This window comes from Pseudomonas sp. NyZ201 (assembly GCF_049860765.1).
Classification (GTDB): domain Bacteria; phylum Pseudomonadota; class Gammaproteobacteria; order Pseudomonadales; family Pseudomonadaceae; genus Aquipseudomonas; species Aquipseudomonas bharatica.
Map to the genome: position 1 here is coordinate 863,865 of NZ_CP187557.1, position 57,671 is coordinate 921,535.

At 62.1% G+C, this 57,671-nt stretch carries 47 protein-coding genes, 2 tRNA genes and 1 other RNA gene (2 of these 50 cut by a window edge); 28 read left to right on the forward strand and 22 right to left on the reverse strand.

Features of this window, described 5'->3' with window-relative positions; genetic code table 11:
- Positions 1–129, forward strand: the 3' end of a protein-coding gene (locus ACPFMA_RS03955) for an aldose 1-epimerase (RefSeq protein ID WP_064303356.1). Its footprint begins 735 nt before the window's first position; only the last 129 of its 864 coding nucleotides appear in the window; the start codon falls outside the window, past its left edge; its stop codon occupies positions 127–129.
- 138 nt (positions 130–267) lie between these two features.
- Here the strand turns inward: ACPFMA_RS03955 and ACPFMA_RS03960 are convergent, their stop codons facing one another.
- From ACPFMA_RS03960 to ACPFMA_RS03985, 6 genes are all read right to left on the reverse strand, one after another.
- On the reverse strand, positions 268–1,569 hold the full coding sequence (locus ACPFMA_RS03960; protein ID WP_080604699.1) for an MFS transporter: 1,302 nt from the start codon (positions 1,567–1,569) through the stop codon (positions 268–270).
- Positions 1,570–1,840: 271 nt separating this feature from the next.
- Positions 1,841–2,232, reverse strand: a transfer-messenger RNA (tmRNA) gene (gene ssrA, locus ACPFMA_RS03965).
- Positions 2,233–2,324: 92 nt separating this feature from the next.
- Positions 2,325–2,603, reverse strand: a complete 279-nt coding sequence (locus ACPFMA_RS03970) for a hypothetical protein (protein WP_009394338.1) — start codon at positions 2,601–2,603, stop codon at positions 2,325–2,327.
- A gap of 123 nt (positions 2,604–2,726) precedes the next feature.
- Positions 2,727–5,537 carry an FAD-binding and (Fe-S)-binding domain-containing protein gene (locus ACPFMA_RS03975; protein WP_064303357.1) on the reverse strand — a complete coding sequence of 937 codons (2,811 nt, stop codon included), beginning with the start codon at positions 5,535–5,537 and terminating at the stop codon, positions 2,727–2,729.
- Positions 5,538–5,614: 77 nt separating this feature from the next.
- The gene (lldD, locus tag ACPFMA_RS03980; RefSeq protein ID WP_064303358.1) at positions 5,615–6,760 is read right to left on the reverse strand and encodes an FMN-dependent L-lactate dehydrogenase LldD; all 1,146 of its coding nucleotides are present in this window, start codon (positions 6,758–6,760) and stop codon (positions 5,615–5,617) included.
- 71 nt (positions 6,761–6,831) lie between these two features.
- On the reverse strand, positions 6,832–8,496 hold the full coding sequence (locus tag ACPFMA_RS03985) for a lactate permease LctP family transporter (protein WP_064303359.1): 1,665 nt from the start codon (positions 8,494–8,496) through the stop codon (positions 6,832–6,834).
- A gap of 255 nt (positions 8,497–8,751) precedes the next feature.
- Between ACPFMA_RS03985 and ACPFMA_RS03990 the strand changes: the two genes are divergently transcribed.
- On the forward strand, positions 8,752–9,519 hold the full coding sequence (locus tag ACPFMA_RS03990; protein ID WP_009404277.1) for an FCD domain-containing protein: 768 nt from the start codon (positions 8,752–8,754) through the stop codon (positions 9,517–9,519).
- 97 nt (positions 9,520–9,616) lie between these two features.
- Here the strand turns inward: ACPFMA_RS03990 and smpB are convergent, their stop codons facing one another.
- The gene (smpB, locus tag ACPFMA_RS03995) at positions 9,617–10,099 is read right to left on the reverse strand and encodes an SsrA-binding protein SmpB (RefSeq protein WP_009404278.1); all 483 of its coding nucleotides are present in this window, start codon (positions 10,097–10,099) and stop codon (positions 9,617–9,619) included.
- Between the two features lie 124 nt (positions 10,100–10,223).
- Here smpB and ACPFMA_RS04000 point away from each other — a divergent pair, with 124 nt between their 5' ends.
- The gene (locus ACPFMA_RS04000) at positions 10,224–10,658 is read left to right on the forward strand and encodes a type II toxin-antitoxin system RatA family toxin (protein WP_009404279.1); all 435 of its coding nucleotides are present in this window, start codon (positions 10,224–10,226) and stop codon (positions 10,656–10,658) included.
- Between the two features lie 60 nt (positions 10,659–10,718).
- Here the strand turns inward: ACPFMA_RS04000 and ACPFMA_RS04005 are convergent, their stop codons facing one another.
- A complete protein-coding gene (locus tag ACPFMA_RS04005; RefSeq protein ID WP_064303360.1) occupies positions 10,719–11,243 on the reverse strand; it encodes an outer membrane protein assembly factor BamE in 525 nt (174 codons plus the stop codon).
- A 97-nt stretch (positions 11,244–11,340) separates the two neighbouring features.
- On the opposite strand from ACPFMA_RS04005, the gene fur reads away from it, so the two are divergent.
- Positions 11,341–11,745 (forward strand): ferric iron uptake transcriptional regulator, encoded by a 405-nt coding sequence (gene fur / locus ACPFMA_RS04010; RefSeq protein WP_009404281.1) that lies wholly within the window; start codon positions 11,341–11,343, stop codon positions 11,743–11,745.
- A 71-nt stretch (positions 11,746–11,816) separates the two neighbouring features.
- On the opposite strand, the gene recN is transcribed toward fur, so the two are convergent.
- Positions 11,817–13,490, reverse strand: a complete 1,674-nt coding sequence (gene recN / locus ACPFMA_RS04015; RefSeq protein ID WP_425929722.1) for a DNA repair protein RecN — start codon at positions 13,488–13,490, stop codon at positions 11,817–11,819.
- A 228-nt stretch (positions 13,491–13,718) separates the two neighbouring features.
- On the opposite strand from recN, the gene grpE reads away from it, so the two are divergent.
- The 8 genes from grpE to ACPFMA_RS04055 all read left to right on the forward strand — a co-directional run bounded on the left by grpE (position 13,719) and on the right by ACPFMA_RS04055 (position 24,064).
- Complete coding sequence (gene grpE, locus ACPFMA_RS04020) at positions 13,719–14,285, forward strand: nucleotide exchange factor GrpE (protein WP_009404283.1); 567 nt, start codon at positions 13,719–13,721, stop codon at positions 14,283–14,285.
- Between the two features lie 102 nt (positions 14,286–14,387).
- Positions 14,388–16,307: a molecular chaperone DnaK gene (dnaK, locus tag ACPFMA_RS04025; protein WP_425929723.1), complete on the forward strand. Its 1,920-nt coding sequence runs from the start codon at positions 14,388–14,390 to the stop codon at positions 16,305–16,307.
- Positions 16,308–16,499: 192 nt separating this feature from the next.
- Positions 16,500–17,624, forward strand: coding sequence for a molecular chaperone DnaJ (gene dnaJ / locus ACPFMA_RS04030; RefSeq protein ID WP_009404285.1), 1,125 nt, complete (start codon positions 16,500–16,502; stop codon positions 17,622–17,624).
- A gap of 12 nt (positions 17,625–17,636) precedes the next feature.
- The gene (gene dapB, locus ACPFMA_RS04035; RefSeq protein WP_009404286.1) at positions 17,637–18,440 is read left to right on the forward strand and encodes a 4-hydroxy-tetrahydrodipicolinate reductase; all 804 of its coding nucleotides are present in this window, start codon (positions 17,637–17,639) and stop codon (positions 18,438–18,440) included.
- A gap of 265 nt (positions 18,441–18,705) precedes the next feature.
- The gene (gene carA / locus ACPFMA_RS04040) at positions 18,706–19,842 is read left to right on the forward strand and encodes a glutamine-hydrolyzing carbamoyl-phosphate synthase small subunit (RefSeq protein WP_064303362.1); all 1,137 of its coding nucleotides are present in this window, start codon (positions 18,706–18,708) and stop codon (positions 19,840–19,842) included.
- Positions 19,843–19,948: 106 nt separating this feature from the next.
- Positions 19,949–23,170: a carbamoyl-phosphate synthase large subunit gene (carB, locus tag ACPFMA_RS04045; protein WP_009404288.1), complete on the forward strand. Its 3,222-nt coding sequence runs from the start codon at positions 19,949–19,951 to the stop codon at positions 23,168–23,170.
- Positions 23,167–23,649 carry a transcription elongation factor GreA gene (gene greA, locus ACPFMA_RS04050; protein WP_037061676.1) on the forward strand — a complete coding sequence of 161 codons (483 nt, stop codon included), beginning with the start codon at positions 23,167–23,169 and terminating at the stop codon, positions 23,647–23,649. Before carB ends, greA begins: the two co-directional genes overlap by 4 nt.
- Entirely contained in the window at positions 23,627–24,064 is a 438-nt protein-coding gene (locus ACPFMA_RS04055) for a hypothetical protein (protein ID WP_051032725.1), read from the forward strand. Before greA ends, ACPFMA_RS04055 begins: the two co-directional genes overlap by 23 nt.
- A 25-nt stretch (positions 24,065–24,089) precedes the next feature.
- Here ACPFMA_RS04055 and yhbY read toward each other — a convergent pair whose 3' ends face one another.
- Positions 24,090–24,398, reverse strand: a complete 309-nt coding sequence (gene yhbY, locus ACPFMA_RS04060) for a ribosome assembly RNA-binding protein YhbY (RefSeq protein WP_009404291.1) — start codon at positions 24,396–24,398, stop codon at positions 24,090–24,092.
- Between the two features lie 103 nt (positions 24,399–24,501).
- On the opposite strand from yhbY, the gene rlmE reads away from it, so the two are divergent.
- The 16 genes from rlmE to ACPFMA_RS04140 all read left to right on the forward strand — a co-directional run bounded on the left by rlmE (position 24,502) and on the right by ACPFMA_RS04140 (position 40,562).
- Complete coding sequence (gene rlmE, locus ACPFMA_RS04065) at positions 24,502–25,128, forward strand: 23S rRNA (uridine(2552)-2'-O)-methyltransferase RlmE (RefSeq protein WP_009404292.1); 627 nt, start codon at positions 24,502–24,504, stop codon at positions 25,126–25,128.
- Positions 25,129–25,330: 202 nt separating this feature from the next.
- Entirely contained in the window at positions 25,331–27,238 is a 1,908-nt protein-coding gene (gene ftsH / locus ACPFMA_RS04070) for an ATP-dependent zinc metalloprotease FtsH (RefSeq protein WP_009404293.1), read from the forward strand.
- Positions 27,239–27,246: 8 nt separating this feature from the next.
- Positions 27,247–28,098: a dihydropteroate synthase gene (gene folP / locus ACPFMA_RS04075; protein ID WP_064303364.1), complete on the forward strand. Its 852-nt coding sequence runs from the start codon at positions 27,247–27,249 to the stop codon at positions 28,096–28,098.
- A gap of 17 nt (positions 28,099–28,115) precedes the next feature.
- The gene (glmM, locus tag ACPFMA_RS04080; RefSeq protein ID WP_425929724.1) at positions 28,116–29,456 is read left to right on the forward strand and encodes a phosphoglucosamine mutase; all 1,341 of its coding nucleotides are present in this window, start codon (positions 28,116–28,118) and stop codon (positions 29,454–29,456) included.
- Positions 29,457–29,522: 66 nt separating this feature from the next.
- A complete protein-coding gene (tpiA, locus tag ACPFMA_RS04085; RefSeq protein WP_064303365.1) occupies positions 29,523–30,278 on the forward strand; it encodes a triose-phosphate isomerase in 756 nt (251 codons plus the stop codon).
- 3 nt (positions 30,279–30,281) lie between these two features.
- Positions 30,282–30,677, forward strand: coding sequence for a preprotein translocase subunit SecG (gene secG, locus ACPFMA_RS04090; RefSeq protein WP_009404297.1), 396 nt, complete (start codon positions 30,282–30,284; stop codon positions 30,675–30,677).
- 19 nt (positions 30,678–30,696) lie between these two features.
- Positions 30,697–30,782: transfer RNA gene (locus ACPFMA_RS04095), tRNA-Leu, on the forward strand.
- 96 nt (positions 30,783–30,878) lie between these two features.
- Positions 30,879–30,955, forward strand: a tRNA-Met gene (locus tag ACPFMA_RS04100).
- 129 nt (positions 30,956–31,084) lie between these two features.
- Positions 31,085–31,543 carry a ribosome maturation factor RimP gene (gene rimP, locus ACPFMA_RS04105; protein WP_009404298.1) on the forward strand — a complete coding sequence of 153 codons (459 nt, stop codon included), beginning with the start codon at positions 31,085–31,087 and terminating at the stop codon, positions 31,541–31,543.
- Positions 31,544–31,601: 58 nt separating this feature from the next.
- Positions 31,602–33,083, forward strand: a complete 1,482-nt coding sequence (nusA, locus tag ACPFMA_RS04110; protein ID WP_009404299.1) for a transcription termination factor NusA — start codon at positions 31,602–31,604, stop codon at positions 33,081–33,083.
- Positions 33,084–33,109: 26 nt separating this feature from the next.
- Complete coding sequence (gene infB, locus ACPFMA_RS04115; RefSeq protein WP_064303366.1) at positions 33,110–35,629, forward strand: translation initiation factor IF-2; 2,520 nt, start codon at positions 33,110–33,112, stop codon at positions 35,627–35,629.
- A gap of 122 nt (positions 35,630–35,751) precedes the next feature.
- Positions 35,752–36,153 (forward strand): 30S ribosome-binding factor RbfA, encoded by a 402-nt coding sequence (rbfA, locus tag ACPFMA_RS04120; RefSeq protein ID WP_009404301.1) that lies wholly within the window; start codon positions 35,752–35,754, stop codon positions 36,151–36,153.
- 3 nt (positions 36,154–36,156) lie between these two features.
- The gene (truB, locus tag ACPFMA_RS04125; protein WP_009404302.1) at positions 36,157–37,074 is read left to right on the forward strand and encodes a tRNA pseudouridine(55) synthase TruB; all 918 of its coding nucleotides are present in this window, start codon (positions 36,157–36,159) and stop codon (positions 37,072–37,074) included.
- Positions 37,075–37,223: 149 nt separating this feature from the next.
- Positions 37,224–37,493, forward strand: a complete 270-nt coding sequence (rpsO, locus tag ACPFMA_RS04130) for a 30S ribosomal protein S15 (protein ID WP_009404303.1) — start codon at positions 37,224–37,226, stop codon at positions 37,491–37,493.
- A 252-nt stretch (positions 37,494–37,745) separates the two neighbouring features.
- Positions 37,746–39,851, forward strand: a complete 2,106-nt coding sequence (gene pnp, locus ACPFMA_RS04135) for a polyribonucleotide nucleotidyltransferase (RefSeq protein ID WP_009404304.1) — start codon at positions 37,746–37,748, stop codon at positions 39,849–39,851.
- A 357-nt stretch (positions 39,852–40,208) separates the two neighbouring features.
- Positions 40,209–40,562, forward strand: coding sequence for a BON domain-containing protein (locus ACPFMA_RS04140; protein WP_009404305.1), 354 nt, complete (start codon positions 40,209–40,211; stop codon positions 40,560–40,562).
- A 112-nt stretch (positions 40,563–40,674) separates the two neighbouring features.
- Here ACPFMA_RS04140 and ACPFMA_RS04145 read toward each other — a convergent pair whose 3' ends face one another.
- From ACPFMA_RS04145 to ACPFMA_RS04200, 12 genes are all read right to left on the reverse strand, one after another.
- On the reverse strand, positions 40,675–43,602 hold the full coding sequence (locus ACPFMA_RS04145) for a DUF748 domain-containing protein (protein WP_425929725.1): 2,928 nt from the start codon (positions 43,600–43,602) through the stop codon (positions 40,675–40,677).
- Positions 43,603–43,701: 99 nt separating this feature from the next.
- Positions 43,702–44,718 (reverse strand): class I SAM-dependent rRNA methyltransferase, encoded by a 1,017-nt coding sequence (locus ACPFMA_RS04150; RefSeq protein WP_425929726.1) that lies wholly within the window; start codon positions 44,716–44,718, stop codon positions 43,702–43,704.
- A 78-nt stretch (positions 44,719–44,796) separates the two neighbouring features.
- Positions 44,797–45,975 carry an acetyl-CoA C-acetyltransferase gene (locus ACPFMA_RS04155; RefSeq protein ID WP_425929727.1) on the reverse strand — a complete coding sequence of 393 codons (1,179 nt, stop codon included), beginning with the start codon at positions 45,973–45,975 and terminating at the stop codon, positions 44,797–44,799.
- 205 nt (positions 45,976–46,180) lie between these two features.
- Entirely contained in the window at positions 46,181–47,053 is an 873-nt protein-coding gene (locus tag ACPFMA_RS04160) for an oxygenase MpaB family protein (RefSeq protein WP_425929728.1), read from the reverse strand.
- Between the two features lie 140 nt (positions 47,054–47,193).
- A complete protein-coding gene (gene acs / locus ACPFMA_RS04165; protein ID WP_064303371.1) occupies positions 47,194–49,128 on the reverse strand; it encodes an acetate--CoA ligase in 1,935 nt (644 codons plus the stop codon).
- Between the two features lie 129 nt (positions 49,129–49,257).
- Positions 49,258–50,922 (reverse strand): glucose-6-phosphate isomerase, encoded by a 1,665-nt coding sequence (pgi, locus tag ACPFMA_RS04170; protein WP_420059072.1) that lies wholly within the window; start codon positions 50,920–50,922, stop codon positions 49,258–49,260.
- A 166-nt stretch (positions 50,923–51,088) separates the two neighbouring features.
- Positions 51,089–51,946, reverse strand: coding sequence for a pantoate--beta-alanine ligase (gene panC / locus ACPFMA_RS04175; protein WP_425929729.1), 858 nt, complete (start codon positions 51,944–51,946; stop codon positions 51,089–51,091).
- Entirely contained in the window at positions 51,943–52,743 is an 801-nt protein-coding gene (gene panB / locus ACPFMA_RS04180) for a 3-methyl-2-oxobutanoate hydroxymethyltransferase (RefSeq protein WP_009404315.1), read from the reverse strand. Before panB ends, panC begins: the two co-directional genes overlap by 4 nt.
- A 214-nt stretch (positions 52,744–52,957) precedes the next feature.
- Positions 52,958–53,437, reverse strand: coding sequence for a 2-amino-4-hydroxy-6-hydroxymethyldihydropteridine diphosphokinase (gene folK / locus ACPFMA_RS04185; RefSeq protein ID WP_420059071.1), 480 nt, complete (start codon positions 53,435–53,437; stop codon positions 52,958–52,960).
- Positions 53,434–54,822: a polynucleotide adenylyltransferase PcnB gene (locus ACPFMA_RS04190; protein ID WP_009403751.1), complete on the reverse strand. Its 1,389-nt coding sequence runs from the start codon at positions 54,820–54,822 to the stop codon at positions 53,434–53,436. Before ACPFMA_RS04190 ends, folK begins: the two co-directional genes overlap by 4 nt.
- 727 nt (positions 54,823–55,549) lie before the next feature.
- The gene (locus ACPFMA_RS04195; RefSeq protein WP_064303375.1) at positions 55,550–56,989 is read right to left on the reverse strand and encodes a sigma-54-dependent transcriptional regulator; all 1,440 of its coding nucleotides are present in this window, start codon (positions 56,987–56,989) and stop codon (positions 55,550–55,552) included.
- 22 nt (positions 56,990–57,011) lie between these two features.
- On the reverse strand, positions 57,012–57,671 hold the 3' end of the coding sequence (locus ACPFMA_RS04200; RefSeq protein WP_167654042.1) for a sensor histidine kinase. Its footprint extends 2,295 nt past the window's final position; only the last 660 of its 2,955 coding nucleotides appear in the window; its start codon lies beyond the right edge, outside the window; the stop codon is at positions 57,012–57,014.

The following is a 57,671-nucleotide window of genomic DNA, read 5'->3' on the forward strand; positions in this document are numbered from 1 at the left end:
TTTTTCTGTGTCGAGCCGGTGAGTCATCCGGTGAATGCCCATCATTTGCCGGGGCGGCCGGGGTTACGGTTGCTGGAGCAGGGGGAGGAGGCGAGTCTGGGGTTCAGGTTGCAGTATCTGCCTGCTTGAAGAGGACCCTGTGGGAGCGGGTTCACCCGCGATTGCTATGGTGGATTCACTACCGCAATCGCGGGTGAACCCGCTCCCAGAGGGGTGTGTTTGATCAATAAAAAAGGACCGCGAGTGCGGTCCTTGTCTGTTGTTGGATCAGGCGATCGCCTGGTTGCCCCCGGCTGAAGCGACCGGACGTGGAGCCGGCACCGCAGTCACCTCTTTCGCCACCTTCCACACCAGCAACGCAGCAATCACATCGAACGCCGCCAGCACCACGAACAGCGGGCTGTAGCCGATCTGCGTGACCAGGATGCCGAAAGCCAGGGTGAATACGGTGGCGCCGAGGTAGCCGCACATCCCGCCCATGCCGGTGGCAGTGGCCACCTGGTCGCGGGTGAAGGAGTCCGAGGTGATCGAGTACAGCGCGCCGGACAGGGTCTGGTGGGCGAAGCCGCCTATGCACAGGAGCAGGATCGCGGTGTAGGGGCTTTCCACCAGGCCGATGCAGGCAGGGCCGATCATGCAACTGGCGCCGAATACCAGGACCATCTTGCGCGAGGTGAACAGCGATACCTTGAGGTAACGGTGGAACAGCGGGCTCAGGTAGCCGCCGAGCACACAGCCGATATCCGCGGCGAGGAAGGGCAGCCAGGCGAACATCGCGATCTCCTTGATGTTCATGTGCCGTTCGGTCATCAGGTACAGCGGGATCCAGGCATTGAAGGTCTGCCAGGCCGGCTCGGAGAGGATGCGCGCCGAGGCGATGGCGTAGAAGTTGCGGGTCTTGAAGATCTTTTTCCAGGCGCCTTTCTCGCGTTTTTCCTGCTTGAAGTGGGCTTCCTGGCCGGAAAGGATGTAGTCGCGTTCTTCTTCGCTCAGGCGCTTCTGGTCGCGCGGGTGCCTGTAGAGCAGCATCCACAGCAGTGTCCAGATGATCCCCGCCACGCCGACCAGCACGAACGCCAGTTGCCAGCCACTGTGCAGGATCGCCCAGACCACCAGCGGCGGCGCCAGCAGCGCACCGAACGACGAACCGATATTGAACCAGCCGATCGCCACCGACCGCTCCTTGGCCGGGAACCATTCGGTGGTCGCCTTGACCCCGGCGGGCAGGCCGGCGGCTTCGGTCATCCCCAGCAGCCCGCGCATGAACGCCATGCTCTGCCAGCCGCTGGCCAGGGCCGCACCGGCGCAGGCGACGGACCAAGCCAGGGCGAACACGGCGAAGCCGAGCTTGGTGCCGATGAAATCGATCAACCAGCCGGCGATCGGCTGCATCAGCGCGTAGCAGAACTGCCAGGCGGCCACGATCTTGGCGTATTCGGCGGTGGAGATGGAGAGGTCGGTCATCAAGGTGGGCGCGGCCACCGACAGGGTGTTGCGAGCGAGGTAGTTGACGACGAGCCCAGCCGTAACAAGGCTGACCATCCACCAACGGATGCCTTTTATTTTCATGGTTCACCTGGCGTTATTTTTAGAGGTGCGGTGCTTGTCTCGGTGCTGGCATGGCGAAGTGAGACAAAATGTTTCCAGGAAAGAATGGCATGTTGTGCGTCGTCGTACAACTAGAATTGCGCGAATTCAGGCTGATGGCTTGTGTCTACGCGGTTTTGTGCGTGTTGTCATACGATCTCTTGAGCGTATGGTCCGTGAGGAGGTTGAAATCCAGGCAACAAAAAAGGCCCTTTCGCGAACCTCGCGAAAGGGCCTTTCTGTCTTGCGTATTTGGTGGAACCGGGGGGATTTGAACCCCCGTCCGCCAGTACTCCGCTGTCGGTACTACATGCTTAGCCGTGTCTATTGAGTTAATCCGCAGCCGCCCGACGGGCAGGGTGCTTTGGACGAGTTGTGTAAGTTTTAGCCGCTTCGTCCACAACGTACTGCACGGCGATCCTGTTCTGTATGACAATCATTTCGGGTTTACAGGCATCCCCTGATGATTGCTGGAGCCGAAGCTACCAGAAGGGCGGGCTCGGCTGCTTACGCAGCGAGAGCGTAACCCTCGAAGGTTTCGTCATTGGCAACTATAGAAAGTTGCAACAGTGGATTTACGAGTTCTGTTACCAACTCGGCATGCACCTAGAGTTTCATCACCGGCGTCGAATCCTAATCGGCCCCATTTTTACTGCTCTAAGCGAGCGCTTTCTCAAGCGCGTAAGGCGGAGTATACGCCATCCGGGCGACGTATACCATCGCCCGGATGCGCGGGCTCACTCGCTGCCGCCACCCTTGGTGGTGTTCTGCAGGTCCTGCAGGGCCTTGGTGGTAAGGGCGATGCAGTCCTTGTCGTTGCCGGCGGTTTTCGCGGCGCGTGCGTCGTCGGCCTGTTCCTTGACCGATTTGACCAGCTCTTCGGATGTGGCGCCAAGACTGGTCAGTTGATCGTCGATCTTCTGCAGGTTGGCAGTACACAGGTCATCCGCCGCGAACACAGGGGAGGCAAGCAGTGCGGCGGTCATGAACAGTCCGGTAATCGCAGTACGCTTCATGTGAATCTCCTTGGCTGGGAAGGCCTCGGGAAATGGGCCTGATGGGTGGACTGCGCCGCCCTTGAAGGAGTTCACGGGAATGTCACGACCGGTTGGCTTGTTTTGCCAACCGGCCGGAAACGGTCAGATGGTGCGCGGGCGGGTCACCCGGTCCACCAGGTAGACCAGGCCGTGGTAGTCGATGCCTGAATGACTCGACAGACCGATCTCGCAGGTGCGGCTGGTGGAAATGCCTTCCTCGCAATACTGCACTGCGCCCTTCAGGCTGCGCAGCGAGTGGGCGTTGAGTTCCGGGGTAGTGAAGCCCTTGTCGCCGGCGAACCCGCAGCAGTGGATACCTTCCGGGATCACCACCTGCTTGCTGCACAGGCGCGCCAGGTCGATCAGCGCCTGGCTTTCACCGAGGTGCTGGGTGCTGCAGGTGACATGCACCGCCACCGGCGCGTCCTGCGGCGTGAACTCGAGCTTGTCGAGCAGGTGGGTGCGGATGAAGCGCACCGGGTCGTACAGGTCAAGCCGGGTCTCGGCCAGGTCCTCCACCAGGCGCAGGGTGCACGGGCTGGTGTCGCAGTAGATGGGATCGAGGCCGCCGCGGCTGGCATGGAGCAGGGCGCCCAGCAGTTCCTGGCGCTTGTGCTCGGCCTGCTCGGCATAACCCTTGGATGCGAAGGGCTGGCCGCAGCAGAGGCTGTCCTGGTTCTCCGGGAAGACCACCTGGTAACCGGCCTTTTCCAGCAGGCGACGGGTCTTGTCCAACAGAGAAGTCTGTTCCTTGTCTCCCGCTGCCGGGCCCATCACCCGCGAGACGCAGGCGGCCAGGTAGACGACCCGTGGCCGCGCATCGGTGCCGGCAAGGCCGACCTTCGGCGACTTGAGCGGTTGCGGCATGGCCGGCGTCCATTGCAGCAGGCGACCCTTGCTCGCTTTGTTCAACGAATGACTGATCCGGGCAAGGCGCGGTGCACCGAGCAAGCGACGGGCGCCGTCGGCGATACGTAACGTCAGGCGGGCGCCGCTGAGCGCCGTATGGAAATTCTCCACCAGCCAGTCTGCGGTCTTGCCGTGATGTGCGGCCTTTCCACGCAGCTTCTTCACCAATTCACCGGTGTTGATCCCGACCGGGCAGCGCTGGGCACACAGCCCCGTCGCCGCGCAGGTGTCGATGCCCTGGTAGCGGTAGTCGCGTTCCAGTGCCGAGGTGTCTTCGCCGGCACGCTTCTTCGCCTGGATATCCCGCCACATGACGATGCGCTGGCGCGGGCTCAGGGTCAGCCCTTTGGAGGGGCAGACCGGCTCGCAGAAACCGCACTCGATGCACTTGTCGACGATTTCGTCGGCGGCTGGCAGCGGCTTCAGATGCTTCAGATGGATGTCCGGATCTTCACTGAGGATCACGTCCGGGTTGAGGATGCCGTTGGGGTCGAGCAGGCGCTTGAGCTTCCACATCAGCTCATAGGCATCGCGGCCCCATTCCAGTTCGACGAAGGGGGCCATGTTGCGCCCTGTACCGTGCTCGGCCTTGAGCGAGCCGCCGAACTCCACGGCGACCAAGTGTGCCACGTCATCCATGAAGGCCTGGTAGCGGGCGACCTCCGTCGCGTTGTTGAAGCCCTGGGTGAAGACGAAGTGCAGGTTGCCTTCCAGTGCATGGCCGAAAATGATCGCCTCGTCGTAGCCATGCTTGTCGAACAGCAGGATCAGGCGGTTCACACCTTCGGCCAGTTGCTCGACGGGGAAGGTGACGTCTTCGATGATGACTGTAGTCCCGGTCTGGCGCACTGCGCCGACGGCAGGGAAGGTGTCCTTGCGAATTTTCCACAGCAGGTTGTACACCGCCGGGTCTTCGCTGAAATCGACCTTCTGCTCCAGCGGGAAATCGGCGATGGACGCCATGATCTGCGCCAACTGCTCATGCAGCAGCGTCTGACTGGCCGCGCGGGATTCGATGAGCAAGGCGCAGGCATTTTCCGACAGGCCTTTCACCCATTCCGGCATGCCCGGCTTGTCCTGCACCGAGCGCATGCTGCGCCGATCGAGCAGTTCCACGGCGGATACCGGTTGCTGCTTGAGCACGGTGACAGCGCGGCAGCAGCTCTCCACGGTCGGGAAGACGATCAGTGCCGAGGCCTTGTGCGGGTGGTCGGGTACGGTGTCGTAGGTCACCGCGCTGATAAAACCGAGGGTGCCTTCGGAGCCGACCAGCAGGTGTTGCAGGATGTCGAGTGGCTGGTCGTAGTCCACCAGTGCATTCAGCGACAGGCCAGTGGTGTTCTTGAGCCGGTACTTGTGCCGGATACGCTCGGCCAATGCGGTATTGGCGCGGGTTTCGCGACCAAGCCGGGCCAGTTCGTCGAGCAGCCCGGCGTGGCTGCTTTCGAAGGCGGCCACGCTTGCCGGGTCTTCACTGTCCAGCCGAGTACCATCGGCCAGCACCAGGCGCAGGCCGGCGAGGGTGTGATAGGTGTTCTGCGCGGTACCGCAGCACATGCCGCTGGCGTTGTTGGCAACGATGCCACCGATCTTGCAGGCATTGATCGACGCCGGGTCGGGGCCGATCTTGCGCCCGAACGGTGCGAGCCAGGCGTTGGCCTGGGCACCGATGACCCCCGGCTGGAGGCGGATCTGTTCGCCCTGACCGCGGATTTCACGGCCGTTCCAGTTATCGCCGAGCACGATCAGCACCGAGTCGCTGATGGCCTGGCCCGACAGGCTGGTTCCGGCGGCACGGAAGGTCACCGGAACGCGGTCGCGCTGGGCCAGATGGATCAGGCCGACCACTTCGTCTTCGGATTCGACCCGTACCACCAGCTTGGGAATCAGCCGATAGAAGCTGGCATCGGTGCCGAAAGCCAGGGTCGAGGTCGGATCGTCGAAGCGACGGTCGGCGGGAATCAGGCGCTCGGCATCGCGAAGGAACGCGGCGGGCAGGCTCATGCAAACTCCTCGCGGAGCCACGGCCTCTGGCGCGCCGCGTGCTCCGGTCAATCAGGCGGTATAAAGGGCGGGCGCGCTCAGGCGCCCAGTTCGCGGACCAGGGAATCGCGGGTGATCTCGCTGATCGACTTGGCGCCGGTCAGGACCATCGCCACGCGCATTTCCTTCTCGAACAGTTCCAGCAAATTACGCACGCCAGCCTCGCCGTGGGTGGCCAGGGCGTAGAGGAAGGCGCGGCCGATCATCACGGTATCGGCGCCGAGGGCGATCATGCGTACCACATCGAGGCCGCTGCGGATGCCCGAGTCGGCAAGAATCCTGATATCGCCTTTTACCGCGTCGGCAATGGCCGGCAGGGCCCGGGCGCTGGAGAGTACGCCATCGAGCTGGCGACCGCCGTGGTTGGAAACGACGATGCCGTCGGCGCCGAATTTCACTGCGTCACGGGCGTCGTCTGCATCGAGGATGCCCTTGATGATCATCGGGCCGTCCCAGAATTCGCGGATCCATTCCAGGTCTTTCCAGGAAATGGACGGGTCGAAGTTGGCACCGAGCCAGCCGATGTAGTCTGCCAGGCCGGTGGGGTTGCCGCGGTATTTGGAAATGTTGCCCAGATCGTGCGGGCGGCCCAGCAGGCCGACATCCAGGGCCCATTGCGGATGAGTCATGGCTTGCCATACACGGCGCAGCGGTGCGTTCGCCCCGCTCATGCCGGAATGGGCGTCGCGATAGCGGGCGCCGGGAACCGGCATGTCGACAGTGAACACCAGGGTCTTGACCCCGGCGGCTTTGGCTCGCTCCAGCGCATTGCGCATGAAGCCTCGGTCTTTCAGGACATAAAGCTGGAACCACATTGGCCGGTCGATGGCCGGGGCGACTTCCTCGATCGGGCACACCGACACCGTGGACATGGTGAAGGGAATGCCTTTCGAAGCCGCCGCGCGTGCTGCCTGGACTTCACCGCGACGGGCATACATGCCGGTCAGACCGACCGGGGCGAGGACCACCGGCATGTTCAGGGTTTCGTCGAAGAGCCTGGTCTGCAGGCTCAGTTCGGACATGTTTTTCAGAACGCGCTGGCGCAAGGCAATGCTCGCCAGATCCTCGACGTTATGCCGCAGGGTGTGTTCGGCGTAGGCGCCACCGTCGGCGTAATGGAACAGGAAGGGCGGCAGCTTGCGCTGGGCCGCAGCGCGGTAGTCGGTGGAGGCAGAAATGATCATGGGATCTCGCAGCTATCTGTGTGAGAAGGCAACTGCCGGGCGCGTCGGAAGCGCGCCCGGCCCCTGTCACTTTAGTGAACCAGCATGCCGGTCAGCCAATACGCCTGGATCAGGGTGATCAGGCCGACGATGGTGGCAAAGAACAGGCTGTGCTTGAGGGTGAAGCGGAACAGGTCCGATTCCTTGCCGACCAGGCCGGTCGCGGCGCAGGCCACGGCGATGGACTGTGGCGAAATCATCTTGCCGGTTACGCCGCCGCTGGTGTTGGCCGCGACCAGCAGGGTGTCGTTGACGCCGATCTGGTGTGCGGTGGTGGCCTGCAGCGAGCTGAACAGGGCGTTGGACGACGTATCCGAGCCGGTCAGGAACACGCCCAGCCAGCCAAGGAACGGCGAGAAGAACGGGAACGCGGCGCCCGTGCCGGCCAGGACCAGGGCCATGGTCGAGGACATGCCCGAGTAGTTGGTGACGAAGGCGAAGGCCAGCACCATGCCGATGGACAGGATTGGCCAGCGCAGCTCGTAGAAGGTCTCTTTCAAAGTGGTCAGGCCAGTTTTGATATTGATCTTCAGGACGATCATCGAGATCAGCGCAGAGAGGAAGATCGCGGTGCCGGTGGCAGAGATCGGGTCCAGCTTGAAGACTGCCGGGATCGCCGTGGGGTTGGCGACGATCGGTGCGGTCTTGATCACCAGTTGATCCAGGTGCGGGATGGCGAAGTTGAACACCCAGTTGTACATCGAGCCGCCGGAGGCGAAGGCGGCCTTGAACGGCTTCAGGGTCCAGATGGTGACCAGCACGGTGAGGATCAGGAACGGCGACCACGCCTTGAAGATTTCGCCGAAGCTGTACGGGGTCGGCTGGCTGCCGCCCTTGACCACGGCGGCGCCGACGCTGGCGGTAGCGGTGGTGAAGGAGTTCTTCGGCTGCCAGACCTTGAGGAACAGGGTCAGGGCGATCAGCGAGGCCAGGGCCGAGGTGATATCGGGCAGTTCCGGGCCGATGAAGTTCGAGGTGAAGTACTGGGTGACGGCAAAGCTCAGGCCGGCGACCAGCGCGGCAGGCCAGGTTTCCTTCACGCCCTTGAGGCCGTCCATCATGAAGACCAGCCAGAACGGCACGAACAGCGACAGCAGCGGCAACTGGCGACCGGTCATGGCGCCGATGTGGAAGGCGTCGATGCCGGTGACCTGGCCGGCCACGATGATTGGGATGCCCAGGGCACCGAAGGCCACGGGCGCGGTGTTGGCGATCAGGCACAGGCCGGCGGCGTACAGCGGGTTGAAACCGAGGCCGACGAGCAGGGCGGCGGTAATGGCGACAGGCGCGCCGAAACCGGCAGCGCCTTCGAGGAAGGCGCCGAAGCAGAAGCCGATCAGCAGGACCTGCAGGCGCTGGTCATCGGTAATCGACAGCACGGAGCTGCGGATCACTTCGAACTGGCCGCTTTTGACCGTCAGTTTGTAGAGGAACACCGCGGCGACGATGATCCAGGCGATGGGCCACAGCCCGTAGGCAAAACCGTAGCCGGCGGCGGCGAACGCCATGTCGGCAGGCATCTGGAAGGCGAAGATCGCCACCAGGATCGACAGGGCCAGGGTGATGCTGCCCGCGATGTGTCCCTTGAGTCGGAACACGGCCAGCGCCAGGAAGAAGAACACGATCGGGATGACTGCCGCCAGGGCGGACAGGCCGAGACTACCAAGCGGACTATAGAGTTGTTGCCAGGTTTGCATATGGGGTGGCCCCTAATTGTTTTTGGTAAGGCGCTGGCATTGGTTAATTGGTAATACCAATTTACAATGGCGAGGCGCTAGGTTAAAAGCCTCTCCGTGGGTGTGTCAATTTGTCCTTGTGAAACTTTGGTCGCAGGGCCGACGAAAGGGTTGGCTGAGTGGTAAGGAAACTTGCCAACTGATGGGTGTAGAGACGGGCGGGATAGGCCAGAATAGGCGCCCCCGAACTGACTCGGGGATTGTGGAGAGCACGTGATGGTTTTCGACCAGGTCCGCCAGCGCCGTTTGTCCGACGATATCGTCGAGCGGCTGGAGGGAATGATTCTTGAGGGCACCCTCACCGCTGGCGAGCGTCTGCCGGCCGAGCGGGTGCTGGCCGAACAGTTCGGCGTTTCCCGCCCGTCGCTGCGCGAGGCGATCCAGAAGCTGGTGGCCAAGGGCATGCTGGTCAGTCGCCAGGGCGGCGGAAACTACGTGGCGGAGTCGTTGGGTACGACCTTCAGCGATCCGTTGCTGCAGTTGCTCGAAAGCAACCCGGAGGCCCAGCGTGACTTGCTGGAGTTTCGCCACACCCTGGAAGCCTCATGCGCTTATTACGCAGCGATGCGTGCGACCGATGTGGATCGCGAGCGGCTCAAGGCGGCGTTCGATGCCTTGCAGGATTGCTACAACCGCAATGATGAGGTGACCCGCGCCGAAGAAGGCGCCGCCGACGCGCGCTTTCATCTGGCGATTGCCGAGGCCAGTCACAACGCGGTATTGCTGCACACCATCCGCGGCTTGTTCGACCTGCTCAAGCGCAACGTGGTGACCAATATCGGTGGCATGTACCAGCAGCGTTCGGAGACCCGGGACATGCTGATCAGCCAGCACCGGGACCTGTACCTGGCGATCGTCGAAGGGCGCGCGCAGGATGCAAGGGAAGTGTCGAGCCGACACATCCTGTATGTGCAGGAAGTACTGGAGGAGGCGCGGCAGGAAGTGCAGCGGGTGGCGCGGGCGGAGCGGCGCAAGGGGCGCTGATCTTGTGTTGTTGCTGATGACCTCATCGCTGGCAAGCCAGCTCCCACGGGTGGGAGCTGGCTTGCCAGCGATGAGGCCCTCAAGGGCATAGAAAGAACTAGTCTTCCCGCCCCTTGTTACGCACCGCGCGCTGCAGCTCGCGATTGGAATCGCGCTCGCGCTCGGTGTCGCGCTTGTCGTATTCCTTCTTGCCCTTGCCCAGGGCAATTTCGCACTTGATCAGGTGCTTGCTCCAGTACAAGGACAGCGCGACGCAGGTGTAGCCTTTCTGCTGCACGCCCACGTACAGGCGCTCGAGTTCGCGGCGGTTGAGCAGCAGCTTGCGGGTACGGGTCGGGTCGGCGATGACGTGGGTGCTGGCGGTGGTCAGCGGGGTGATATGACTGCCCATCAGCCAGGCTTCACCGTCCTTGAGCAGTACATAGCTGTCCACGAGGTGCGCCTTGCCGGCACGCAGGCTTTTTACTTCCCAACCGGACAGGACCAGTCCGGCCTCGAACTTGTGTTCGATGAAGTAATCGTGTCGCGCTTTCTTGTTCTGCGCGATGGTCCCTGTCGGATGTTTCTTTTGTTTGGCCATAGGGGCGGCATTATAGGGAGTCGCTGCGTCGTCGGCTACGGGGAAGTGGCGAGCTTGAGGCGGCGCGGTGAATCCCGGACAATGCCCCGCATCCTTTTTGTTCACGTTTGGAAATGACGCCTGGATGACTACCCATATACAACGGTCGGCCTTGCTGCCTTACCCCGCTCAGGCGCTCTACGATCTGGTCAACGATGTGGATCGCTACCACGAGTTCCTGCCCTGGTGTTCCGGTTCCACCGTGCTGGAGCAGAGCGAGACCGCCATGCGGGCCAGGGTCGAGGTCGCGAAGGGCGGGCTCAGCCAGCACTTTGTAACGCGCAATGTACTGGTGCCGGGGCAATCCATCGAGATGAATCTGGAAGAGGGGCCGTTCAGCCAGTTGCATGGCCTTTGGGTGTTCAAGCCCTTGGGCGAGAAGGCCTGCAAGATCAGCCTGGACCTGTCGTTCGAATATTCCGGAGCCTTGGTCAAGGCGACATTGGGGCCACTGTTCAACCAGGCGGCGAATACCCTGGTCGATGCGTTCTGCCAGCGGGCCAAGCAGCTCTACGGTTGACAGGCCACAGCTCAAAAAAAAGCCCGAACATCTGTTCGGGCTTTTTTATGCACGCCTTGATTACTCGGTTTGCAGTGGCGGCGGCGCCGGTACCGGCATGACTTCGATGGTGTCGACGTCGCGCTGGATTTTCTCTTCCAGCGAGCCCGGGCGGGCAGGTTTTTCTGGTGTTGCCGGCTCGGCCTGTTGCTGGCCTGGCTGGCTGACAGTCGTGCTGCTTTCGTTACCAAGAATTTCCTGGTCGCGGCTCTTGCCTGGCATGAAGTCGCCGGAGAGGCTGGCCAGTTGGTCCTGTTCGTTGAAGAAGACGCTGATGCGTTCCTGTTGGCGCTCACCGCCGCCAGGTTGCAGGCTGTACAGGTAATCCCAGCGATTGGTGTGGAAGGTGTCCTGGATCAGCGGATTGCCCATGATAAACCGTACTTGGCGACGGGTCATTCCGGGGCGCAATTGGTCTATCATGTCCTGCGTTACGACATTGCCCTGCTGGATGTCGATTTTGTAAACCCCGGGAAACGAGCAACCGGCGAGTGCGAGCAGTCCCACGAGGGTGAGGCTGGTTAGCAAGAGCTTGGTGTTTTGCATCGGTGGGCGACTTCCACTATCTTGGCTGGACAACGTAAACCCCGATCATACCCGTATTCAGAGAAGCTGCGAAGCAGCATCGGCGAGAAAGCTGACCATGGTTGAAAATAGCGAACTGCGCAAAGCCGGTCTCAAGGTGACCCTGCCTCGAGTCAAGATCCTACAGATGCTCGACTCTACCGAGCAGCGCCACATGAGCGCTGAAGACGTCTACAAGGCGTTGATGGAGGCGGGGGAAGATGTCGGCCTGGCCACGGTTTATCGTGTCCTGACCCAGTTCGAGGCTGCCGGCCTGGTCGTACGTCACAACTTCGACGGCGGTCACGCGGTATTCGAATTGGCCGATGGCGGCCATCACGACCATATGGTCAACGTGGACTCCGGTGAGGTGGTCGAATTCTTCGATGCTGAAATCGAGAAGCGCCAGAAGGAAATCGTTGCCGAGCACGGTTACGAACTGGTCGATCACAACCTGGTGTTGTACGTGCGCAAGAAGAAGTAAGCGTTCGCGCTTGTTTGCATCAATAAAGAAGGCGACCCACGGGTCGCCTTCTTTATTTCAGGTTTTCCGGATCAGCTCTTGCTGGTCACCACCATCTTCCTGGCGTGAGCCAGTGATTCCTTGGTCAGGTCGATGCCGCCGAGCATGCGTGCCACTTCCTCGACCCGCTCGCGTTTGCCCAGGCTGGTAACGGCCGTGTGCGTGGCATCGCTGTTGCGCACCTTGTGAACGAACAGGTGGTGGTGGCCTTGCGCAGCTACCTGCGGCAGGTGGGTGACGGTCAGGACCTGGCCACGCTCGCCCAGGCGACGCAGCAACTGGCCAACGATTTCTGCAGTGGGGCCGCCGATGCCCACGTCCACTTCGTCGAAGACCAGGGTCGGGATTCGCGAGGTCTGCGCGGTGATTACCTGGATCGCCAGGCTGATGCGTGACAGCTCGCCACCGGAGGCCACTTTCGCCAGCCCCTTGAGAGGCTGCCCGGGGTTGGCGCTGACCAGCAGTTCCACCTGTTCCAGCCCGTGGGGGTGCAGGTCTTCGCCATTGCCAGGCCGAAGCTCGATGCGGAAGCGACCGCCCGGCATGCCCAGGCGCTGGATCTCCTGCTCCACTGCCGAAGCCAGCTGGGTCGATGCGCGCTGGCGCAGGCTGCTCAGTTCGCCGGCCTTTTCATGATAGTGGCGGGTATACGCCTTGAGTTCCTCTTCAAGGCGTTCGATCGATTCGTCGTTGGCATTCAGGCTTTCCAGCTCCTCGCCCAGGCGCTGCTGCAGGTCGAGCAACCCGGTAGGGTGGACGCGGTGCTTGCGCGCCAGGGTATAGAGAGCATCGAGGCGCTCTTCCAGTTGCTGCAGGCGCATCGGGTCGGCATCGAAGTTGTCGAGGAAGCGGTTGAGTTCGCCAACGGCTTCTTCCACCTGGATCTGCGCGCTGGCGATCAGGTTGACGGCTTCGCCCAGGGCGCGAGGAGCATTCTGCACGGCGGTCAGGCGATTGAGGCTGGCTGTCAGGGCGCTCAGCACATTGCCTGAATCGCTCTCGCTGCAATGGTCGATCACCTGGCGGCAGATGCCGAACAGGGCTTCGGCGTTGGTCAGGTTCTTGTGCTCCTGCTCCAGTTGCTCCAGTTCGTTTTCGCCAAGGCCCAGGTTGTCCAGTTCTTCCAGCTGGTAGCTGAGCAACTGGTGGCGGGCGCGCTGTTCATCGCCCGAGTTGCGCAGGCGTTCCAGTTCGGTGTGGGTCTGCCGCCAGCGTTGTGCAGCCAGCTGTACCTGGCGTGCCAGGTCGGTGGCGCCGGCGTACTCGTCGAGCAGGCGGCGGTGGGTGTCGATCTTCAGCAACGACTGGTGCTCGTGCTGGCTGTGGATATCGATCAACAGTTCGCCCAGCGCCTTGAGGTCGCCGAGGGGGCATGGGGTGCCGTTGATGTAGCCGCGGCTGCGGCCTTCGGCGGTGACCACGCGACGCAGGATGCAGGGGCCGTCGTTGTCCAGGTCGCGCTCGGCCAGCCAGGAGCGGGCCTCGGGAATGTCGTCCAGGTCGAAGGTGGCGAGGATGTCGGCCTTGTCTGCGCCCGGGCGCACCACGCCGCTGTCGGCGCGATCACCCAGGGTCAGGCCCAGGGCGTCGAGCATGATCGACTTGCCGGCCCCGGTTTCGCCGGTGATGACGCTCATGCCGCGGGCGAGTTCGAGGTCAAGGTGTTCGACGATGGCGTAGTTGTGGATGGACAGGTGCACCAGCATGCGGGCGGCTCCCAGAGTCAATGTCTGGTTATTTATACAGTGTTTTTGAAATTTCTGACAATGCCCTTCCTTAGCACCATTCGCTTGTGCCGGCCGGCTTTTGATCGCGGACAGTTATGTGCCCCGCACATTGATGTTCAATCGCCCTTGAAGCTGCTTTTTGCGACCCCATATAGGCCGGCAGATGCGCGAGTCGAGCTCGCCGACCACATTGAGAGGAGATATTTCATGGCTGATGAGCAGAAGCTGGACGAACTGAATCCAAACGCAGACAAAGCCGCCGAGGCGGGTTCCGAGGATCTGGTTGCGCGCGTGCAGCTGCTCGAGGAGCAGGTTGCCGCAGCCCAGGACCAGGCCCTGCGCACCGCCGCCGACCTGCAGAACGTCCGCCGCCGTGCCGAGCAGGACGTGGAAAAGGCCCACAAATTCGCCCTGGAGAAGTTCGCTGGCGATCTTCTCCCGGTCATCGACAGCCTGGAGCGCGGCCTGGAGCTGTCCAGCGCGGACGACGAAAGCATCCGTCCGATGCGCGAAGGCATCGAGCTGACCCTCAAGATGTTCGAAGACACCCTCAAGCGCTACAACCTCGAAGCCATCGACCCGCACGGCGAACCCTTCAATGCCGAGCAGCACCAGGCGATGGCCATGCAGGAAAGCGCCGACGTCGAGCCGAACAGCGTGCTCAAGGTGTTCCAGAAGGGTTATCAGCTCAACGGACGTCTGTTGCGTCCGGCCATGGTCGTGGTCAGCAAGGCTCCGGCAGCGGTTTCGCCTTCCATCGACGAGAAGGCTTGAAATTAGCCGGATGGCCCCCATCTAGGTGTCAAGCGTTTAAGTGCTACCGCAGTTGGCAACCACCGCTGCGGCAACCAAATCCAAAGTTTCGGGAGAGTTAACATGGGCAAAATCATCGGTATCGACCTGGGGACCACCAACTCCTGCGTCTCCATTCTGGAAAACGGCAACGTCAAGGTGATCGAGAACGCCGAAGGCGCTCGCACCACGCCGTCGATCATCGCTTACGCCAACGATGGCGAGATCCTGGTTGGCCAGTCGGCCAAGCGCCAGGCCGTCACCAACCCGCACAACACCCTGTACGCAGTAAAGCGTCTGATCGGCCGTCGCTTCGAAGAAGACGTCGTGCAGAAAGACATCCAGATGGTTCCGTACAAGATCGTCAAGGCGGACAACAATGACGCCTGGGTCGAAGTCAACGGCCAGAAAATGGCTCCGCCGCAAATCAGCGCCGAAGTCCTGAAGAAAATGAAGAAAACCGCCGAAGACTACCTCGGCGAGGCAGTGACCGAAGCGGTCATCACCGTACCTGCGTACTTCAACGACAGCCAGCGCCAGGCAACCAAGGACGCCGGCCGTATCGCCGGTCTGGACGTCAAGCGCATCATCAACGAACCGACCGCTGCCGCACTGGCCTACGGCATGGACAAGGCCAAGGGTGACCACACCGTGATCGTCTATGACCTGGGTGGCGGTACCTTCGACGTTTCGGTGATCGAAATCGCCGAAGTCGATGGCGAGCACCAGTTCGAAGTGCTGGCAACCAACGGTGACACCTTCCTCGGTGGTGAAGACTTCGACATCCGTCTGATCGACTACCTCGTCGAGGAATTCAAGAAAGAAACCGGCATGAACCTGAAGGGTGATCCTCTGGCCATGCAGCGTCTGAAAGAAGCTGCCGAGAAGGCCAAGATCGAGCTGTCTTCCAGCCAGCAGACCGACGTCAACCTGCCGTACATCACTGCCGACGCCACCGGTCCGAAGCACCTGAACGTGAAGATCTCCCGCGCCAAGCTGGAGTCGCTGGTCGAAGACCTGGTTCAGCGCACCATCGAGCCATGCCGCATCGCCATGAAAGACGCTGGCATCGACGTCAGCAAGATCGACGACGTGATCCTGGTCGGTGGCCAGACCCGCATGCCGTTGGTACAGAAAACCGTTGGCGAGTTCTTCGGCAAGGAAGCGCGCAAGGACGTCAACCCTGACGAAGCCGTTGCCATGGGTGCGGCCATCCAGGGTGCCGTTCTGGCCGGTGACGTCAAGGACGTCCTGCTGCTCGACGTCAGCCCGCTGACCCTCGGTATCGAAACCATGGGTGGCGTGATGACCGCGCTGATCGAGAAGAACACCACCATCCCGACCAAGAAGTCGCAGGTGTTCTCGACCGCCGACGACAACCAGAGCGCAGTGACCATTCACGTCCTGCAAGGCGAGCGCAAGCAAGCCGCGCAGAACAAGTCCCTGGGCAAGTTCGACCTGGCCGAGATTCCGCCTGCTCCACGTGGCGTTCCGCAGATCGAGGTTACCTTCGACATCGACGCCAACGGCATCCTGCACGTAGGTGCGAAGGACAAGGCCACCGGCAAGCAGCAGTCCATCGTGATCAAGGCCAACTCCGGCCTGTCCGAGGAAGAGATCCAGCAGATGGTTCGCGACGCTGAAGTCAACGCCGAGGAAGACCGCAAGTTCGAAGAGCTGGCCGCCGCCCGCAACCAGGGTGACGCGCTGGTCCACTCGACCCGCAAGATGGTCGCTGACGCCGGTGACAAGGTAACCGCCGAAGAGAAGACCGCGATCGAAGCCGCTGTGGTTGCCCTGGAGGCCGCCGTCAAGGGCGACGACAAGGCTGCCATCGAAGCGAAGATCGAAGAGCTGTCGAAAGTCTCCGCGCCGGTTGCCCAGAAGATGTACGCCGAGCAGGGCGAGAAGTCGGAGGCGGGTGCTCAGGCCCAGCAGGCTGACGACGCCAAGCACGACGACGTCGTTGACGCCGAGTTCGAAGAAGTCAAAGACAACAAGTAATTGCTGCTGGTTGTCGGCCGGTTGACTGATGTTTGACGTTGACTGGTAGGATGTCGCCGCGCGGGGGCTTGCTCCCGCGTTGGCGTGTCTGGAACACCCGAATTTTCTTCAGCACCGGTAGCGATGCCGATGCTGACGGCACAGCGCTGACGCGCAGAGGTTTGCCGAACGTCCTCAAGAGTGCAAAGAACCATGGCAAAGCGTGACTATTACGAGGTTCTGGGAGTCGAGCGGGGCGCGAGCGAGGCTGATTTGAAAAAGGCCTACCGTCGCCTGGCGATGAAGCACCACCCGGACCGTAATCCCGATAGCAAAGAGTCCGAAGAGCTGTTCAAGGAGGCCAACGAGGCCTACGAAGTGCTCTCCGATACCAGCAAGCGTGCCGCGTACGACCAGTACGGCCACGCCGGCGTCGATCCGAGCATGGGTGGCGGCGGTGCCGGTTTTGGCGGCGCCAATTTCTCCGACATCTTCGGCGATGTGTTCAGCGATTTCTTCGGTGGTGGTCGTGGCGGTTCCCGCGGCGGCGCCCAGCGTGGCAGTGACCTGCGCTACACCCTGGAGCTGAACCTCGAAGAAGCGGTGCGTGGCACCACGGTCAATATCCGTGTGCCGACACTGGTCAACTGCAAGCCATGCGACGGCTCGGGCGCGAAGAAAGGCTCTTCGCCAGCGACCTGCCCGACCTGCGGCGGCATCGGCCAGGTGCGCATGCAGCAAGGCTTCTTCTCGGTGCAGCAGACCTGCCCGCGTTGCCAGGGGCAGGGCAAGATCATCACCGATCCGTGCGACTCCTGCCACGGCGAGGGGCGCATCGAAGAGTACAAGACCCTGTCGGTCAAGGTGCCGGCCGGTGTCGATACCGGCGACCGCATTCGCCTCTCCGGCGAAGGCGAGGCGGGCACCCAGGGTGGCCCGACCGGCGACCTGTACGTGGTGATCAATGTGCGCGAGCACCCGATCTTCCAGCGTGACGGCAAGCATCTGTACTGCGAAGTACCGATCAGCTACACCGATGCGGCATTGGGTGGCGAGCTGGAAGTGCCGACCCTCGATGGTCGGGTCAAGCTGAAGATTCCGGAAGGTACCCAGACCGGCAAGCAGTTCCGCTTGCGCGGCAAGGGTGTGGCGCCGGTGCGTGGTGGTGGTGCCGGTGACCTGATGTGCCGTGTGGCGGTCGAGACGCCGGTCAACCTGAGCCGTCGCCAGCGCGAGCTGCTCGAAGAGCTGCGTGCTTCCCTGGAAGGCGACAGTTCCCATTCGCCCAAGGCCAGTGGCTGGTTCGAGGGTGTGAAACGCTTCTTCGGCGATCTGTAAAAGGAAAAACGCATGCGACGTATTGCGGTAATGGGCGCGGCTGGGCGCATGGGCAAGACCCTGGTCGAGGCGATCCAGCACGTCCAGGGCGCTGGTCTGACGGCGGCGGTGGATCGTCCCGACAGCACGCTGGTGGGTGCCGATGCCGGCGAGCTGGCGGCGCTGGGCCGGATCGGCGTACCGATCTCGGACGACCTGGCCAAGGTGGTGGAAGAGTTCGATGTGTTGATCGACTTCACCCACCCGTCGGTGACCCTGAAGAACCTGGCGTTCTGCCGCAAGGCGGGCAAGGCCATGGTAATCGGCACTACGGGCTTCAGTGCCGAGGAGAAGCAGTTGCTGGTCGAGGCGGGCAAGGAGATTCCGATCGTCTTCGCCGCCAACTTCAGCGTGGGGGTCAACCTCTGCCTGAAGCTGCTCGACACCGCTGCCCGCGTGCTGGCCGATGAAGTGGATATCGAGATCATCGAGGCTCACCATCGTCACAAGGTCGATGCACCGTCCGGTACCGCACTGCGCATGGGCGAAGTGGTGGCCCAGGCGCTGGGGCGCGATCTGAAGGAGGTGGCGGTCTACGGTCGCGAGGGCCAGACCGGCGCACGTGATCGCCAGACCATTGGTTTCGCCACTGTGCGTGCCGGTGATGTAGTCGGTGACCACACCGTGCTGTTCGCCGCCGAGGGCGAGCGCGTGGAGATCACCCACAAGGCTTCCAGTCGCATGACCTTCGCCAAGGGTGCGGTTCGTGCGGCCATGTGGCTCGATGGTCGCGAGCCGGGCCTGTACGATATGCAGGACGTGCTCGACCTGCATTGATTCTGTGCTGCGTTACCCAGAGTGCCCGGTCTCCATGAGCGGGCACTCCTGCGGCCTTCTCCGATGCGCCCTGTCGCATTCCTGCGTCTTTCAGACACATCAGTGGTAGACCCAAAAAGCGTTTTTCTGTAAGCTACAGCTTTAGTGTGTCCACTAAAAGCGCGCAGATAATTCGACGAAGAAAGCGGGGTGACGTGTCTATACGTCATTCCGCTTTTTTGCAACCTGCGATCGCCCCTTCAGGCTTGATTTACGGGAGGTCTTCTTGACTAAGCCAGCCATACTCGCCCTTGCCGATGGCAGCATTTTTCGCGGTGAAGCCATTGGAGCCGACGGTCAGACCGTTGGTGAGGTGGTGTTCAACACCGCAATGACCGGCTATCAGGAAATCCTGACTGACCCATCGTACTCGCAACAGATCGTTACCCTGACCTACCCTCATATCGGCAACACCGGCACTACCGCCGAAGACGCCGAGTCCGATCGCGTCTGGTCGGCCGGCCTGGTCATCCGCGACCTGCCGCTGATCGCCAGCAACTGGCGTAACACCCTGTCCCTGAGCGATTACCTCAAAGCCAACAATGTCGTGGCCATCGCCGGTATCGATACCCGCCGCCTGACCCGCATCCTGCGTGAGAAAGGTGCACAGAACGGTTGCATCCTGGCCGGTGACAATATCAGCGAGGAAGCCGCCATCGCCGCAGCGCGCGGATTCCCGGGCCTGAAAGGCATGGACCTGGCCAAGGTGGTCAGCACCAAGAGTGCCTACGAGTGGCGCTCCAGTGTCTGGGAGCTGAAAACCGACAGCCACCCGACCATCGAGGCGGCCGACCTGCCGTACCACGTGGTTGCCTACGACTATGGCGTCAAGCTGAACATCCTGCGCATGCTGGTCGCCCGTGGCTGCCGCCTGACCGTCGTCCCGGCGCAGACCCCGGCCAGCGAAGTGCTTGCCCTCAACCCTGATGGCGTGTTCCTGTCCAACGGCCCTGGCGATCCGGAGCCTTGCGACTACGCCATCCAGGCGATCAAGGAAATCCTGGAAACCGATATTCCGGTCTTCGGTATCTGCCTCGGTCACCAGCTGCTGGCCCTGGCGTCCGGTGCCAAGACCGTGAAGATGGGCCACGGCCATCACGGTGCCAACCACCCGGTCCAGGACCTGGACACCGGCGTGGTGATGATCACCAGCCAGAACCACGGCTTCGCGGTCGACGAGGCCACCCTGCCGGCCAACGTTCGCGCCATCCACAAGTCGCTGTTCGACGGTACCCTGCAGGGCATCGAGCGCACCGACAAGAGCGCGTTCAGCTTCCAGGGCCACCCTGAAGCCAGCCCTGGCCCGACCGATGTCGCGCCACTGTTCGATCGTTTCATCGATGCCATGGCCAAGCGCCGCTAAGCATCCCTGCGTGAAGGCGCTGGACCGGCGAAGCCCGGTTCAGCAGCGCCTGACCAAGATTGTTCAAGACGGCTTGCCGACTGACCTGCGGATTTGAGTGACAACCATGCCAAAACGTACAGACATTAAAAGCATCCTGATTCTCGGCGCTGGCCCGATCGTGATCGGCCAGGCCTGCGAATTCGACTACTCCGGCGCCCAGGCGTGCAAGGCCCTGCGCGAGGAGGGTTTCCGCGTCATCCTGGTGAACTCCAACCCTGCCACCATCATGACCGACCCGGCCATGGCCGACGCCACCTACATCGAGCCGATCAAGTGGCAGTCCGTTGCCAAGATCATCGAGAAAGAGCGGCCGGACGCGCTGCTGCCGACCATGGGTGGCCAGACCGCACTGAACTGCGCCCTGGACCTGGAGCGCGAAGGCGTCCTGGAGAAATTCGGCGTGGAAATGATCGGCGCCAACGCCGACACCATCGACAAGGCCGAAGACCGTTCGCGTTTCGACAAGGCAATGAAGGCCATCGGCCTGGAATGCCCGCGCTCGGGTATCGCCCACAGCATGGAAGAGGCCAATGCGGTCCTCGAGAAGCTGGGCTTCCCGTGCATCATCCGTCCGTCCTTCACCATGGGCGGTACCGGTGGTGGCATCGCCTACAACCGTGAAGAGTTCGAAGAGATCTGCGCCCGTGGCCTCGACCTGTCGCCGACCAAGGAACTGCTGATCGACGAATCGCTGATCGGCTGGAAAGAGTACGAGATGGAAGTGGTCCGCGACAAAAAGGACAACTGCATCATCGTCTGCTCCATCGAGAACTTCGACCCGATGGGCGTGCACACCGGTGACTCGATCACCGTTGCTCCGGCACAGACCCTGACCGATAAGGAATACCAGATCATGCGCAACGCCTCCCTGGCGGTGCTGCGTGAAATCGGTGTCGAAACCGGCGGTTCCAACGTGCAGTTCGGTATCTGCCCGAACACCGGCCGCATGGTCGTGATCGAAATGAACCCGCGGGTATCCCGTTCCTCCGCACTGGCTTCGAAAGCCACCGGCTTCCCGATCGCCAAGATCGCCGCCAAGCTGGCTGTCGGCTACACCCTCGACGAGCTGCAGAACGACATCACCGGCGGTCGTACCCCGGCTTCCTTCGAACCATCGATCGACTACGTCGTCACCAAGCTGCCACGTTTCGCCTTCGAGAAATTCCCGAAAGCCGACGCCCGCCTGACCACCCAGATGAAATCCGTGGGTGAAGTCATGGCCATCGGCCGGACCTTCCAGGAGTCGCTGCAGAAAGCCCTGCGTGGCCTGGAAGTCGGTGTGTGCGGCCTCGACCCGAAAGTCGACCTGGCCAACCCGGAAACCCCGAGCATCCTCAAGCGCGAGCTGACCGTGCCGGGCGCCGAGCGTATCTGGTACGTGGCCGATGCCTTCCGCGCCGGCATGACCCGCGACGAAATCTTCGCCCTGACCAGCATCGACCACTGGTTCCTGATCCAGATCGAAGACCTGATCAAGGAAGAAGAGAAGGTCAAGACCCTGGGCCTGGCCGCCATCGACAAGCAACTGATGCTGAACCTCAAGCGCAAGGGCTTCTCCGACCAGCGCCTGGCCAAGCTGCTGGGTATCACCGACAAGAACCTGCGTCGCCATCGCCACAAGCTGGAAGTCTTCCCGGTGTACAAGCGCGTGGATACCTGCGCCGCCGAGTTCGCCACCGACACCGCCTACCTGTACTCGACCTACGAGGAAGAGTGCGAGGCCAATCCGTCGACCCGCGACAAGATCATGATCCTGGGCGGCGGTCCGAACCGTATCGGCCAGGGCATCGAGTTCGACTACTGCTGCGTGCATGCCGCGCTGGCACTGCGTGACGACGGTTACGAGACCATCATGGTCAACTGCAACCCGGAAACCGTTTCCACCGACTACGACACCTCCGACCGCCTGTACTTCGAGCCGCTGACCCTGGAAGACGTGCTGGAAGTGGTGCGCGTCGAGAAGCCGAAGGGCGTCATCGTCCACTACGGCGGCCAGACCCCGCTGAAACTGGCTCGCGCCCTGGAAGAGGCCGGTGTACCGATCATCGGTACCAGCCCTGACGCCATCGACCGTGCCGAAGACCGCGAGCGCTTCCAGCAGATGGTCCAGCGCCTGAACCTGCTGCAGCCGCCAAACGCCACCGTGCGCAGCGAAGACGAAGCCATTCGCGCCGCTGGCGATATCGGCTACCCGCTGGTCGTTCGTCCGTCCTACGTACTGGGCGGTCGCGCCATGGAAATCGTCTACGAGCTGGACGAACTGAAGCGCTACCTGCGTGAAGCGGTCCAGGTCTCCAACGACAGCCCGGTGCTGCTCGACCACTTCCTCAACTGCGCCATCGAGATGGACGTGGATGCGGTCTGCGACGGCACCGACGTGGTCATCGGCGCGATCATGCAGCACATCGAGCAGGCCGGTGTTCACTCCGGTGACTCTGCATGCTCGCTGCCGCCGTACTCGTTGCCTGCCCATGTGCAGGACGAAGTCCGCGAGCAGGTCAAGAAGATGGCCCTGGAGCTGGGCGTTGTCGGCCTGATGAACGTGCAGCTGGCGCTGCAGGGCGACAAGATCTACGTGATCGAAGTCAACCCTCGCGCTTCGCGGACCGTGCCTTTCGTTTCGAAGTGCATCGGCACCTCGCTGGCGATGATCGCGGCCCGTGTCATGGCCGGCAAGACCCTGAAAGAGCTGGGCTTCACCAAGGAAATCATTCCTAACTTCTACAGCGTCAAGGAAGCGGTGTTCCCGTTCGCCAAGTTCCCGGGGGTTGACCCGATCCTCGGCCCTGAGATGAAATCCACCGGCGAAGTCATGGGTGTCGGCGACAGCTTCGGTGAAGCCTTCGCCAAGGCCCAGATGGGTGCCAGCGAAGTGCTGCCGACCGGCGGTACCGCGTTCATCAGCGTGCGTGACGACGACAAGCCGCAAGTGGCCGGCGTTGCCCGCGACCTGATTGCCCTGGGCTTCGAAGTGGTCGCAACTGCCGGAACCGCGAAGATCATCGAGGCGGCCGGCCTGAAAGTGCGTCGCGTGAACAAGGTGACCGAAGGGCGTCCGCACGTGGTCGACATGATCAAGAACGACGAAGTGTCGCTGATCATCAACACCACCGAAGGTCGCCAGTCGATCGCCGATTCCTACTCGATTCGCCGCAATGCGTTGCAGCACAAGATCTACTGCACCACCACCATTGCGGCCGGTGAAGCTATCTGCGAAGCGCTGAAGTTCGGTCCGGAAAAGACCGTTCGCCGCTTGCAGGATCTGCATGCAGGACTCAAAGCATGAGCATTACCAAGTACCCGATGACCGTCCAGGGCGCTCGCGCCCTGGAAGACGAACTGACCTTCCTCAGCAAGACCGAGCGCCCACGCCTGAGCCAGGCGATCGGTGAAGCGCGGGAGCTGGGCGATCTCAAGGAAAACGCCGAATACCACGCCGCTCGTGAAGAGCAGGGCATGGTCGAGGCGCGGATCCGCGACATCGAAGGCCGTCTGCAGAACTCGGTGGTGATCGACGTCACCACCATCGCCCATACCGGCAAGGTGATTTTCGGTACCACCGTGGATCTGGAAAACACCGAGACCGGCGATCAGGTGACCTACCAGATCGTTGGCGAGGACGAGGCTGATATCAAGAAAGGCAAGCTCTCCGCGAGCGCGCCGATCGCCCGCGCCATCATCGGCAAGGAAGAAGGCGATGTGGTCGTGGTGAAAACCCCGAGCGGCACGGTCGAGTACGAGATTGTCGAAGTCAAGCACATCTGACGACAGCCTCTCCGGGCCTTGCGTCGAAGCCATCCTCTGGCAACTGGCCCAGGTATTCTGGGTCGGTGGCCTTTGGGTGTTTCATGTCGGCCTGGTGCCGGCGTTGAAGGTCAGCAGCCTGGCGCCCCTGCTGATAGAGGACATCTCTATCCAGATCGACCGCTGGTTGATCGGTGTGGCGGCGCTGGGATTGTTGACGCAATTGGCCGTGCTGGTGCGGCTGAAGGGATTGCCGGCTTGCTGGCGGCTGTTCAGCGGCAAGTTGCTGCTGGTCGGTTTCACCGCTTGCATCGGCTATTACACCTTGCGCTACGGCTTCTCGGCCGGTGCGCGCTGGCAGGTGTTCTGCTTCGTCGTGCTGGGGCTCAGCGGCATTGCGCTGGTGGCCCAGCCTGTCCCGACCAGGGCGCGCTAAGACGCGCCGCTGACCGGTATCACCGTTACTTGTAGCGGTGGATATTGGACAGTTGCTTGTTCGGTTGCGGGTTACGGCGATACAGCAGGACCATCTTGCCGATGATCTGTACCTGTTCGGCTCGGCCGATCTTGCTCAGTTCATCCATGACTGCCCGACGTTCTTCCCGGTCTTCGAGCTTGACCTGCACCTTGATCAGTTCATGATCTACCAGGGCACGCTCGAGTTCGGCGAGGACACCTTCGGTCAAGCCATTGCCCGCCACGATCAGGACCGGTTTCAGGTCGTGACCAATGGATTTGTACTGTTTCTTCTGCTCGTTATTGAGCGGCATAATCTGACCCTTTCGTCTGGATTCTGTAAAAATGGCGGCCATTTTACCCGAGGGCCCGTGGCTCCGCCCAGTCAATCACGACGCTTAATCATCGAGGTGCCCAGTGGCGCAGCGTTCCAAGAGCAGCCATAACTGGCTGAGAGAGCATTTCAACGATCCTTTCGTCAAACAGGCGCAAAAGGACGGCTACCGCTCGCGCGCGAGCTACAAACTGCTGGAAATCCAGGAAAAGGACCGCTTGATCCGCCCGGGCATGAGCGTGATCGACCTCGGCGCCGCGCCGGGTGGCTGGTCCCAGGTCACCAGCCGGCTGATCGGCGGGCAAGGTCGGCTGATCGCTTCCGACATCCTGGAAATGGACAGCATTCCCGACGTGACCTTCATCCAGGGCGATTTCACCCAGGACGAAGTGCTTGCGCAGATTCTCGAGGCCGTAGGTAATTCACAGGTGGACCTTGTGATTTCGGATATGGCCCCCAACATGAGTGGTACGCCTGCTGTCGATATGCCGCGGGCGATGTTCCTTTGTGAGCTGGCCCTTGATCTGGCCAGTCGCGTCCTGCGTCCAGGTGGGGATTTTCTGATCAAGATCTTCCAGGGTGAAGGCTTCGATACCTATTTGAAGGACGTTCGTCAGAAATTCGACAAGGTCCAGATGCGCAAGCCGTCGTCGTCACGTGATCGCTCGCGTGAGCAATACCTTCTGGCGAGGGGCTACCGCGGCGAATAACGCGGCGGTTTAACGCGGTACCGATAGTATTTTCCAATCGGTCTCCCTGCGTGGTGTGGATGAATATCGTGTAGTCTGGATTCACAAAGGGTTACAGACGGCGCCAACAGCCGTTGTAGGAATGTAGTAAGTTAAGCCGCTGATTATCATGCGAGGCACGGTTGCGCCTAAACCTGCTTCAGAGGGTAGCGAATTGAACGATATGGCAAAGAATTTGATCCTGTGGTTGATCATCGCGGCGGTCCTGGTGACGGTGATGAACAACTTCTCCAGCCCGAATGAGCCGCAGACCCTCAACTATTCCGACTTCATCCAGCAAGTCAAGGATGGCAAGGTCGAGCGCGTCACGGTCGACGGTGCTGTCATTACCGGCAAGCGCAGCGACGGCGATACCTTCAAGACCATCCGTCCGGCGATCCAGGACAACGGCCTGATTGGCGACCTGGTCGACAATCACGTGGTGATCGAAGGTCGTCAACCCGAGCAGCAGAGCATCTGGACCCAGTTGCTCGTAGCCAGCTTCCCCATCCTGGTGATCATCGCGGTATTCATGTTCTTCATGCGCCAGATGCAGGGCGGTGCCGGCGGCAAGGGCGGCCCGATGAGCTTCGGCAAGAGCAAGGCGCGCCTCTTGTCCGAAGACCAGGTCAAGACGACCCTGGCCGATGTCGCCGGTTGCGACGAAGCCAAGGAAGAAGTCGGCGAGCTGGTCGAGTTCCTGCGTGATCCGGGCAAGTTCCAGCGCCTGGGTGGTCGTATCCCGCGCGGCGTGCTGATGGTCGGCCCTCCGGGTACCGGCAAGACCCTGCTGGCCAAGGCCATTGCAGGTGAGGCCAAGGTGCCGTTCTTCACCATTTCCGGTTCGGACTTCGTGGAAATGTTCGTCGGTGTCGGTGCCAGCCGTGTGCGCGACATGTTCGAACAGGCCAAGAAACACGCACCGTGCATCATCTTCATCGACGAGATCGACGCCGTGGGTCGCCATCGTGGCGCCGGCATGGGCGGCGGTCACGACGAACGCGAGCAGACCCTCAACCAGTTGCTGGTAGAGATGGATGGCTTCGAAATGAACGATGGCATCATCGTCATCGCTGCCACCAACCGTCCTGACGTGCTTGACCCGGCGCTGCTGCGTCCCGGTCGCTTCGACCGCCAGGTGGTGGTCGGCCTGCCGGATATCCGCGGTCGCGAACAGATCCTCAAGGTCCACATGCGCAAGGTGCCGATCGGCGACAACGTCAACCCGGCGGTCATCGCGCGCGGTACACCTGGCTTCTCCGGTGCCGACCTGGCCAACCTGGTCAACGAGGCCTCGCTCTTCGCCGCCCGCGGTGGCAAGCGCGTGGTGGAGATGAAGGAGTTCGAGCTGGCCAAGGACAAGATCATGATGGGCGCCGAGCGCAAGACCATGGTCATGTCGGAGAAAGAGAAACAGAACACTGCCTACCACGAGGCGGGCCACGCCATCGTCGGTCGCATCGTTCCCGAGCATGATCCGGTGTACAAGGTTTCGATCATCCCGCGCGGTCGTGCGCTGGGCGTGACCATGTTCCTGCCGGAAGAAGACCGCTACAGCCTGTCCAAGCGCGCGCTGATCAGCCAGATCTGCTCACTGTACGGCGGCCGTATCGCCGAAGAGATGACCCTGGGCTTCGACGGCGTGACCACCGGCGCCTCCAACGACATCATGCGTGCCAGCCAGATCGCACGGAACATGGTGACCAAGTGGGGGCTGTCGGAAAAGCTCGGGCCGCTGATGTACGCCGAGGAAGAGGGCGAGGTGTTCCTGGGCCGAGGCTCCAGTGGCCAGCACACCAATGTGTCGGGCGAGACCGCCAAGCTGATCGACTCCGAGGTGCGCAGCATCATCGACCAGTGCTATGCCACTGCCAAGCAGATCCTCACGGACAACCGTGACAAGCTCGACGCCATGGCCGATGCGCTGATGAAGTACGAAACCATCGACGCCGACCAGATCGACGACATCATGGCAGGTCGTACACCGCGCGAGCCGCGGGACTGGGATAACGATTCCGGTACTTCGGGCACCGCTGCATCCCAGGGTGACCGTCCCGAGTCCCCTATCGGTGGTCCGGCTGCGCAACACTAAGGGCTGACATGACTTCACAGCAGTACCCAACCCGGTTGCCTTGCGGCAACCGGGTTCTCGACCTTTCCCGTACCCATGTCATGGGTATCCTCAATATCACTCCGGATTCCTTCTCCGATGGCGGCCGCTTCACCCAGCGTGATGCGGCCTTGCGTCATGCCGAGACAATGGTTGCGGCAGGAGCGACGCTGATCGACGTCGGTGGCGAGTCCACTCGGCCCGGTGCGCGGGTGGTGACGGCGCTCGAAGAGCTGGAGCGCGTTGCGCCCATCGTCGAAGCACTCAATCGCGAGCTGGATGTGGTGATCTCAGTGGACACGTCCACGCCGGCGGTCATTCGCGAGTCGGCGCGGCTGGGGGCTGGGTTGATCAACGATGTCCGCTCGCTGTCACGGGATGGCGCCCTGGATGCGGCGGCGGCCACCGGCTTGCCGGTATGCCTGATGCATATGCGCGGGGAGCCCGGGAACATGCAGGACGACCCGCATTACGAAGACGTGACTGCCGAGGTTGGCCGCTATCTTGAAGCGCGTATGGCTGCCTGTGCGGCGGTCGGCATCGAGGCGGAACGCATTATTCTTGATCCGGGCTTCGGCTTTGCCAAAACCCTGGAGCATAATCTTAGTCTGTTCAAGCACATGGACAGCTTGCAGCGCCTGGGACGCCCGCTGTTGGTGGGCGTTTCACGCAAGAGCATGATCGGCCTGACCCTCAACCGGCCAGTAAACGAGCGGATGTACGGCAGCCTGGCGCTGGCTGCCTTGGCGATGACAAAAGGGGCCGCGATCCTGCGTGTCCATGATGTCGCTGAAACCGTCGATGTCGTACGGATGATCGCCGCAGTACAAAACGCCGAATAAAGAATGACGGAGCATTTATGAGCAGAAAATATTTTGGTACCGACGGCATTCGCGGCCGCGTCGGGGAATACCCGATCACCCCTGATTTCATGCTCAAGCTTGGCTGGGCGGCGGGCATGGCATTCCGCAAGCAGGGCAACTGCCGGGTACTGGTGGGCAAGGACACGCGCATTTCCGGGTACATGTTCGAGTCGGCGCTGGAAGCCGGGCTGTCCGCCGCCGGGGCGGACGTCCTGCTGCTGGGTCCGATGCCGACCCCGGCCATTGCCTATCTGACCCGGACCTTCCACGCCGAAGCCGGTATCGTGATCAGCGCGTCGCACAATCCGCACGACGACAACGGCATCAAGTTCTTCTCCGGGCAGGGCACCAAGCTGCCGGATGAGGTCGAACTGATGATCGAGGAGTTGCTCGACCAGCCGATGACCGTGGTCGAGTCCAGCAAGCTGGGCAAGGTTTCGCGGATCAACGATGCGGCGGGCCGCTATATCGAGTTCTGCAAGAGCAGCGTGCCGAGCAGTACCGACTTTTCCGGGCTCAAGCTGGCCATCGACTGTGCCCACGGCGCAACCTACAAGGTAGCGCCCAGCGTGTTCCGGGAGCTGGGCGCCGATGTCACTTTGCTTGCCAACCAGCCCGATGGGCTGAATATCAACGAAAACTGCGGCTCCACCCACATCGAGTCATTGCAGGCGGCGGTCCTGGTCGGGCATGCCGACCTCGGCATTGCCTTCGATGGTGACGGTGATCGCGTGCTGATGGTGGATCACACCGGTGCCATCGTCGATGGTGACGAACTGCTGTTCATCATCGCTCGTGATCTGCAGGAGCGCGGCAAGCTGCAAGGTGGCGTGGTCGGGACGCTGATGAGCAACCTTGGCCTGGAGCTGGCCTTGAAGGACCTCGACATTCCGTTCGTACGTGCCAAGGTCGGCGACCGCTATGTCATGTCCGAGCTGCTCGAGCGCGACTGGATCATCGGCGGCGAGAACTCCGGGCATGTCGTGTGCTGCAGCCACACCACCACCGGCGATGCGATCATCGCGGCATTGCAGGTGCTGATGGCCCTCAAGCGTCGCGGCGAGACCCTGGCACAAGCCCGCCAGGCCGTGCGCAAATGTCCGCAGGTGTTGATCAACGTGCGTTTCGGCGCCAGCAAGGTCGACCCGCTGGAGCATCCTGACGTGAAGGCTGCTTGCGAGCGTGTCACCGAGGAGATGGCCGGGCGTGGCCGCGTGTTGCTGCGCAAGTCCGGAACAGAGCCTCTGGTGCGCGTAATGGTCGAAGGTGACGACGAATCCCAGGTGCGTGGCCATGCCGAAGCGCTGGCAAAACTGGTAAGTGAAGTTTGCGTTTGATTTACGCTTGCCAGTGATGAATTGGTTGGGTAACATCTGCGCCCACTTTGACCCACGAGGTAAAGCATGCGTCGCCCAATGGTAGCTGGTAACTGGAAAATGCACGGTACCCGCGCCAGCGTCGCTGAGCTGATCAAGGGCTTGAGCAATCAGGTCCTGCCGAGCGGTGTTGATGTCGCGGTGTTCCCACCGAGTCTGTTCATCAGCCAGGTGATCGAGGGGCTGGAAGGCAAATCGATCGTGGTAGGTGCGCAGAACGCTGCGGTGGAGTCCCAGCAAGGGGCTCTGACCGGAGAGGTGGCGCCGAGTCAGTTGGTCGATGCCGGTTGCAAGCTGGTGTTGATCGGTCACTCGGAGCGGCGGCAGATCCTGGGCGAGCAGGACTCGACCCTGATCCGGAAGTTCGCAGCGGCACAGTCCTGTGGCTTGAAGCCAGTGTTCTGTGTAGGGGAAACCCTCGAAGAGCGTGAAGCGAACAAAACGCTCGAGGTTGTGGGGCGTCAGTTGGACAGTATCATCGACCAACTGGGTATTTCTGCTTTTGCAGATGCGATTATCGCTTATGAGCCTGTATGGGCCATCGGCACTGGCCTGACGGCCACTCCGCAACAGGCGCAGGATGTGCATAAAGCCATTCGCGACCAGTTGGCGGCGAAGGATCCGGAAGTTGCGCAAAATACGCGGCTTCTATACGGCGGCAGCGTGAAGGCGGCCAATGCGGCTGAGCTGTTCGGCATGCCGGATATCGATGGGGGCCTGATTGGTGGGGCTTCCCTGAACGCAGACGAATTCGGTGCAATTTGTCGCGCCGCAGGAAACTGAAAAATGCTGGAAACAGTTATTGTCGTTCTTCATCTGTTGGGCGCACTGGGCTTGGTAGTACTGGTTCTGCTGCAACAGGGTAAAGGTGCGGAAGCGGGTGCATCTTTCGGCGCAGGTGCTTCAAATACTGTGTTCGGAAGCCAAGGTTCCGCTACCTTTTTGAGTAAGTTTACTGCTATACTAGCTGCCTCTTTCTTCTTAACTGCTCTTGGGTTAGGATACTTTGCTAAAGAGAAAGCTCATCAGCTGACTCAAGCAGGTTTGCCAGATCCAGCGGTTCTGGAAGTACAGCAGAACAAACCGGCAACAGATGATGTACCGGTGCTCCAGGGGCAACAGCAACAGAAGAACGAAGCTGGCAACAACAGCGATGTTCCTCAGGCTCCAGAGCAGAAGTAACGGGTTTCAAAGTAGTATTGCCGAGGTGGTGGAATTGGTAGACACGCAACCTTGAGGTGGTTGTGCCCATAGGGTGTAGGGGTTCGAGTCCCCTTCTCGGTACCAATTGAAGCATGGGAGCCCGCACTAGCGGGCTTTCTTGCAGGTGGAGGTTGATTGACCCTCCCGGGGTTCGGTCGTATACTTTCGCCCCAGCTTTGTCGCGGGGTGGAGCAGTCTGGTAGCTCGTCGGGCTCATAACCCGAAGGTCGTTGGTTCAAATCCAGCCCCCGCAACCAGTTTTAGCGGAGCCCCTTTTCAGGGGCTTTTTGTTAGCTAAACAGTTCTCAGGCGCCACATTCCACGGCGCATTTCACGATGGGCGCTTGCCCATTTTTTATTTGCACAGCATGCACGAGGGGGTTCAGGTGTCGAGCAAGCTAGAACAGTTGCAGGCCTTGTTGGCCCCGGTAGTCGAAGCGCTTGGCTATCAATGCTGGGGGATCGAGTTCATTTCCCAGGGCAAGCATTCGGTACTGCGTATCTATATCGACAAAGAGGACGGCATCCTGGTGGATGACTGCGAAGTCGTCAGTCGCCAGGTCAGCGGTATTCTGGACGTTGAAGATCCCATCAGCACCGAATACACCCTGGAAGTCTCCTCTCCTGGCATGGATCGCCCGCTGTTCACCCTTGAACAGTTTGCTTCGCATGCCGGCGAACAAGTGAAAATCAAGCTGCGTACGCCCTTCGAAGGTCGTCGTAACTTTCAAGGCCTGATCCGTGGTGTTGAGGAGCAGGATGTCGTGGTCCAGGTGGACAATCACGAATTCCTGCTGCCCATCGACTCGATCGACAAGGCCAACATTATTCCCAGTTTTGACTGAGACATGCCGGAGCTGCGGTTGACGCGGTTCCAATGGCTTGCGAAAGGCGAGGCGTACGATGAGCAAAGAAGTACTGCTGGTTGTTGAGTCGGTATCCAATGAAAAGGGTGTACCGGCGGGCGTGATTTTCGAAGCGCTGGAGGTGGCCCTGGCCACTGCAACCAAAAAACGTTTTGAAGACGAAGTCGACCTGCGTGTGGAAATCAACCGCCACACCGGTAACTACGAGACCTTCCGTCGCTGGACCGTGGTCGAGGACGAAGACCTCGACGATCCGGCCATCGAGCTGGCGGTAGACCAGGCCCAGGCCAAAAAGCCGGGCGCAGTGGCGGGCGACATCATCGAAGAGAAGATCGAGTCCATCGAGTTCGGTCGTATCGCAGCCCAGACCGCCAAGCAGGTCATCGTGCAGAAGGTTCGCGAAGCCGAGCGTGCACAGGTCGTCGACGCTTATCGCGAGCGCCTGGGCGAAATCATCTCCGGCACCGTGAAGAAGGTGACCCGCGACAACGTCATCGTTGACCTGGGTAACAACGCCGAAGCCCTGCTGGCTCGCGAAGACATCATTTCCCGCGAGACCTTCCGCGTCGGCGTTCGCGTTCGTGCGCTGCTCAAGGAGATCCGCACCGAGAACCGCGGTCCGCAGCTGATCCTGTCGCGTACCGCGCCGCAGATGCTGATCGAACTGTTCCGCATCGAAGTGCCGGAAATCGCCGAGGGCCTGATCGAAGTGATGGGTGCGTCCCGCGACCCGGGCTCCCGCGCCAAGATCGCCGTCCGCTCCAAGGACAAGCGTATCGACCCGCAAGGCGCCTGCATCGGCATGCGCGGTTCGCGCGTCCAGGCCGTTTCCGGCGAACTGGGTGGCGAGCGGGTCGACATCGTGCTTTGGGACGACAACCCGGCGCAGTTCGTCATCAATGCCATGTCGCCTGCCGAAGTGGCGGCGATCATCGTTGATGAAGACGCCCACGCGATGGACATCGCCGTGGCTGCCGACAACCTGGCCCAGGCCATTGGCCGAGGTGGCCAGAACGTGCGCCTGGCGAGCCAACTGACCGGCTGGACCCTGAACGTGATGACCGAATCGGACATCCAGGCCAAGCAGCAAGCCGAGACTGGCGACATCCTGCGCAACTTCATCGAAGAGCTGGAAGTCGACGAAGAACTGGCCCAGGTGCTGGTTGACGAGGGCTTCACCAGCCTTGAAGAAATTGCCTACGTACCGCTGGAAGAAATGCTCAACATCGATGGCTTCGACGAGGAAATCGTCAACGAGCTTCGCGCTCGGGCCAAGGACCGCCTGTTGACCAAAGCCATCGCTACCGAGGAAAAACTGGCAGACGCCCACCCGGCCGAAGACCTGCTCTCCCTCGAGGGCATGGACAACGACCTGGCAGCGGAACTGGCGGTGCGCGGCGTGGTTAACCGCGAAGACCTGGCCGAGCAGTCGATTGACGACCTGCTCGACATCGACGGCATCGACGAAGAGCGTGCCGGCAAGTTGATCATGGCCGCCCGAGCCCACTGGTTCGAGTAAGCAGGCTGGCCTGAGGAGAGAAGTGCATGACGCAAGTCACGGTGAAAGAATTGGCCCAAGAGGTCGCTGCACCGGTAGAGCGCCTGCTGCAGCAGATGCGTGAGGCAGGTCTGCCGCACACCGACGCCGGTCAGCTGGTGAGCGATAGTGAAAAGCAGGCTCTGCTGACCCATTTGAAAAGCAGTCACAAGGCGAAAGTGGAAGAACCGCGCAAGATCACCTTGCAGCGCAAGACCACCAGCACCCTGCGTGTTGCCGGCAGCAAGAGCATCAGCGTAGAAGTACGCAAGAAGAAGGTTTTCGTCCAGCGCAGCCCGGAAGAGATCCAGGCCGAGCAGAAACGCGAGCTGGAAGAGCGTCGCGCCGTCGAAAACGCAGCCCGGGAGAAGTCCGAGGCCGAAGCGCGTCAACGCGCCGAGGAAGAGGCTCGTCGCCAGGCGGCTGCCGACAAGGCTGCAGCGCCCGCAGCGCCAGCTCCGGTCGCCCAGCCAGCCGCTCCGGCGCCTGCCCCGGCAGCTGTCGAGGCTGCTGCTCCGGCTCCGACCGCCGACCGCAAGAAAGACGACAACCGTCGCAACGACCGCACCCGTGACGACGACCGTCGCGGTGGCGAGCGTCGCAACGAAGCGCCGCGCGTTTCGGTCAAGGTCAAGGAGAAAGAAAAAGCTCCGACCCCACGTGCTGCCCCGCGTACCACCGACGAGGAAAGCGATGGCTTCCGTCGTGGCGGCCGCGGCAAGGCCAAGCCGAAGAAGCGCAACGCCCATGGTTTCCAGAGCCCGACCGGTCCGGTTATCCGCGACGTGACCATCGGCGAGACCATTACCGTCTCCGAACTGGCGCAACAGATGTCGGTCAAGGCCGCTGAAGTCGTCAAGTTCATGTTCAAGCTGGGCACTCCGGTGACCATCAACCAGGTGCTCGACCAGGAGACCGCTCAACTGGTCGCCGAAGAGCTGGGTCACAAGGTTACCCTGATCAGTGACACCGCCCTGGAAGACTCCCTGGCCGAATCGCTGAAGTTCGAAGGCGAGAGCGTTTCCCGTGCGCCGGTCGTGACCGTCATGGGCCACGTCGACCACGGCAAGACCTCGCTGCTCGACTACATCCGTCGTGCGAAGGTCGCTGCCGGCGAGGCTGGTGGTATCACCCAGCACATCGGTGCCTACCACGTGGAAACCGACCGCGGCATGGTCACCTTCCTCGACACCCCGGGCCACGCCGCGTTTACTGCCATGCGTGCCCGTGGTGCCAAGGCTACCGACATCGTGATCCTGGTGGTTGCGGCGGACGACGGCGTGATGCCGCAGACCGTCGAAGCCGTCCAGCACGCCAAGGCTGCCGGCGTACCGCTGGTGGTTGCGGTGAACAAGATCGACAAGCCGGGTGCCGACCTCGATCGCATCCGCAACGAACTGGCCGTTCACGGCGTGACCTCCGAGGACTGGGGTGGCGACACTCCGTTCGTCAAGGTTTCGGCGAAGATGGGTACCGGTGTCGACGAACTGCTCGAAGCCGTTCTGCTGCAGGCCGAGATCCTCGAGCTCAAGGCGATGCCTACCGCTCCAGGTCGTGGTGTCGTGGTCGAATCGCGTCTGGACAAGGGCCGCGGCCCGGTCGCTACCGTGCTGGTTCAGGACGGTACCCTGCGTCAGGGCGACATGGTCCTCTGCGGCTCCAACTACGGTCGCGTTCGCGCCATGCTCGACGAGAACGGCAAGCCTGTTAAGGAAGCCGGCCCGTCGATCCCGGTCGAGATCCTCGGCCTGGACGGCACTCCGGATGCCGGTGACGAACTGAGCGTTGTGGCTGACGAGAAGAAGGCCCGTGAAGTCGCGCTGTTCCGCCAAGGCAAGTTCCGCGAAGTCAAACTGGCTCGTGCTCACGCCGGCAAGCTGGAAAACATCTTCGAAAGCATGGGCCAGGAAGAGAAGAAGACCCTCAACATCGTCCTCAAGGCCGACGTTCGTGGTTCTCTCGAAGCCCTGCAGGGCTCCCTCGGTGGCCTGGGCAACGACGAAGTTCAGGTTCGTGTGGTCGCCGGCGGTGTCGGTGGTATCACCGAGAGCGACGCCAACCTGGCGCTGGCTTCGAATGCGGTCCTGTTCGGCTTCAACGTGCGTGCCGATGCCGGTGCGCGCAAGATCGTCGAGCAGGAAGGTCTGGATATGCGTTACTACAACGTGATCTACGACATCATCGAAGACGTCAAGAAGGCCCTGACCGGCATGCTCGGCAGCGATGTTCGCGAGAACATCCTGGGCGTCGCCGAAGTGCGTGACGTGTTCCGTTCGCCGAAGTTCGGCGCCATCGCCGGTTGCATGGTCGTGGAAGGTACGGTCTACCGTAACCGCCCGATCCGTGTACTGCGCGAAGACGTGGTTATCTTCGAAGGCGAGCTGGAATCGCTGCGTCGCTTCAAGGACGACGCGTCCGAAGTCCGTAACGGCATGGAGTGCGGTATTGGCGTCAAGAGCTACAACGACGTCAAGATCGGCGACAAGATCGAGGTCTTCGAGAAAGTCCAGGTGGCTCGTACGCTCTGATGCGCGAGCTTGGAAGCGCCAGGCAGGTGGCCGCATGGCCCCGCTGGATGCTCTGAACGCAACGCCCGGTCAGGCTTCATGCCTGGCCGGGCGTTTGCCGCTTTAGTTACAGGTAGCAAGACATGGCAAAAGAATATAGCCGTACCCAACGTATCGGCGATCAGATGCAGCGCGAGCTGGCCCAGCTGATTCGTCGTGAAGTGAAAGACCCGCGCGTCGGCCTGGTCACCATCACCGCCGTCGATGTCAGTCGCGATGTCGGCCATGCCAAGGTGTTCATCACCGTCATGGGCCAGGAAGGCGACGATGCGATCCAGCAAAGCCTGAAGGTCCTCAATTCCGCCGCCGGCTTCCTGCGCATGCAGCTCGGTCGCGAAATGAAGCTGCGCAGCGTGCCGCAACTGCATTTCCACTATGACGAAAGCGTCAGCCGCGGTGCCCACCTGTCGGCCCTGATCGAGCGCGCCGTTGCCGAGGACAGCCTGCACCAGAGCGCCGACGCTCCGGACAGCGACAAGGAGTAACCGGTGGCCCAGGTCAAACGCATCCGCCGTAACGTCAGCGGCATCATCCTGCTCGACAAACCATTGGGGTTCACGTCCAACGCCGCGTTGCAGAAGGTCCGCTGGCTGCTCAACGCCGAGAAGGCCGGACACACCGGCAGCCTCGATCCGCTGGCTAGTGGCGTTCTGCCGCTGTGCTTTGGCGAAGCCACCAAGTTCTCCCAGTACCTGCTCGATTCCGACAAAGGCTACGAGACGGTCATGCAACTGGGTCAGACCACCAGTACTGCGGATGCCGAAGGCGAAGTGCTGCGCACCCGCGATGTGACCGTTGGTCGCGCGGACATTGAAGCGGTTCTGCCACGATTCCGTGGTGAAATCAGCCAGATACCGCCGATGTACTCGGCTCTCAAGCGTGATGGCCAGCCGCTGTACAAACTGGCCCGTGCAGGGGAAGTAGTGGAGCGTGAAGCGCGTTCTGTTACTATTACCCGCTTGGAACTGCTGGAGTGCGAAGGCACCCGGGTTCGCCTGTCGGTCGGCTGCAGCAAAGGCACGTATATCCGCACCCTGGTCGAGGACATCGGCGAGGTACTGGGCTGTGGTGCTTATGTAGCGGAACTGCGCAGGACCCAGGCCGGACCGTTCGAGCTGGCCCAGACCGTGACCCTCGAAGAACTCGAGGCGGCCCACGCCGAAGGTGGCAACGAAGCGATCGATCGCTTCCTGATGCCCTCCGACAGCGGTCTGCAGGACTGGCCGTTGCTGCAGTTCTCCGAGCACAGTGCTTTCTACTGGTTGCATGGTCAGCCGGTACGTTCGCCGGACGCGCCGAAATTCGGCATGGTCCGCGTTCAGGATCACAACGGTCGCTTCATCGGTATCGGTGAAGTGAGCGAAGACGGGCGCATCGCGCCGCGTCGACTGATTCGGTCGGAATGATCGAAACCGTCAGTGCAGGGCCTTGGCCAGGTACTGGGGGACACGAGGGTGGCTGTCAACAGGCATGGTCACACCTCATTTTCTTAATACAGGGCTTGTCCCTGGCCTGTTGGGAACCTTCGGGTTTCCGTTGATTTGGAGAAAGCCAAATGGCACTCAGCGTTGAAGAAAAAGCTCAGATCGTTGCCGACTATCAGCAAGCCGCCGGCGACACCGGTAGCCCGGAAGTGCAGGTTGCCCTGCTGACCGCCAACATCAACAAGCTGCAAGGCCACTTCAAGGCCAACGGTAAAGACCACCACTCCCGTCGTGGCCTGATCCGCATGGTTAACCAGCGTCGCAAGCTGCTGGACTACCTGAAAGGCAAAGACACCACTCGTTACAGCGCCCTGATCGGTCGTCTGGGTCTGCGTCGCTAATAGCGGCCCGACCAGTGGTGTGCGCGGCGTACTGCGGTCGTCAGCCGGGGGCTTCGGCTCCCCGGCACGCGAACGCACCCCGCGTATCCGAGAGGTTGGTTGGCTGTTCCGCCGGAGCGCTTAGCGCGATGGCAGGGCAGGCTCCCAACCTCTAGTTTTATCTGGACGGTCAATGGGGCCGATTCCCCGTTCTGCCCAAGAATTCGCAAGAACCAGTTCCCCCAAGTGCAACTGAAGAGAAGGTAGGAAACCGTGAACCCGGTAATCAAGAAATTCCAGTTCGGTCAATCGACCGTAACCCTCGAAACGGGCCGTATCGCCCGTCAAGCGTCCGGTGCCGTACTGGTCACCGTCGACAATGATGTCACCGTGCTGGTCACCGTTGTCGGTGCCAAGCAGGCCGACCCGGGCAAGGGCTTCTTCCCGCTGTCCGTCCACTACCAGGAAAAGACCTACGCCGCCGGCAAGATCCCTGGTGGCTTCTTCAAGCGTGAAGGCCGTCCTTCCGAGAAAGAGACCCTGACCTCGCGCCTGATCGACCGTCCGATCCGTCCGCTGTTCCCAGAAGGTTTCATGAACGAAGTGCAGGTCGTCTGCACCGTCGTTTCCACCAGCAAGAAGACCGATCCGGACATCGCTGCGATGATCGGTACCTCGGCAGCGCTGGCCGTCTCCGGCATCCCGTTCGAAGGCCCGATCGGCGCTGCCCGCGTTGCCTTCCACGAAAGCACCGGTTACCTGCTGAACCCGACCTACGAGCAACTGGCTGCCTCCAGCCTGGACATGGTCGTGGCCGGTACTTCCGACGCCGTACTGATGGTTGAATCGGAAGCCAAGGAACTGACCGAAGACCAGATGCTGGGCGCCGTGCTGTTCGCCCACGACGAATTCCAGGCCGTGATCCAGGCCGTCAAGGAATTCGCCGCCGAAGCCGCCAAGCCGACCTGGGACTGGAAACCTGCGGTTGCCAACACCGAACTGCTGAACGCCGTTCGTGCCGAGTTCGGCGAAGCCGTTTCCCAGGCCTACACCATCACTGTCAAGGCCGACCGTTACGCCCGCCTGGGCGAGCTGCGCGACCAGGCGGTCGCCAGGTTCTCCGGCGAAGAAGGCCAGCCAGGCGCTGGTGAAGTGAAGGACATCTTCGGCGAGATCGAATACCGCACCGTTCGCGAAAACATCGTCAACGGCAAGCCACGTATCGACGGCCGCGACACCAAGACCGTTCGCCCGCTGAACATCGAAGTCGGTGTTCTGCCGAAAACCCACGGTTCCGCACTGTTCACCCGTGGCGAGACCCAGGCCCTGGTCGTTGCAACCCTGGGTACTGCCCGTGACGCACAGTTGCTGGACACCCTGGAAGGCGAGAAGAAAGACCCCTTCATGCTGCACTACAACTTCCCTCCGTTCTCGGTGGGCGAGTGTGGTCGCATGGGCGGTGCAGGCCGTCGCGAAATCGGTCACGGCCGTCTGGCCCGTCGTTCGGTCCAGGCCATGCTGCCGGCTGCCGACGAATTCCCGTACACCATCCGCGTCGTATCGGAAATCACCGAATCCAACGGCTCCAGCTCCATGGCTTCGGTCTGCGGTGCTTCCCTGGCCCTGATGGACGCCGGTGTACCGATGAAGGCGCCAGTTGCCGGTATCGCCATGGGCCTGGTGAAGGAAGGCGAGAAGTTCGCCATCCTGACCGACATCCTGGGTGACGAAGACCACCTGGGCGACATGGACTTCAAGGTCGCCGGTACCGCCAAGGGCGTTACCGCGCTGCAGATGGACATCAAGATCAACGGCATCACCGAAGAGATCATGGAAATCGCCCTGGGCCAGGCCCTTGAAGCGCGCCTGAACATCCTCGGCCAGATGAACCAGGTCATTGCCCAATCGCGCAGCGAGCTGTCGGAAAACGCGCCGACCATGATCGCGATGAAGATCGACACCGACAAGATCCGTGACGTCATCGGCAAAGGCGGCGCGACCATCCGTGCCATCTGCGAAGAAACCAAGGCTTCGATCGATATCGAAGACGACGGCTCGATCAAGATCTTCGGTGAAACCAAGGACGCCGCTGAAGCTGCACGCCAGCGCGTACTGAGCATCACCGCCGAGGCCGAGATCGGCAAGATCTACGTCGGCAAGGTAGAGCGCATCGTCGACTTCGGTGCCTTCGTCAACATCCTGCCGGGCAAGGACGGCCTGGTGCATATCTCGATGCTGAGCGACGCTCGTGTCGAGAAGGTCACCGACGTGCTGAAGGAAGGCCAGGAAGTCGAAGTGCTGGTACTGGACGTGGACAACCGCGGCCGTATCAAGCTGTCGATCAAGGACGTTGCTGCTGCCAAGGCATCGGGCGTCTGAATCCTCGCGACTTGAGCTGAAAGAAAGGGCCCTTCGGGGCCCTTTTTTTATGCCTTGCGCGGACCCTGTGGGAGCGGGTTCACCCGCGATTGCGATAGCGGGCCCGCCACCGCAATCGCGGGTGAACCCGCTCCCACAGGGATTCGCGGCGTGCTTTCCAACAACTTGCATCTTGCAAGCGAAACGGCAGCCCACTTTGCAAATTGCACGATCCAGCAAAACCTTTTTATTCGTAACTTACTGTTTTTAAACGATTTTATTTGGGCGAAAAACTGGCACAGCCCCTGCAATAACCCAAGTACACCTGCCGCCAGGACATGTCGGCGCAGGCCCTTTCGAAAAACAGGAGTGTCTCGTATGAAGAAGTTCGCTATCGCTGCTGCCACCGCTACTGCCCTGACCCTGACCCTGGGCAATGTCGCCTTCGCTGCTCAACAGTCCACCCAGGCTCCGATGATGCTCGCAGCCGGTGAAGTGACCAAAGCGAAGGAAGCCACTTCCGACACCTGGATCACCACCAAGGTCAAAGCCGACCTGGTCACCGAGAAAGGTATTCCAGGTACCGACATCAAGGTCGAGACCAACAAGGGTGTGGTATCGCTGTCCTCCGACGTGGCCGTGACTTCGGCGCAGAAAGACACCGCCGTTGCCATCGCCAAGAAAATCAAAGGCGTACAGGCTGTTTCGGCTGATGGCCTGAAAACCAACTGATAATGGTTTGTTCCGCTCGCTGATCCTGACGGTTCATGCGACAGCCCAAAAGGATTTGGGCGCCCCGAGCCCCGGCCATGCGCCGGGGCTCACTTTTTTGGCTGGCGGAAAATCACTCTGCGTCGAGATGCAATGGAGTGATGACCCGCCCATCGGATTCGGCTTCGCCCAGGCTGGCATCGATGAAGTAGACGCGGTCATCCTCCAGCTTGCCCTTGTCCACCAGGTAGTCCTTGATGCTGCTGGCCCGCGCCTGGCCCAGCTGACGAAGCAGAACGCTGCTTTCCGCCCAGCTCTTCAGCACCGCGTCACGCATATTGGCAATACGCTGCTTGGTGTCCAGTTGCTCCCATTCCTTGGGTGGCTGTTGTTTCAGGCGGGAGCGGTAGATGCCCTCGAGCATGGCCGGCTTGTCATCTTCCGGCACCTGAAGCATCGAGGCCTGGGCTGGAACCTTGTCGCCACGTCGCTGCAGCATCTTGTAATAAGTGCTCTGGTATTCCCTTTCCAGGCGCTGCCCGGCGATCAGCGGGCCATCGCTGCTCTGGGCGCTGGTGCCTTCGATTTCCAGACGCAGGGTCGGGCGCTGCTGCAGGGCGGCGGCGAGCTTGTCCAGCGAGCCTTGGGCGTCCGCAGTCAGATCGCTGGAGCCGGGGGTGAAGGCGACAGTGCCAAGGTCTTCGGAGCCGCCGCCGGCGATCAGCCCGCCGATCAGCTTGAACGGCGCCTGTACCGCGCGCAGAACCAGGTTGCGCAACGTCTGCCAGACTATCGGCATTACGCTGAACTGCGGGTTGTTGAGATCGCCGGTGACCGGCAATTCGATGGAGATCTTGCCTTCGGTGTCCTTCAACAGGGCAATCGCCAGGCGGATCGGCAGGTCCACGGCATCTGGGCTGTCGACTTTCTCACCCAACTGCAGTTGCTCCACTACCACCTTGTTCTCGGCCTTGAGCTGGCCGTTGGTAATCAGATAGTGCAGATCGAGGTTGAGCCGGCCCTTGCGAATGCGATACCCGGCGAACTTGCCGGAGTAGGGGGTCAGGGTGGTCAGCTCGACCCGCTTGAAGCTGGTGGCGATATCCAGGCTGGCCAGCGGGTTGAAGGGATTGAGCGCGCCCTTGATGGTTACCGGCGCATAGCGGTCGACCTTGCCCTTCACATCGACCTTGGCCGGAACCGGCTGGCGGTTGTCGATGGTGCCGATCTGGCCATTGAGCTGCTGGATGGCGGTGGCGAAGTTCGGCGTCAGGCTGAAGTCGGCAAAGTTCGCCGAGCCATCGTTGATGGCGACCTGGCCAATGCGTATGCCCAGCGGCTTCTCGTTGCTGGCCGCAGTCCGGGCCTGGGGCGTGGTCTCTTTGCCGGCGGGCTGCGGAATCAGCAGGTCGTCGATGTTGGTGGTACGGTCCTCGTTGATCATGAAGCGCGCGTACGGCTGTTGCAGATCGACCCGGCCGATGCTCAGCGCGTCGCCGTGACGGTAGTCGATACCGCTCAGGTCAAGTTGCTGCCATTTGACGAAGTCGCGGTCCTTGATGGTGTCGAGGGTGTGCATCTGGTTGACGCGGGCCTTGCCGGCGACGGTGAAGGCCAGCGGCTCGGTGCTCTTCAGATCGACGTCGAGATCGGCACCGAGCATGCCGCTGCGCAATTCCAGGCGGATGAACGGGCTGATGTAGGCCTGGGCAATGCGCAGGTCGATGTCCTGGGTGCTGACTTTCAGCTTCGCCTTCACGGGGGCCAGGTTGACCTCGCCGGCCGCTTGCAGCTTGCCCTGCTTGCCAATGCCGCTATCGAGCCTGAGCGTGAAGGGCGCCTGGTTGAGGCTGTCGAAGTTCTGCAGGTCGGCGTTCAGCGGCCCCACATCCAGGGTGACCGGCTCTTTCCGGGTACGGTCAGCGAGATGAACCCGGTAGTTGCGCACCTGGGTGTCCTTGAGCAGCACCTGCCAGGGTTTGTCTTCCACGGCCTGTTCTTTCGGCGTAGGTTCGGCGGCGGCGGGCTCGGCCTTTTGCTTTTCGGTGGCCTTGGGCGGCTGGCTGGCGAACAGTTTCTGCCAGTCCAGTTGCCCATCGGCTTCCAGGGCAGCCCAGGTTTCCAGCTGGTCACTGCGGATCTTGCCGACGGTGACCAGTTGCTTGGCCAGGTCGATGGAGGTTTCGCTGACATCCAGCCTGGCCAAGCGTGCCAGCGGCCGGTCGTCCGGGGCCTTGATGGCGAAGGAAGATACGCCCAGCGTCAGGTTCTCCAGCAGCAGCTCGGTCTGCTTGCCGAGGCTGAAGTTGTAGTCGCTTTGCAGGTTCCAGGTGCCGTCTTCGAGCACTAGCGGTGCGGCATCGCGAACGTAGGGCCAGAAGGCTTTCATCTTGGCATCGCTGACTTTCAGCGAGCCCTTGGAGGCGATCGGCGACAGGCTGAAGGTGCCGGTCCAGTCGATCTGGCCACCGTTGGGGCCGGTAGCCACCAACGTCATGTCGGTGTTGTCGTCAGGCAGCGTGCTGAGGTTCTTCAACTCCAGGTTCATCGCATCGTAGAGGAATTCGATCGGCTCGCTCGGGCGGGCATCCTCGAAATGCAGGTAGCCGTCGCTCAGGCGGATGCTGCCGATGCGCAGTGGAAACGGTTCGCTGGCCGGTTCCTCGGGCTTGGGTTCGCTGGGAGGGAGCTTGAACAGATTGACCAGGTTGAGTTGTCCATCCTTGGCGAACAGTACCTCGGTGCGTGGCTTGACCAGCTCGACCCGCTCCAGGTGCAAGGCCTTGGTCCACAGGCTGTCCAGTTGCAGGTTGGCGTAAAGCTTCTCGAAGCCGAGTTGTTCCTTGCCCGGCTCGCCGATCTGCAGGCCCCAGACAGTCAACTCAAGGCTGAACGGGTTGAGTTCGATGCGCTGTAGGTGGGCGGGAACGGTGGCGTACTGTGCCAACTGCTGGTTGGCAATTCGCAGGGCAACGCCGGGGAGGATGAAGAAGCCGAGAAGGCTGTACAGGGCAAGCGCAACCAACAAGGCGCCGAGGGCGCGTTTCAATCCTTTGGGCATGTGCGGCATCTGCATGGAGAGCGGGACGCTTAGAGTATGGCAGGTAAATGGAGTTCCGAAGGCTGTCGGAGCGATCCGACAGCCACGCCATACAAATCTTTAAAGATGCAACACCAGGGTTTTCAGCGGCGGGCGAGCGTCCGAGGAGGGGAAGTCGGCTGCCGGGGTGATCACCTGCCATTCCCGCACCGGGCGTCCGGCTTTTTCGGCACAGCGCAATACCAATTCACGCCAATCGTCCATATCGACCTTGGCCAGATTGTTATTGCAGACCAGAACGCCGTCCTGGGCAGTGGTCAGCAGTGCCGGCTTGAGCAGGCTCTGGTAATCGCGCAACAGGTCCACGGTGCCGAAGGCGCTCTTGGCCCAGGCCGGCGGGTCGAGGAATACCAGGTCGTACTGGCGTGCCTGCAGGCGCGGGTAAGAGGGCAGTTTTTGTCCACGGCGCTGGCTGACCGGCAATCCTGCCAGTTGGCGAATGGCCGGGAAGTAATCGGACTGGACGAACTCCATCGGTGTTACCTGCGGATTGAGCGTGCCATTCTCTCGGCCCACTGCCAGGTTGCCTTCAGCGAAGTCCAGGTTGCATACCTCACGGGCGCCGCCCGCCGCAGCGGCAAGGCCGACGCCACAGGTGTAGGCGAACAGGTTGAGCACGCGCTTGCCAGCGCTGTGCTGCCTGACCCAGCCGCGGGCGTTGCGCAAGTCGAGGAACAGCAGCGGGTCCTGGCCGGCGTGGCGGCCGCGCACCCGGTAGTTCAGGCCCCACTCGTGGCCGACCATATCGGCCAGCGCCTCGTCGCTGGCCTCATGGACGGTGTCATGGCGGTCCACCCGGCTATTGCCCCGGGAGCGGTCGTTATAGACCAGGTGCAACGGCTGGCCGAGGAATTGTTCGATGGTCGCGTGCAGGTCCAGCAGGTCGTCCCGCTCCACGGTCTGGTGGAAGCTCTGCACCAGCAACTGTGGGCCATAGCGGTCGGCGGTGAGGCCGGGGGCGCCTTCCTGGCTGCCATGGAACAGGCGATAGCAGTCGGTGCCCTGGGCATGCAGTTCGGCGAGAAGGGATTGACGGTTGTCGAGGGCGGCGCGCAGCGCCTGGTTCAAGGAAGACATGCACGTGGCCTTGGTTGCGGGCGTGCAGTTTACCAGTTGCGCAACGGGGAGGGGCCCGGCGGCCCCTCCCCGCGTCGATCAGCGTTCGATCGCCAGGGCTACGCCCTGGCCGCCACCGATGCACAGGGTCGCCAGGCCTTTCCTGGCATCGCGCTTGATCATTTCATGCAGCAGGGTCACCAGCACGCGGCAGCCGGACGCGCCGATCGGATGGCCAAGGGCGATGGCTCCGCCGTTGACGTTGACCTTCGAGGCATCCCATTGCAGTTCCTTGCCCACCGACAGGGCCTGGGCGGCAAAGGCCTCGTTGGCTTCGATCAGGTCGAGCTGGTCCAGGCTCCAGCCGGCCTTCTCCAGGCAGCGGCGGGTGGCGCTGACTGGCCCGATGCCCATGATCGCCGGATCGACACCGGCATTGGCATAGGCCTTGATTCGCGCCAGCACCGGCAGGTTCAGCGCCTCGGCCTTGGCCGCGCTCATCAGCATCACGGCGGCCGCGCCGTCGTTCAGTGAAGAAGCGTTGCCGGCGGTAACGCTGCCGTCTTTCTTGAATGCCGGCTTGAGCTTGGCCAGGGCCTCGGCCGTAGTGCCGGCGCGGGGTTGCTCGTCGGTGGCGAATGCAACCGGATCACCCTTGCGCTGCGGGATCAGGATCGGGGTGATTTCCTCGACGAAGCGCCGGCTTTCGATGGCGGCGGCAGCCTTCTGCTGGGAGGCGGCGGCAAAGGCGTCCTGCTCTTCACGGCTGATCCCGTACTTTTCCACCAGGTTCTCGGCGGTGATGCCCATGTGATAGTCGTTGAAGGCATCCCACAGGCCGTCGCTGATCATGCTGTCGATCAGGCTCGCATGGCCCATGCGCAGGCCGGTGCGGGCACCTGGCATGACGTAGTTGGCCAGGCTCATGTTCTCCTGGCCGCCGGCGATGATGACCTCGGCGTCGCCACAGCGGATCGCCTGGGTCGCCAGGTGCAGGGCCTTGAGGCCGGAGCCGCAGACCTTGTTCAGGGTCATGGCGGGGACCGCGTGGGGCAGGCCGGCCTTGATCGCGGCCTGGCGCGCCGGGTTCTGGCCGGCACCGGCGGTCAGTACCTGGCCAAGGATCACTTCGTCGACCAGGGCGCCGTCCAGGCCGGTCTGGGCCAGCAGTTGACGGATCACGGCGGCGCCGAGATCGACGGCGGGAATATTCGCCAGCGCGCCCTGGAAGCTGCCGACCGCAGTACGGGTGGCGGCGACGATTACGACATCTTGCATGCTCTAGTCCTCTGTCTTGTTCGTTTTGACGTTGAGTCTGCGGTGGGCTCGCGCATAGTGGCACAGATGGGCAGGTCGGGGCAGTGGTGGCTTTGATGGCCTCATCGCTGGCAAGCCAGCTCCCACAGTGTCTGCGTCGAACATACATCCTGTGGTCAACACAAAACCCTGTGGGAGCTGGCTTGCCAGCGATGAGGCCATCAAGTCACTGCACACCCATCCGCCGCCGCGCCCGATGCACCGAGCCATCCCGCATCGCCCAGCGCAACACCGGCCCGACCAGCGCATTCATGCCCAGATCGACCACTCGCTGCTTCACCGGGCCCAGCCTCAACCCGAGCATGTCGCCGGCCCAATCGGGCAGCAGGCCGATCCCCGCCTGCATCATCAGGTTCCCCACTGGCCGGGCTATCCGGCTCGGCGCCGGGGCATTCAGTAGCACCCGCACCACCTCGCGGCTGCGCTCGTCGCAAACCAGTTGCGGACGTACCCGGCGCAGATAGTCCGCCACCTCCTGCCGCGACCTGGGCACATCCCGCGCTCCCAGCCGCTCGGCGATCAGGGCGATTTCGCTGTAGTAGGCATCCTGCGCCGCATCGGCCATGTGGCGGTTGCGGTAACGCAGGTGGGCGGCGAGGAAACTGCGTACCTCGGCGACATGCACCCAGGTCAGCAGGTCCGGGTCGCTGGCGGCATAGGGCGTTCCATCGGCAGCGTTGCCGGCGACCTGCTGGTGGATGGTCTTGACCCGTTCGATCAGCCATTCGGCATCGTCGGTCGCGCCGAAGGTGGTGCCGGAGATGAACTGGCTGGTGCGGCGCAGCCGGCCGAGCATGTCTTCGCGGAAATTGGAATGATCCCAGACCCCGGCCAGGGCCAGTGGGTGAAGCATTTGCAGGAGCAAGGCGCTGATTCCGCCTGCCAGCATGCTGGGGAAATCGCCGTGTACCTGCCAACTGAGGCTCTGCGGGCCGAACAGGCCGGGGTCGCCCTTGGGGTTTTCCAGGTCGAGTTGGCCGAGGGACAGGCCGGTGAGGCTGAGGAGCTGGGTTTCGATGCGGCGGCGTAGGGCTTCCATGAATACCTTTGGGCTCAGGTCGCTGGGACCGCTTCGCGGTCCTTCGCGGGCAAGCCACGCTCCTACCAGCGACGCGATGGTCTGTAGGAGCGTGGCTTGCCCGCGAAGGGCCGCAAAGCGGCCCCAAAATACCCGGTATATCAGGTATTCAAGCGCTTATCGATCAACCCTTGAACAACGCCGGGATCCGCCAGCGTCGAGGTATCCCCCAGGTTCTCCAGCTCGTTGCAGGCAATCTTGCGCAATATCCGCCGCATGATCTTGCCCGAACGGGTCTTGGGCAGCGCCGGTGCCCACTGGATCAGTTCCGGCTTGGCGAAGCTGCCGATCTCCTTGCTCACCAGCGCCAACAGCTCCTTCTTCAGCGCTTCGTCCGGTTCGATCCCGTTCATCGGCGTGACAAAGGCGTAGATGCCCTGGCCCTTGAGATCATGGGGATAACCCACCACGGCGGCCTCGGCGATGCTGTCATGCAGCACCAGCGCGCTTTCCACCTCGGCCGTACCGATGCGGTGCCCGGAAACGTTGATCACGTCGTCGATCCGCCCGGTTATCCACAGGTCGCCCTGCTCGTCGCGGCGCGCGCCGTCGCCGGTGAAGTAATAGCCGGGGAAAGGTTTGAAGTAGGTGTCGATCATCCGCTGGTGATCGCCATATACGCTGCGGATCTGTGCCGGCCAGCTGGCCTTGATCGCCAGCAGCCCGGCGCCGGGGCCTTCGATCAGCTTGCCTTGCTCGTCGAGCAGTACCGGTTGTACGCCGAACATGGGGCGGGTCGCGCAGCCGGGCTTGATATGCCGGTTGCTGATCAATGGGGTGAGCATGATGCCGCCGGTTTCGGTCTGCCACCAGGTGTCGACGATAGGGCAGCGCTGCTCGCCCACGGCATTGAAATACCACTCCCAGGCTTCCGGATTGATCGGCTCGCCAACGCTGCCGAGCAGGCGCAGGCTTTTGCGTGAGGTGCCCTGCAGCGGCCCCTGGCCTTCGCGCATCAGGGCGCGCAGGGCCGTCGGCGCGGTATAGAAGATGTTGACCTGGTGCTTGTCCACCACCTGCCAGAAACGCGAGGCGTCCGGGTAGTTCGGTACACCCTCGAACATCAGGCTGGTAGCACCGTTGGCCAGCGGCCCGTAGACGATATAGCTGTGCCCGGTGACCCAGCCGACATCGGCGCTGCACCAGAACACTTCGCCGTCGCGGTAATCGAATACCACCTTGAAGGTCATCGTCGCCTGCAACAGATAACCGGCACTGGTGTGCAACACCCCCTTGGGCTTGCCGGTGCTGCCGGAGGTGTAGAGGATGAACAGCGGATCCTCGGCATCCATCGGCTCCGGTGGGCAGTCGTCGCCGGCACCGGCCGTGGCGTCGTGGTACCAAAGGTCGCGCGGCTCGCTCCAGTCCACCTTGCCACCGGTGCGCCGTACCACCACGACGCTGCTGACATTCGGGCAACTGGCCAGGGCCTTGTCGACGTTCTGCTTGAGCGGGACGGTCTTGCCACCGCGTACGCCTTCGTCCGCGGTAATCACGGTGCGGCAGTCGGCATCGAGAATGCGGTCGCGCAGGGCATCCGGTGAGAACCCGCCGAATACCACGGAATGGATCGCGCCGATCCGTGCACAGGCCAGCATGGCGAAGGCCGCCTCCGGAATCATCGGCATGTAGATGCACACCCGGTCGCCCTTCTTCACGCCGCGCTGCTTGAGCACATTGGCCAGGCGGCACACCTGCTGGTGGACCTGGCGATAGGTGAGTGTGGCCGAACGCGAGGGGTCGTCGCTTTCCCAGATGATTGCCGGCCTCTCGCCATGTTCCTCAAGGTGGCGGTCGAGGCAGTTGTAGCTGACGTTGAGCCGGGCGTTCTTGAACCAGATCGCCTTGCCGCTGCGGATATCGCAGTCCTGCACGGTGCTCCACGGGCTGATCCAGTCCAGCCGGCGGGCCTGTTCGGTCCAGAATTGCTCGGGTTGCTCGATGGATTGGCGATAAAGGCGATCGTAGTCGCCCTGGCTCAGCTCGGCGGCACGGCTGACGGCATCGGCATGGGGGAATCGACTGATATCGAACATGGGCACCTGTCCTGTTGTTATGGACGGCGTTGCCTTCGTCGAGGACGCGGGGAAGCCTTTCGAAGGCAGCCGGGGCTCAGGACAGTGTAGCCGCTGCCCCCGGCCATGCCCGGGGGCGGCGACCGGGGGTCAGCCGCGGTGACGGCCGCGGAAGTAGTTGATCAGGCCCTGGGTCGAAGCATCTTCTGCCGGCTCCTCGATACCGCCGATCAGGCGCTGGTAGACGCCCTTGCCGAGCTCCTTGCCCAGTTCCACGCCCCACTGGTCGAAGGCGTTGATGCCCCAGATTACGCTTTGCACGAAAACCTTGTGCTCGTACATCGCAACCAGTGCGCCAAGACGACGCGGGCTGATGCGTTCGACCACCAGGGTGTTGCTCGGGCGGTTGCCCGGGATCACCTTGTGCGGCGCCAGCCTTTGCACATCGGCTTCGCTCATGCCCTTGTCGCGCAGCTCGGCCTCGGCTTCGACGCGGGTCTTGCCGAGCATCAGCGCCTGGCTCTGCGACAGGCAGTTGGCGTACAGCCACTGATGATGGTCGGCGACCGGGTTGAAGCTCACCACCGGGACGATGAAGTCCGCCGGGATCAACTGGGTGCCCTGGTGCAGCAACTGATGGTAGGCGTGCTGGCCGTTGCAGCCGACGCCGCCCCAGATCACCGGGCCGGTGTCATGGGTGACCGGCGTGCCGTCCTGGCGCACGTGCTTGCCATTGGACTCCATGTCCAGCTGCTGCAGGTGCTTGGTGATGTTGCGCAGGTAATGGTCGTACGGCAGGATCGCATGGCTTTGCGCTCCCCAGAAGTTGCCGTACCAGACACCGAGCAAGGCCAGCAGCACCGGCATGTTCTGCTCGAACGGGGCATTCTGGAAATGCTGGTCCATGGTGTAGGCGCCGGACAGCAGTTCCTTGAAGTTGGCGGTGCCGATGGCCAGGGCGATCGGCAGGCCGATGGCCGACCACAGCGAATAACGTCCGCCGACCCAGTCCCACATCGGGAAGATGTTCTCTTCGCGGATGCCGAAGGCGACGGCCGCCGCCTTGTTGCTCGACACGGCGATGAAGTGGCGATACAGCTCGGCTTCCGAACCGCCCTGGGCCAGGTACCAGGCGCGAGCGGCCTGGGCGTTCTTCAAGGTTTCCAGGGTGTTGAAGGATTTCGAGGAAACGATGAACAGCGTGGTTTCAGCGCGCAGGTTGGCCGACAGCTCATGGAACTCGCTGCCGTCGATATTCGCCAGGTAGTGGCAACGCACGCCGCGCTGGGCATAGGGCAGCAAGGCCTCGGAAACCAGTTCCGGGCCGAGGAAGGAGCCGCCGATGCCGATGTTGACCACGTCGGTGATCGGCTTCTCGCTGTAGCCGCGCCACAGGCCGTCGTGGATCTTGCCGACCAGCTCGGTAACCTGGTTGAGCACTTTATGCACGTCCGGCATTACGTTGACGCCATTGACGCTCAGTTTGTCGCCCACCGGACGGCGCAGCGCGGTGTGCAGTGCCGGGCGGCCTTCGGAGGCGTTGACGATCTCGCCGGCGAACAGTGCCTGGATGGCTTGCTGCAGGCCCACTTCATTGGCCAGCCCGACCAGCTTGTCGCGGGTCTCGGCATTGATCAGGTTCTTCGAGTAGTCGAGGAACAGACCGCAACTGCTCAGGGAAAACTGGTTGAATCGCTGCGGGTCGGCGTTGAAGGCCTCGCGCATGCTGAAATCCTGCATGGTTTCGCGGTGTTGCTGGAGTGCCTGCCAGGCTGGCAGTGCGGTGACATCATGAGGAGTACGGTAATACGCCATCGCTGCAGGGTTCCTTGATTGCTTGAACTGCCTTGGACACGGAGAACGTGTAGCCGTTACCGGCCCGTCGCGGATTATTTCGCGACAGGCCGGCAAAAGCCATTGAGATATGTCATTTCGCTTCAGCCTGTTCACCGGGCGTCCTGGCCCGGTGTATCCCGAGAGCTTAGTTGCCTTCGAGATTGAGGTGCAGGTTATCGATCAGGCGGGTAGGGCCAAGGTAGGCGGCGACCAGAATGACCAGGTCGTGGTCGCTGGCGAGGGCGGGGCGCAGGTCGACGGCGTGACGGACTTCCAGGTAGTCGGGCTTGAGGCCGGCCTCGGTCAGCGCCTGTCGACCCTCGGCGATCAGTGCCGGGAAATCGCGACGGCCCTGGCGGATGCCATCGGCCAATTGGCTCAGGGTGCGATAGACCACGGGGGCGATGGCACGCTGCTCGGCATTCAGGTAGCCGTTGCGCGACGACAGCGCCAGGCCATCCTCGGCCCGAACGGTCGGCTCGCCGATGATCTGGATCGGCATGTTCAGATCGCGGACCATGGCGCGGATTACCGCCAGTTGCTGGAAGTCCTTCTGGCCGAACACTGCGATATCCGGCTGGACCATGTTGAACAGCTTGCTGACCACGGTCGCCACGCCCTCGAAATGGCCCGGGCGGCTGGCGCCACACAGCCCTTCGGACAGTTGCGGGACGCTGACCCGGGTCTGTACGGCCATGCCGTCCGGGTACATTTCGTCCACGGTCGGGGCGAACAGCAGGTTGCAGCCGGCTTCGAGGAGCCTTTCCTGGTCGGCGGCGAGGGTTCGCGGATACTTGTCGAGGTCTTCACCGGCGCCGAACTGCAACGGGTTGACGAAGATGCTGGCAACCACGAAATCAGCGCGCTGGGCGGCCTTGGTCACCAGCGCGGCATGGCCGCTGTGCAGGTTGCCCATGGTCGGCACGAAGGCGATGCGCTTGCCTTCGCCGCGGGCACGGGCGACGGCGGCGCGCAGTTCAAGGACGGTCTTGACGGTATTCATGCGCTGAACCCGTGTTCGCTGCCGGGGAAGCTGACGTCCTTGACCGCTTGCACGTAGGCTTGCAAGGCGCTCTGGATGTCCGGCTGGCCGGCCATGAAGTTCTTCACGAACTTCGGCGCACGACCGCTCAGCGACAGGCCCAGCATGTCGTGCAGGACCAGAACCTGGCCATCGGTGGCGCTGCCGGCGCCAATGCCGATGACCGGGATGCTCACCGCCTGGGTGATTTCCGCGGCCAGCTCGCTTGGTACGCACTCCAGCAGCAACATGGCGGCACCGGCCTGCTCCAGGGCGATGGCGTCCGCGCGCATCTGGCGTGCCTGGTTTTCCTGACGCCCCTGGACCTTGTAGCCACCGAGGATGTTGACCGCCTGCGGGGTAAGGCCCAGGTGCATGCACACCGGCACGCCACGGTCGGCCAGCTGGCGTACGGTCTCGCCCAGCCAGGCCGCGCCTTCGAGCTTGACCATGTGCGCGCCGGCACGCATCAGCTCGGCGCAATTGGCGAAGGCCTGGTCGGCGGTGGCATAGGCCATGAATGGCAGGTCGGCGAGGATCAGCGCACCTTCGTTGCCGCGCTTGACGCTGGCGACGTGGTAGGCCATTTCCGCATTGGTCACCGGCAGTGTGCTGTCGTGGCCCTGCAGGACCATCCCCAGGGAGTCGCCAACCAGCAGGATCTCGACGCCGGCACGGGCCGCCGCCTGGGCGAAGGTCGCGTCGTAGCAGGTCAGCATGGCGATTTTTTCACCCTTGGCCTTGAGGGCCTGGAGAGTGGTCAGGGTTACGTCTGGCATGAAAAGCAATCCTCGTTCAGGCGCTGTGAAAACCACTGGAACGGCACATCATCGAGCGTGGTGTTTGGGGTCAATCCGTTCCCGGCCTTGTTTTACGGCACGGTCGTGCCACGGGACGCCTATAGTCGTGAGCGCGCGGGGGGAAGTCAATTGCCGTGTTACCGCATTGTTACGCCGGAACTGTTACGGGCGTTACCGCTGGGGGAGCGCCCGGCTACAGGCGCTCCAGCCCGATGAATGGGCAGGCTGCCAGCAGTTCTGCGAGAGAGCGCTGGTCCGCCAGACGGAAGTCTTCGGGCACCAGTTCGGCAAGGGGATAGAGCACGAAGGGGCGGGCGTGCATGTGGTAGTGCGGGACTTTCAGGCGCGGCTCGTCGATGACCTGGTCGGCATAGAGCAGGATGTCCAGGTCGAGCGTGCGCGGGCCCCAGCGCTCCTTGCGCTCGCGGCCCTGGTCGGCCTCGATGCCTTGCAGGGCGTCGAGCAGGTCGAGGGGGGCGAGGCTGGTGTCCAGCGCGGCCACGGCGTTGGTGTAGCGCGGCTGGCCCGGGGACAGGGAATCGCTGGCATAGAAGGACGAGACGCCCGCCAGTCGCGTATCCGGCAACTGCGCCAGCGCGTCGAGGGCGCTGCGCAGTTGCGCCTGGGGGTTGGCCAGGTTGCTGCCCAGGCCGATGTAGGCACGCTGGGTCATTCGCCAGCGCCACCGTCGGCGCGACGTCGCTTGCCCGGGCTGCGCTTGCGTTTGCGTGGGCCGGCACCGCTGCCGTCTTCGCGGCCGCCGAGGTCGCGGATCATGTCGCGGCGCTCGCTTTCATTGCACTCCTGGTAATCGGTCCACCACTGGCCGAGGTCATCCGTGTCTTCGCCGGCGCTTTCGCGCAGCAGCAGGAAGTCATAACCGGCACGGAAACGCGGATTGTCCAGGAGCAGGTCGGCACGCTTGCCGCTGCGACGCGGCAGGCGTTCCTGCATATCCCAGATTTCACGGATTGGCAGGGTGAAGCGCTTGGGAATGGCGATGCGCTGGCACTGTTCGAAGATCAACTGGTGGGCCGCTTCGTTCATTGCCGGGATCGGCGGCATGCCGCGGCCCTGCAGCTGCAGGGCGCGTGCTGGCAGGGCAGGCCAGAGCAGGGCGGCGAAAAGGAAGGCCGGGGTGACCGGCTTGCCTTGTTTCACCCGCAGGTCGGTGTTGATCAGCGCGTTGCTGATCAGCGTGTGGGTGTAGGTCGGCTGCTCTTCGAGGGCCTCGGCACTGGCAGGGAACAGCGGGTCGAACAGTTGCAGGTCGACCAGCATCTCGAAGGTGTCGGCAGCGTGGCCGGACAGGAACAGCTTCAGCGACTCCTCGAACAGCCGCGCCGCCGGGATTTCCCGCAGCATCGGCGCCAGTTCGCGGATCGGCAGCACGGTATGCTTCTCGATGCCGAAGTTGAGCTTGGCAGCGAAGCGCACGGCGCGCAGCATGCGCACCGGGTCTTCCTGGTAGCGCTGGGTCGGATCGCCGATCAGGCGGACCAGGCGGTTGCGCACATCGTGCACGCCGTTGGCGTAGTCGAGGATGCGCTCGCTGACCGGATCGTAGTACAGCGCGTTGATCGTGAAGTCACGGCGCTGGGCGTCGTCCTCCAGCGTGCCGTAGACGTTGTCACGCAGGATCCGGCCGCTTTCGTTGCGGGACGACTGGTGACTGTTTTCTTCTTCGTCAGTCGGATGGTTGGCACGGAAGGTCGCGACTTCGATGATTTCGCGACCGAAATGCACATGAACCAGCTTGAAGCGCCGGCCGATGATGCGTGCGTTGCGGAACTCGGCACGAATCTGCTCGGGCGTGGCGCTGGTGGCGACGTCGAAATCCTTGGGGGTGATGCCCAGGAGCAGGTCGCGTACGCAGCCACCGACCAGGTAGGCCTGGTAACCGGCGCTTTGCAGGCGCTCGACGATATTGACCGCGTGACGGCTGAATTGATGACGTTGCAGCGAATGCTGCGAATGGTTGATCACCTCGGGCGTGGTGCGCTTGTGGTGCTGGACGCGCGCCGGGGGACGGAAAGACTGGAACAGCTTCTTCAGCATGGGATGCACTGTTTGAAGGAATTTTCGGCCAGAAAGGAAGAATGGCCGCATGATGGGCACGGATTCTAGCATTTAGTCGGAAAAGGGTGTAGGCACCCGAGAAATGGGCTGGTAACGCTGCGCAGAGGGAGTGCCAGAAGGCGGAAACTACAAGGGGAGCCGAAGCTCCCCAAGAAGTAGTTGCGTGCTCTTATTGTTTTTTTGTCGGGCTTCTTGTTTTTGTTCATGCCCTGATCCACTGAATGCCCTGGGGCCTGTGGACTGTCTCCCTAACCGGGAGTACAAGAGCAAACGGATTGCTTTGGTCGCTGACGTTGCGATGACCTTTCGATCCAACCAGTTCAGGTTCTGCTTGAGTGCAGTTTTTGTTGTTCTCTACCTGGTTGTGGGGCAAGCCCCAAACACAACTCCTCTCCAAAAGAATCAGTTAGCTGCGCCTCCGCCGTCTTGTTCTTATTGTGCGTGAGCCGATTCGTCTTATTTTTATTGTGTTTTGCCGTGCTTGTTATTGTTCTTGTACCGAACATATAGCAGGTGCCGTGCCAACTTTTGCAAAGCCCAGTAAAACAAGGGGTTAGCACGGTCATGGGGCATTTTCGAGGCGTAAAAAAACCGGGGTTTCGTTACCGTAAGCCCCGGTTTCTGTTACGGCGTCGCCGTGAGGTAACAGTTTTTGGCCGAAACGCGGTGTTACCGAATGAGGGTGACACCGTGTCGCACCCTCCTGTCAGCTTTCGCTGGTGGCCCCGCTCTTGCGTCGTGGAATGCCCAGGCGCTGGCGGCGTTCCCACAGGCATTTGCGGCTTACCCCGAGCTTGCGTGCCAGCTCGGTCTCGGTCATGTGGTCCTGGTGTTCGAGAACGAAGTGCTGGAAATAGTCCTCCAGCGACAGGTCCTCGGTAGGCTCATGGCTGGCGGCGTTGGCCTGGCTGGCGATGGCCGGAAGGGTGTCGAAGGCGTCGTCGTCTTCCAGGTCACCCAGTTCGATATCGATGCCCAGCAGGTCTGCGGAAATCTCCGGGCTCTCGGAAAGAATCACCGCACGCTCCACTGCGTTTTCCAGTTCACGTACGTTCCCCGGCCAGGAGTAATGACGGATCGCCTGCTCGGCGTCGTGGGCAAACTTCAGGTCGTTGCGTCCGATTCGGGCCGCCTGGCGGGCGAGGAAGGCATTGGCGATCTCGTTGACGTCGGCACCGCGCTCGCGCAGGGCGGGCAGCTTGAGGGCGATGACGTGCAGGCGATAGTAAAGGTCCTCGCGGAACTGACCGACCTTGGCCAGGTTCTTCAGGTCGCGGTGGGTGGCGGCAATCAGGCGGACATCGACTTTCTGCGATTGCACCGAACCGACCCGGCGGATCTCGCCTTCCTGCAGCACGCGCAGCAGGCGGGCCTGGGCTTCCAGTGGGAGTTCGCCGATCTCGTCGAGGAACAGGGTGCCACCATCGGCAGCTTCCACCAGGCCGGCGCGGCCGGCACTGGCGCCGGTGAACGCGCCCTTCTCGTGGCCGAACAGCTCGGATTCGATCAGGGTTTCCGGGATCGCCGCGCAGTTCACCGAGATCATCGGCGCCTTGGCCCGACGCGAGAGATTGTGCAGGGCACGGGCCACCAGCTCCTTGCCGGTACCGGATTCGCCCTGGATCAGGACATTGGAATCGGTGGGCGCCACCTTGCGGATCTTGCTGTACAGGTCCTGCATGGGCGCACAGGAACCGATGATGCCGATTTCGCCGTTGGCATTGGCCGTGCCAGCCGCCTTGTCCGCGGCAGGCGCCTTGGCGTTGCTGCGTTCCACCGGCGCCGCCGGCGCATTCTGCCGGTCGCGCAGGATACGGGCGACGGCCTGGAGCATTTCATCGTGGTCGAACGGCTTGGCGATGTAGTCCACCGCGCCCATCTTCATCGAGTCGACCGCCGAGCGCAGGCTGGCATAGCTGGTCATGATCAGCACCGGTGTGCCCTGACCCAGCTTTATCAGCTCGGTACCGGGGGCACCCGGCAGACGCAGGTCGCTGACGATCAGGTCGAAGGTGGCGATGCTGAACCGCTCCTGGGCTTCCTGCACCGACCCGGCCTCGCTGACCTGGTACTGGTTGCGTTCCAGCAGGCGGCGCAGGGCGGAACGGATGATGGTTTCGTCTTCGACGATCAGAATATGAGGCATTGATTCAATTCTCTCGACGGTCTCAGTTCACAGCGGACGTCGCTTCGACATGTCGTGGCAGGGTCACACGGATGCGCGTGCCACGTTGGCTCTTGGTATCGGCCGGGCTGTCGATGGTGATCTGTCCATAATGCTCTTCCACGATGGAATAGACCAGAGCGAGCCCCAGCCCGGTTCCTTCGCCCGGATCCTTGGTGGTGAAGAAGGGTTCGAACAGGCGGTCCATGATGTTTTTCGGAATGCCGCTGCCTTCGTCCTCGACGATCAGGTCCACGGTATGCTCGCTGGCCTCGCTGCGCACGCGCACCGCCGCTCCGGCGGGCGAGGCGTCGCGGGCGTTGGAGAGCAGGTTGATCAGTACCTGGGCAAGGCGCTGGGGGTCGCCTTCGACCCAGTGCTCCGGGTCGCACAGGTTGAAGAACTGTACCTCGAAGTTGCGCCGGTTCAGTGCCAGCAGACCAATGGCGTCCTGTGCCACTTCGGCCAGGCACACCGGCTCGTCGCTGTGCTGGTGGCTGCCGGCATGGGCGAAGCTCATCAGCGACTGGACGATGCGCGAGATGCGCTTGGTCTGTTCGAGGATCTGGCTGCTCAGCTCGGTGATTTCCCCGTCCTCCTCGCGCTCTTCACGCAGGTTCTGCGCCAGGCAGGCGATGCCGGTCACCGGATTGCCGATCTCGTG

What these genes read in the sequence shown, in the direction of transcription:
- lldD (WP_064303358.1), bottom strand. Translation starts at nt 6,760, where the DNA reads ATGATCATTTCTGCCTCCACCGACTACCGCGCTGCGGCCCAGCGCAAG.
- pgi (WP_420059072.1), bottom strand. Translation starts at nt 50,922, where the DNA reads ATGGCGTATTACCGTACTCCTCATGATGTCACCGCACTGCCAGCCTGG.
- ACPFMA_RS04150 (WP_425929726.1), bottom strand. Translation starts at nt 44,718, where the DNA reads ATGTCTTCCTTGAACCAGGCGCTGCGCGCCGCCCTCGACAACCGTCAA.
- folK (WP_420059071.1), bottom strand. Translation starts at nt 53,437, where the DNA reads ATGACCCAGCGTGCCTACATCGGCCTGGGCAGCAACCTGGCCAACCCC.
- ACPFMA_RS03985 (WP_064303359.1), bottom strand. Translation starts at nt 8,496, where the DNA reads ATGCAAACCTGGCAACAACTCTATAGTCCGCTTGGTAGTCTCGGCCTG.
- ACPFMA_RS04160 (WP_425929728.1), bottom strand. Translation starts at nt 47,053, where the DNA reads ATGGAAGCCCTACGCCGCCGCATCGAAACCCAGCTCCTCAGCCTCACC.
- ACPFMA_RS04000 (WP_009404279.1), top strand. Translation starts at nt 10,224, where the DNA reads ATGACTACCCATATACAACGGTCGGCCTTGCTGCCTTACCCCGCTCAG.
- recN (WP_425929722.1), bottom strand. Translation starts at nt 13,490, where the DNA reads ATGCTGGTGCACCTGTCCATCCACAACTACGCCATCGTCGAACACCTT.
- folP (WP_064303364.1), top strand. Translation starts at nt 27,247, where the DNA reads ATGACTTCACAGCAGTACCCAACCCGGTTGCCTTGCGGCAACCGGGTT.
- rpsO (WP_009404303.1), top strand. Translation starts at nt 37,224, where the DNA reads ATGGCACTCAGCGTTGAAGAAAAAGCTCAGATCGTTGCCGACTATCAG.
- ACPFMA_RS04005 (WP_064303360.1), bottom strand. Translation starts at nt 11,243, where the DNA reads ATGCAAAACACCAAGCTCTTGCTAACCAGCCTCACCCTCGTGGGACTG.
- glmM (WP_425929724.1), top strand. Translation starts at nt 28,116, where the DNA reads ATGAGCAGAAAATATTTTGGTACCGACGGCATTCGCGGCCGCGTCGGG.
- rbfA (WP_009404301.1), top strand. Translation starts at nt 35,752, where the DNA reads ATGGCAAAAGAATATAGCCGTACCCAACGTATCGGCGATCAGATGCAG.
- ACPFMA_RS04140 (WP_009404305.1), top strand. Translation starts at nt 40,209, where the DNA reads ATGAAGAAGTTCGCTATCGCTGCTGCCACCGCTACTGCCCTGACCCTG.
- nusA (WP_009404299.1), top strand. Translation starts at nt 31,602, where the DNA reads ATGAGCAAAGAAGTACTGCTGGTTGTTGAGTCGGTATCCAATGAAAAG.
- greA (WP_037061676.1), top strand. Translation starts at nt 23,167, where the DNA reads ATGAGCATTACCAAGTACCCGATGACCGTCCAGGGCGCTCGCGCCCTG.
- carB (WP_009404288.1), top strand. Translation starts at nt 19,949, where the DNA reads ATGCCAAAACGTACAGACATTAAAAGCATCCTGATTCTCGGCGCTGGC.
- ftsH (WP_009404293.1), top strand. Translation starts at nt 25,331, where the DNA reads ATGGCAAAGAATTTGATCCTGTGGTTGATCATCGCGGCGGTCCTGGTG.
- dapB (WP_009404286.1), top strand. Translation starts at nt 17,637, where the DNA reads ATGCGACGTATTGCGGTAATGGGCGCGGCTGGGCGCATGGGCAAGACC.
- fur (WP_009404281.1), top strand. Translation starts at nt 11,341, where the DNA reads ATGGTTGAAAATAGCGAACTGCGCAAAGCCGGTCTCAAGGTGACCCTG.
- secG (WP_009404297.1), top strand. Translation starts at nt 30,282, where the DNA reads ATGCTGGAAACAGTTATTGTCGTTCTTCATCTGTTGGGCGCACTGGGC.
- ACPFMA_RS03970 (WP_009394338.1), bottom strand. Translation starts at nt 2,603, where the DNA reads ATGAAGCGTACTGCGATTACCGGACTGTTCATGACCGCCGCACTGCTT.
- ACPFMA_RS04190 (WP_009403751.1), bottom strand. Translation starts at nt 54,822, where the DNA reads ATGCTGAAGAAGCTGTTCCAGTCTTTCCGTCCCCCGGCGCGCGTCCAG.
- yhbY (WP_009404291.1), bottom strand. Translation starts at nt 24,398, where the DNA reads ATGCCGCTCAATAACGAGCAGAAGAAACAGTACAAATCCATTGGTCAC.
- acs (WP_064303371.1), bottom strand. Translation starts at nt 49,128, where the DNA reads ATGTTCGATATCAGTCGATTCCCCCATGCCGATGCCGTCAGCCGTGCC.
- ACPFMA_RS04155 (WP_425929727.1), bottom strand. Translation starts at nt 45,975, where the DNA reads ATGCAAGATGTCGTAATCGTCGCCGCCACCCGTACTGCGGTCGGCAGC.
- panB (WP_009404315.1), bottom strand. Translation starts at nt 52,743, where the DNA reads ATGCCAGACGTAACCCTGACCACTCTCCAGGCCCTCAAGGCCAAGGGT.
- ACPFMA_RS03960 (WP_080604699.1), bottom strand. Translation starts at nt 1,569, where the DNA reads ATGAAAATAAAAGGCATCCGTTGGTGGATGGTCAGCCTTGTTACGGCT.
- ACPFMA_RS04195 (WP_064303375.1), bottom strand. Translation starts at nt 56,989, where the DNA reads ATGCCTCATATTCTGATCGTCGAAGACGAAACCATCATCCGTTCCGCC.
- dnaK (WP_425929723.1), top strand. Translation starts at nt 14,388, where the DNA reads ATGGGCAAAATCATCGGTATCGACCTGGGGACCACCAACTCCTGCGTC.
- ACPFMA_RS03975 (WP_064303357.1), bottom strand. Translation starts at nt 5,537, where the DNA reads ATGAGCCTGCCCGCCGCGTTCCTTCGCGATGCCGAGCGCCTGATTCCC.
- tpiA (WP_064303365.1), top strand. Translation starts at nt 29,523, where the DNA reads ATGCGTCGCCCAATGGTAGCTGGTAACTGGAAAATGCACGGTACCCGC.
- ACPFMA_RS04145 (WP_425929725.1), bottom strand. Translation starts at nt 43,602, where the DNA reads ATGCCCAAAGGATTGAAACGCGCCCTCGGCGCCTTGTTGGTTGCGCTT.
- grpE (WP_009404283.1), top strand. Translation starts at nt 13,719, where the DNA reads ATGGCTGATGAGCAGAAGCTGGACGAACTGAATCCAAACGCAGACAAA.
- panC (WP_425929729.1), bottom strand. Translation starts at nt 51,946, where the DNA reads ATGAATACCGTCAAGACCGTCCTTGAACTGCGCGCCGCCGTCGCCCGT.
- smpB (WP_009404278.1), bottom strand. Translation starts at nt 10,099, where the DNA reads ATGGCCAAACAAAAGAAACATCCGACAGGGACCATCGCGCAGAACAAG.
- ACPFMA_RS03990 (WP_009404277.1), top strand. Translation starts at nt 8,752, where the DNA reads ATGGTTTTCGACCAGGTCCGCCAGCGCCGTTTGTCCGACGATATCGTC.
- infB (WP_064303366.1), top strand. Translation starts at nt 33,110, where the DNA reads ATGACGCAAGTCACGGTGAAAGAATTGGCCCAAGAGGTCGCTGCACCG.
- dnaJ (WP_009404285.1), top strand. Translation starts at nt 16,500, where the DNA reads ATGGCAAAGCGTGACTATTACGAGGTTCTGGGAGTCGAGCGGGGCGCG.